The following is a 57,671-nucleotide window of genomic DNA, read 5'->3' as shown; positions in this document are numbered from 1 at the left end:
GTTAAACAGCTTAACATTAAACGGAAGTAACTATTCTGAAATATATAAAGAGTGTGTTATCCCATCACCTTGCTGGATGATTAATAGAGCCGATTTATTAGCAATAGACGCTTTTAATCCAACACGTTATCCTGAAGATTACGATTTAGCCTTTAGGTTTTACCAAGCCAATTACAAAGTCCTTGCTTGCGATACCGTTTTACACTATTGGAGAGATTATGGAACAAGAGCCTCGAGAACAGATATTAATTATGCCGAAAACAGTTTTATTGACCTCAAGCTGCATTACTTTTTAAAGTTAGAATACGATAGTTCACGACCATTAGTTATTTGGGGAGCAGGAAAAAAAGGAAAAACCGTTGCAAAAAAACTGATAGCCAATAATGTTGATTTTGATTGGATTTGCGATAACCCAAAAAAAATTGGTAAACATATTTATGAAAAAGAAATGAAAGCCTTTAAGTATCTAGAAACTTTAGATAATTTTCAAAGTATTATTAATGTGGCTAATAAAGACGAACAAGCAATTATTAGAAAGTATTTTTCAAAATTAAATAAAGAATCTATGCATGATTATTTTTTCTTTTGTTAAAGCTTCTCATATTTCAGTATTAGTTTTATATTTGCCTAATCAAAAAAAGCAATGCAGTTTAAACATCCAGAACTTCTTTACGGCTTATTCTTACTGCTAATCCCAATTATTGTTCATTTATTTCAGTTGCGTAAATTCCAAAAGGAAGCCTTTACAAACGTGGCTTTTTTAAAGCAAATTACCTTACAAACTCGTAAAAGTGCACAAATAAAAAAATGGCTTACATTGTTTACTAGAATGGGAATTCTAGCAGCAATTGTTATCGCTTTCGCACAACCATTCACATCAAAAAACAAAACTTTTAATACTAAAACTGAAACTGTAATCTTTTTAGATAACTCGTTTAGTATGCAAGCAAAAGGAGATAAAGGCGAATTGCTAAAAAGAGCAGTTAGCGATATTATTAGTAATGTGCCTGAAGCTGAAAACATCTCGTTGATTACAAATGATAATGCTTTTAGGCAAACAACTGTTAAAACAATAACAAACGATTTATTGCAACTCAATTACTCTACAAACCAATTACCTTACGATGCTGCTGTTTTGAAAAGTAAAAAGTATTTTTCTAAAAATCAAAATACCATTAAGAACTTAGTTTTTGTTAGTGATTTTCAGCAAAAAGAGTTGAATTTCAATACTAACAATAATGAAACTAATTTAAGCTTAGTCCAGTTAAAACCAGTAAGCAAAGCTAACATTAGTATAGATAGCTTATACATTTCTAAAAGAACCTCTAGTAATATTGAGTTAATAGTTAGCCTAAAGAATACCGGAAACACAATAGAAAATCTTCCTGTTTCTTTATACAATAATGGCAGTTTATTAACCAAAACCTCTATAAAAATAGCAGATAAAGCCACTACAATTTTCACCTTACCTGCAAACGAAAGTGTTAACGGAAAAGTAACAATAGACGATACTAATCTTCAGTTCGACAACACCTTGTTTTTCAACATAAATAACAACTCTAAAATAAACGTTTTAAGTATTAATGAGGCAAACGATACTTTTTTAAAGAGTATTTATTCTAGTACCGAATTTAATTATAATGCAACAGCATTCAACCAATTAAATTACAGTGCTATTGCTAATCAAAACCTTATTGTATTAAACGAGCTAAATCAAATTCCAAGTTCTCTAGTAACTGCTTTAAAAGGGTTTACAAATAATGGTGGTGTTTTGGTTGTTATCCCTTCAAACAACATTAATATTCAAGAGTATAACAATCTACTTTCAAATTACAATTTTGCGCCTTTTACTAAGCAATCTGAAACCGAAAAACGCCTTACAAACATTAACTATTCTCATCCTTTATACAGTGATGGTGTTTTTGAGAAACAGGTTTCAAATTTTCAGTATCCAAAAATAAATTCTTATTATCCTCAAAACTTAAGTAATGCGAAAGCAGTACTTCAATTTGAAGATGGCAAACCATTTTTATCCGAAAACAATAACACCTTTGTATTTACTGCTGCTCTAAACAAAAACAACTCTAGTTTTCAAGATATTAATTTAATTGTTCCTACGTTTTATAACATTTCAAAACGCAGTTTAAAATTAGCAAATTTATACTACACAATAGGTAAAGAAAACACCTTCGATATTGTTACAGACTTACAACAAGATGCGGTTTTAACTTTAGTAAGCGAGAGTTCTAAAGTGATACCTCAGCAGCAATATTTCAACAACAAAGTAGCCATTACAACAATAGATATTCCTGAAAAATCTGGAATTTACAACATAAAAAACAAAGCTGAAATTATAGAAAACGTAAGCTACAATTACAATAGAAATGAAAGTATTTTGGTGTACCAAAATTTTTCTAATCTTGATAATGTAACGATTAGTAATTCTATCTCAGATGCTTTTAACACTATAAAAAATGACACTAAAGTAAACGAGCTATGGAAATGGTTTGTTATTTTAGCATTAATACTTTTAATTATTGAAATGCTCATCTTAAAATTTTTTAAATGAACGTACTTATCAAATCTGCAACAATAATTGATTCCAAGAGTAATTTTCACAACACTACTCAAGACATTTTAATTGAAAAAGGTAAGATTTCAAAAATTGCCAAAACCATTAAAAACAAAGGTAATTACAAAGAAATTAAACGTGATAATTTACATGTTTCACAAGGTTGGTTTGATAGTAGTGTCTGCTTTGGTGAACCTGGTTTTGAAGATCGAGAAACTATAGAAAACGGATTAAAAACAGCTGCAAAATCTGGATTTACAACTGTGGCTTTGCAAGCCAACACACACCCAATAATAGATACCAATGCAGATGTTGCTTTTATTAAAATGAAAGCATTAAACCATGCTGTAACGGTATTACCAATAGGAGCTTTAACTAAAAATAGTGAGAGTGTAGATTTAGCAGAATTGTTTGATATGACGACCGCTGGAGCTGTAGCATTCTCAGACTATAAAAAACCAATTACAAATCCTAATCTCTTAAAAATCGCTTTGCAATATGCAAGTAATTTTGATGGTTTAGTGTGCTCCTTCCCTCAAGAAAATAAAATTTCTGGTCAAGGTGTTATGAACGAAAATATTACAAGTACTAGTTTGGGTTTAAAAGGAAATCCTAGTCTAGCTGAAGCTTTGCAAGTCGCACGCGACTTGTATTTACTAGAATATACAGGTGGAAAATTACATATCCCAACAATCTCAACAGCAGAATCTGTAGCTTTAATTAGACAAGCAAAACAGAAAAAACTAGATGTTACTTGTAGTGTTGCTATTCACAATCTATGCTTATTAGATAGTGAACTATACGATTTTAATACCCATTTTAAAGTATTGCCTCCTCTAAGAACGCAAAGCGATATCGATGCATTAATAGAAGGTGTTAAAGATGGCACCATAGACATGGTGACTAGCGACCATAATCCACTAACTATTGAAGACAAAAAAGTAGAATTCGATTTTGCAGACTATGGAACTGTAGGTCTTGAAAGTGCTTTTGGTGCTTTACAAACACTATTTTCTACTAAAAAGACTGTACAATTATTAACCAAAGGAAAAGCTAGGTTTAAGGCAGAAGAAAATACTATAAGCGAAGGCAAAAAAGCAGATTTAACGCTATTTAATCCAGACACAAAATATATGTTTACAACTCAAAATATACTTTCAAAATCTAAAAACAGTCTATTTTTAAATAAAGATTTAAAAGGTGAAGTTTATGGTATAATTGCAAACAACAAAACTATTTTATAATATGAATCAACAAACAATAAAAGAAGGTAAAACTTTAGCAATAGTTTGCTACTTTACATTTGTAGGTGCATTAATTGCTATCTTTTTAAATCTTGAAAAAAAGAATCCCTATACAAGCTTTCATGTTAGAAAATGGTTGGCTTAATTATTATGCTTATTTTTTCTAATGTAGTTGAAAAATATGTAAACAGTTGGACAGGAACTATCATAGGTACAATTACTGTTGGATGTTGGATTTATGCGCTTTTTTACGCAATAAAAGGAGAAACAAAACTTATTCCATTAGTTGGTGAAAAATTTCAACAGTGGTTTCATAATTTAGGTAATTAAATGACAGATTTATCTTTGTATCACGTTATTCGTGAATCATCATTAAAAGACAATGCACCTCTTCTTATTTTATTTCATGGTTATGGAAGCGATGAAAACGATTTGTTTTCTTTTGCTAGTGAATTACCAGAAGAATTATTTATCGTTTCTGCACGAGCACCTTATGCAATGCAACCTTATGGTAACGCTTGGTATGCTATTAATTTTGATGCAGATAAAGGGAAATGGAGTGATAATGAACAAGCAAAAGCTTCTCGTGATTTAATTGCTGCTTTTATAGACGAAGTTGTAGCTAAATATCCTGTAAATAAAGATAATGTTTCTCTTTTAGGCTTTAGCCAAGGCACTATTTTAAGTTATGCTGTAGCACTAACTTATCCAGAAAAAATAAAAAATGTAATTGCATTAAGCGGTTATATTAATGAAGATTTATTTGAAACGCAACTAGCAGACCATTATCAACATTTAAACTTCTATTGTTCTCATGGCTCTGTAGACCAAGTTATTCCTGTGGATTGGGCTAGAAAATCTCCAGAATTCCTTGCTTCATTAAACATAAAACATCAGTATACTGAGTTTCCTGTTGGTCATGGTGTTGCACCGCAAAATTTTTACGAATTTAAAGACTGGCTAGTTAAACTAATTTAAAGCGGATTCAATAAAGATTCAGCAACTCTAAAATTAAGTTCTCCTTTATCATTGAGTGAGTACACTATTAATAGTTCTCCCCAAAGTTGTCCATCGGTAAAATCGGCAATAATCCATTTGTGATTTAAAACACGAATAGAATTTATAATTATTCTATTTCCTGTCGTAGAAGCATAAGGCACTAATGGATGCTCTTCTCCTTCATACTCATTCTGAGAATACAAGCCATCTTTAACTGTAGTCATTAGCTTTTGCACATCGTAACCTTGATTTAAAAAGTAGTCGTAAGAATACTCGTTATAATCGAAACTAAATTGAGAAAGACTGTTAATATCATCTTTTAATACTAAAATAGAATCTTGATATTTTACTAATTGCTCTTTAGAACTTGCAACCTTTTTATTACTATCGTCGAATATTTTTTTTGAGTTTATAAACTGAAATAATAACAGTAAAACCGAAAATATAAACAGATACATAAAAATACGATTCTTCATAAAGTGTAAGTTTTTTTAATTAGTTAAATTTAAATAGTTATTTCAAGTCCATCATAAGCTAAAAAAACGTTTTCTGGAAGCTTTTGTTGTACAGCTTCATGAAAACCTAAATGATGGCTAATATGTGTTAAATAGGCTCTCATAGGTTTCAATTCTAAAATAATTGCCAGAGCTTGTTCTAAATTAAAATGCGAAATATGCTCCTCTTCTCTCAAAGCATTAATAACTAAAACCTCTAAGTTTTTAAGTTTTTGTTTTTCGGTATCAGAAATTGTTTTCATATCTGTGAGGTAGGCAAAACTACCAAATCTATAACCAAAAACTGGTAATTTATAATGAAGTCCTTCAACTGGTAAAATTTCTAATCCATTAATGGTAAATGGTTTATTTTTTACTTCATTTTGAAGTAAGTTTGGAACTCCTGGATATTTTATTTCAGAAGTAAAAATATATTCAAAACGCTGTGTTAATTGCCTTAAAACACGTTGGTGCGCATAAATATTAATATCGCCTTGCTTAAAAAAAAACGGACGAATATCATCCAGTCCAGCTGTATGGTCTGCATGCTCATGCGTAAATAAAATAGCATCTATACGCTCAGGATTAGCACGTAACATTTGCTGTCTAAAATCTGGACCACAATCTACCAGAAAAGTATAGTTTCCCCACTCTACCAAAATAGAAACACGTAGGCGTTTATCTTTAAAATCACTACTCAAACAAACAGGATGCGTACTACCAATTACTGGTATCCCTTGTGATGTTCCTGTACCTAAAAATGTAATTTTCAAAACTTGTTATATTTCTCACAAAAGTAAGTTATTTTTTTTGTTTGCTTTACTTATTTGATACCTTTGTATGGCAGACAATTCAATGCATAAACTATGGAAATCACACTAAAAGGAGATAAGGATATAGAGTCTATTCCTTCGTTAAAAGACAAAGCACTTCGTATTAATTTAAACGAAAATATTTACGGAACGTTTTCCGAAATTGGTGCTGGACAAGAAACTGTACGCCAGTTTTTTAGAGCAGGTGGTGGTTCTGGAACCATAGCCAAAGCAATGTCTGCGTACGATAAAGATTTTAGTGATGCCATTTATGGTATAGAAGACGATAAGCGTTATGTTACTGAAGCGCGTTTGCGTAAAATGCTTGACCATGAAATTAATTTAATCGAGCAGCGTATAACAAGAGATAAACATCCTCATAAAATGTTTTTTAGTTATGCCAATACTGTGGCTACTATAGATTTTGCAAAAAAATATAAAGGACACGGTTGGGTAGGTATTAAATATCAAGTAGATGCAGAACAAGAGTATAACGAAATTGTATTACATATTCGTTTTAAAGAAAACGATGCGCGCTTACAACAAGAGACTTTAGGCAAATTAGGTACAAACCTTATTTATGGTGCGTTTTACAAGTATAATGAGTCAAGAAAACTTCTACGTTATTTATACGATCATTTAGATAAAGACCAATTAGAGATAGATACTATTAACTTTTCTGGTCCAGTTTTCGAAAACGTAGATAACCGTTTAATGAGTTTACAACTGGTTAAAAACGGTATGACAGATGCTGTCATGTTTGCTCCAGATGGAAATAACGTTTTACCAGCTAGAGTCCTTTACAAAAAAAACATTTTAACACTTCGTGGTAGCTTTAGACCTGTCACCAAGGTAAACATGGACATGTATAAAAAGTCCTTAGAGATGTTTCTAAAAGAAAACAAAGTAGAGGAAGACAAAACGCAAGTTATTTTTGAAATCACACTCTCTAACCTTCGTGCAGAAGGTGAAATAGATGAGCAAGATTTTATGGATCGTGCAAAACTATTATGTTCTCTTGGCCAAACCGTATTAATTTCTAATTTCCAAGAATATTATAAACTTGTGGAATACTTCTCTCAATATTCTAAAGCTAGAATGGGCTTAGCAATGGGAGTAAACAACTTGGTAGATATTTTCGACGATAAATACTACAGACAATTAAGTGGTGGTATACTTGAAGCCTTTGGAAAACTCTTTTTCAAAGATTTACGCGTGTATTTATATCCAATGGAAAACGAAGATGGTACATTAACTACAAGCGATAATTTAAAAGTACATCCACGAATGAAAGAACTTTACAAATTCTTTAAATATAATGGTAAAGTAGTAGATATTACAGATTACGACCCATCTACGCTTACTATATTCTCAAGACAAGTTCTAAGTATGATTTCTAAAGGTGAAGACGGTTGGCAAAGTATGTTACCAGAAGGCGTGAGTAAATTAATAATGGAAAAAAGCTTGTTTGGTTGTGAGACTGAAGAAGTTACAAATAGAGAGTGAATTATTTACACTTCTCAAACATAAATTAAATTAAATCTACAAACCTCATCCTAAACTGTAGAGTGTAGATATACTAATTTAAAGTATATTGCAGTAGTTAAACTCAATTATGAAACTAAACCTATTATCATGCGATGCGCAAAGACCAGACAAAAGAGCCATTGCAAGGTGCATAGTAGAAATTTCATTAAACTGTAGCGACACCTTAGCATACGAACTTACAGACATTCTTTTAGAAGGAGATGCTGTAGATATAGTTGTAGAAGACAAAAATTCTGGCTCAGCTTTAAGAGCTTTACGTAAGCTAAGTATAGACTACGATATTATTGAGTAAGCCATTCAAAATTTACAATTCCATTAACATTCTACATTTTTATATTTGTAAAAAATAACTAACTTGTACCAACAAATTACACAAACAGTTATCATGACAAAAAAGTACAGCGTATTAGGTTTATTTTCCATCTTATTATTAATTGTTACTTCAGGTTTTGCACAAAGTAAAACCGTTCCTGTTTTCGAAAACGGAGAAGCACAAATAGTCGAAGGTTTTGCTAATCCTGAAGATTGGATAAGACACGATTTATGGGTAGAAACTAATTTCGATACAGACGAAGATGGTAAACCAGACCGAATGCATGTTTCGGTAACAAGACCTAAACAAACAGAAACAGAAGGTTTAAAATTACCTATTATATATGTAACTAGCCCATATTTTGCTGGAGTTGCGGCAGATCTTCCAGGCGTTATGTGGGACGTAGAACACGAACTTGGTGAGATAGGAAAAGAACGTGTACATCCAGAAGTAACACGCAGAGGACAACGACCAATTATTTCAAACTCACACCTTAGAAAATGGGTGCCAAGAGGCTATATAGTTGTACACTCATCGTCTCCAGGAACAGGTTTATCAGATGGAGCACCAACTATTGGTGGCCCAAATGAAGCCTTAGCTCCAAAAACAGTTATTCAATGGTTATGTGGCAAAGCAAAAGGATTTACAGAAAGAGAGGGCACAGAAGAAGTGAAAGCCTTTTGGTCTACTGGAAAAGTGGGAATGACTGGAACATCTTACAATGGAACATTACCATTAGCAGCTGCAACAACAGGTGTTGAAGGTTTAGAGGCCATTATCCCAATTGCTCCTAATACCTCATCTTATCATTATTATCGTTCTAACGGATTAGTACGTTCTCCAGGTGGTTATTTGGGTGAAGATATTGATGTACTTTACGATTTTGTGCATAGTGGTGCAGAAGGCAAACGTCCGGGAAATAATAAAAGAGTAAGAGATACCGAAATGAAAAACGGTATGGATAGACAAACTGGAGATTTAAACGACTTTTGGGCTGGCAGAGATTACCTAAAGCAAATGGAACCTATGAAAGCTGCACTTTTAATGTCTCATGGTTTTAACGATTGGAACGTAATGCCAGAACACAGTAATCGTATTTACCAAAAAGCAAAAGAAATGGGCTTACCAACACAATTATACTATCATCAATTTGGGCATGGTGGACCACCACCAATGACCATGATGAACAGATGGTTTACACATTATTTACATGGTGTAGATAATGGTGTTGAAAATGATAAACAAGTTTGGATTGTTAGAGAAAATGACAAACCAGATCAACCAACACCTTATGATGCGTATCCCAACCCAAAAGCTAAAAATGTAACCTTCTACATAAATAAAGGTGGAAATAGTGTTGGTGCGTTAACAACAACAAAAAATAAAGAGCAAAAAACCGAAACTTTAGTAGACGATTTTAATATATCTGCTAAAGAGCATGCACAAGCTTCTAGTTCAAAAAACAGGTTGTTATATGCAACACCTACGTTAAAGAATGCACTTCATATCTCTGGAGAAAGCGAAATAACAGTTAGTCTTTCTAGTAGTAAAGCTGCTGCTAACCTTTCTATTATGCTGGTCTCTTTACCTTATACAGATGACACTAAAGTACTAACAGACAATATTATTACACGTGGTTGGGCAGACCCACAAAACTATAAATCATTAAGAGAAAGTGAACCTTTAAAACCAGGTCAATTTTACGATGTGACTTTTAAATTACAACCAGATGATCAAATTATTCGTGCTGGACAGCAAATTGGTCTAATTATTTTTTCTAGTGATAAAGAATTTACTTTACATCCAAAACCTGGAACAGAATTGACTATTAATTTAGACAAAACAAGTTTAACCTTGCCAATCCTAGGAGGAGTAGAAGAAGTTAAAAAAGCTACTGAGTAGCCTTTTTTATTAAATAACAACATTAAAAACGACATCAAAAGAAATAAACTTGATGTCGTTTTTATTTTAAATAATTAAAGTAACTCAATACAAACACATGTTCACTCATCGAAAAGCAGTGTTTACTAACTCTACTTTTTTTTATGCGTATTAGAGTTATAGGTTTGATGTATATTAACACATAAAACTATTACCATGAAAAATCAATTCACATTAAACGTTAAAACGCCTTGTCAAGAAAAGTTTAATCAATTTAAAACTACTAAAAATGGTGGATTTTGCGATTCTTGCAAAAAAGAGGTAATCGATTTCACAAAACTATCTGCAAGTGCAATCGCAAATTACTTTAGTAATAAAAACACACAAAACACTTGTGGTCAATTTAAAGCAAATCAATTAATCACCTACAATGCTATGCCACAATCAAGAAAAAGATTTAGTTTAGTTGGTGGTTTTGGTCTGGCATGTTTAACACTATTTACCATTAGTATAGTACAAGCACAAGACACTAAAAACCAAACTAACAACTCTAAAACAATTGTAACTAAAATTCAAGACAGTTTTATTGTAAAAGGAAATGTATCAGACGATTTGGAAGCTATTCCAGGAGTAAATGTTGTGTTAGAAGGAACAGATATTGGAACCATAACCGACTTTGATGGCAATTTCGAGTTCCCTCAGAAATTAAAAAAAGGAGATGTTCTAGTATTTAGCTATGTTGGTATGGCTTCTAAAAAAGTAAAAATTGAAAATAAAACATCTGCAGCAAACATATCGCTTAATATGCAATTAGATACTGTTATTATAATGGGAGAAGTAGCAGTAAAAGAGGTTTATAAATCTAAAAGAAAAAAATAAACTCTATTATTCATGAAAAACTACTACCTTTTAATATTCCTATTGATATGTAATAATATAATTGCTCAAATTTCAGATTTTGAGAGTGTAGATTTCACTATTGCAGATAATGTTGCAAGGCTTAATAAAGGTGCTAGTTTAAAAAACTTACCTGTATTGGCTCATAAACTTACTCACAAACTACCTACAGAAGTCGAGAAGTTTAGAGCCATTTACACTTGGGTGTGTAATAATATTAAAGGTGACCATTACCAACATGAAAAAGTAAGTAGAAAACGAAAAAAGTTTGAGAACGATAGTCTTGGTTTTATAAAATGGAATAAGGACTATAAAAAGACTGCTTTTAAAATCTTAATCAATAAGAAAAAGACCATGTGTACAGGTTATGCGTACATAATTAAAGAACTCTGCTTTTTTGCAAATATAGAGTCGGTTATAGTAGATGGTTACGGTCGCTCTGTTGTATCTAATGTCGAAAAACTAAACAAACCAAACCATTCATGGAATGCTGTAAAACTAAATAACAAATGGTATTTATGCGATGCTACATGGTCGAGTGGTTACACATCTTCAGAAAATAGTTTTGTAAACGAATATAACGACGGTTACTTTTTAACAGAACCTGTTTTATTTGCCAAAAACCATTATCCATTTCAAAAAAAATGGTTGCTAAATGATGCGTTAATAGCATCAGATTTCGTTGCTCCTCCTCTAGTCTATGGCGAAACGTTTAAACACAAAATACTTCCTATATTTCCAAAAGAAATGGATATTACTATTATCACAGGAGAGCTAATAACTTTCAGTTTTAAAACTTTAAAAAACACAACAGAAAACCAAGTATCATTAGTAACGTTTACTGGAAAAAATGAACACGGTTTTAAAATTCAAGAGCTTAAAAATAAAAACGAAATAACAACATTTAAATATCAATTTAAACACAAAGGTTATTACGATGTGCATTTAAAAGTCAATAATGCTATTGTAGCAACTTATATTGTACAAGTCTTAAAAAGCGAAGCAAAAAAACTACCTTTGTAGCAAATATGTATTCATGTCATTTAAAGATCTAAAACTTAACAGACCATTACTTCGTGCAGTTGCCGAAAAAGGTTACGATAACCCAACACTTATTCAAGAACGTACCATTCCGTTAGTTTTAAACAAAAAAGATGTGATTGCTTCAGCGCAAACTGGAACAGGAAAAACCGCAGCTTTTGCTCTACCTATTTTACAATTATTGTACGATAAGCAAGAATCTGGAAAGAGTCAGAAAAAAATTCGCGCATTAATTATTAGTCCAACACGAGAACTAGCAATTCAGATTCAAGAAAATTTCGAAGAGTATGCCATACATACTAACCTAACTTCTACAGTAATTTTTGGCGGTGCTTCTATAGATCCACAAAAAGAAATCCTTAAAAAAGGTATAGATGTTTTAATTGCAACACCTGGACGCTTACTAGATTTGCACAAACAGGATATTGTAAACTTAGATTATGTAGAAACTTTAGTGTTAGACGAAGCAGACTTAATGCTTGATATGGGTTTTATAGACGATGTCAAGAAAATTGAAAGGCTTTGTCCTGAAGAAAAGCAAACACTACTGTTTTCTGCAACTATGCCATATAAAGTAGAGCAATTAGCAGAAACTATTTTAAAAAATCCAAAACGTATTGAAGTATCCCAAAATTCTTCAACCTCTAAAAACGTTAACCAAGCCTTGTATTATGTGCCTAAGCCACAAAAAATAGAGTTATGTCTACATTTATTGCGTAATACTATAAAAGGGAGAATTATAATTTTTCGTCGCACAAAATATGGTGTCGATAAAATAGAACAAACACTACTTAAAAACAATTATAAAGCCGATAGCCTTCATGGTGATAAAAGCCAAACGTTAAGACAAGAGGCTCTAAATAATTTTAAGAAAAACAAAGTGGATATATTAATTGCAACAGATGTTGCGGCACGTGGAATTGATATAGACGATGTGGATGCTGTTATAAATTTCGATTTACCTAACATTCCCGAAACCTACGTACACAGAATTGGTAGAACAGCAAGAGCTGGAAATACAGGAATAGCCTATTCTTTTTGCTCTGCAGATGAGAGAGAATACATTAAAGCCATACAACAACTTATTAACTTACAGTTAGATGTTGTAGAAGAGCATCCTTATCCTCTAGACCCAAAAGCTAAACCTATAGTGCATAAAAAACAAGGTTCTAAATATAAAAAAAGACGTAAAAGTGAAGCGTCTAAAAAAAAGAAAAAACGTTGGTATTAATTTTCATTCCTGTGTAGCATGAACAACTTATTATATGTCTCAATTTTGTGTTGTTTTAGTTTTTTCGCTAAAGCACAAAACACAACAATAGTTTCAGAAAATCAAGAACCTGTCTCTTACGCTACTATCTCTTTTGGCAATGGAAATGGTCTTTTTGCAGACGATGCTGGACAGTTTTTTTTTACTAAAGCACTCTATAAGGATATAGATTCTTTATATATTTCCGCTATAGGATTTAACAATTTAAAAATTGCAACTCAAAATCTACCGTCTAGAATAGAAATGAAAACTAGTATTAATAAACTAGAAGAAGTCTTTTTAAGCAAACCTAAAGGTAAATTTAAAATAGAAAAAATAAAACCCACGGTTCATGAAGATTATTATAAATGTTGGTTACCAACAATAGAAAGTGAAATAGCAGTTTACTTTCCTAATAATTCTACAAAAACCCAACGCATTTCTAGTTTACAAATCCCAATTAAAGTAGAAGCTAAAGACTGGGACAAACGCAAAAGAAAAACAGCTAAAAAAAGACCATTTTCAACCTTGTTTAAGGTTAATTTCTATAAAAACAAAAATGGCTTACCTGGAGATGTATTAACTTATGATAATGTAGTATTTATCGCAAACGAAAAAAGTGAAAAAATTATAGAATTGTATGTCACAGCACACGACATCTATGTACCAAAAAACGGTTTATTTGTATCACTACAAGTATTGGGTTACACAGATGAAAAAGGAAAATTATTACCCAATAAAAAATATCAGGAAATTAAAACAAAAAGAGGTATTGTAAAGGTTTCAACCACGTTTAGACCTTTATTGCCTTTCACAAACGAAATTTTAGAAAAAAAAACTTATGTAAAACGCATCTTCCTAGACAAAGGTCAATGGGTACTTTTCGATAAAAAGAACATTGAAAAATCTAACCTTCTTTTAGCAGGCTTAAACAATTACGGATTAGGCTTAAATATTGAAGTATATAAAGAAGATTAAACCTTCTTTTTTAGATTAAGTATTAGTTTTATTTCTTTACTTAAAAAATAAAAAAACACCTTGCACATTCATATTTAATTCTTATTTTTAATTCTATGACAGAAGTAGATATTGAAAAAGAAAATGCGCAAATTACAAAAGCCTACAAAAACCTTTTAAAGGTTAGCTACACATCGCTATCAACAGACGATAAAAAGCTCATTAGAAAAGCCTTCGAGGTAGCTGTAGATGCACACAAAACACAGCGTAGAAAAAGTGGTGAAGCTTACATTTTTCATCCTATTGCAGTAGCACGTATTGTTGCTTCTGAAATTGGATTAGATGCAACGTCTATTGCAGCTGCCCTACTTCATGATGTTGTAGAAGATAGTGAAGATTATACTGTAAAAGACATCGAAAATTTATTTGGACAAACTGTGGCTCGAATTGTTGACGGTTTAACCAAAATTTCTTCCTTAAGCAAAGAGAAAGATATGGATGTTTCGCTTCAAGCAGAGAATTTTAGAAAAATGCTCCTGACGCTAAACGATGATGTAAGAGTGATTATTATTAAGATTGCAGATAGACTTCACAACATGCAAACCATGGACTCTATGCGTCCAGACAAGCAAGAAAAAATCGCTAGCGAAACACTATATATCTATGCGCCTTTAGCGCATAGAATTGGACTTTATAATATTAAAACAGAACTTGAAGACTTAAGCTTAAAATACACAGAACCAGAAATCTATAACGATATTCTGTTAAAAACAAAAGAGAGCAAACAAGATCAGGATGCTTACATTCAAGAATTTAATAGTGTGATCAAGACCTCTTTAGATAAAGAAAACTTAAATTATGAGATAAAAGGACGTCCAAAATCAATTTTTTCAATTAAGCGAAAAATGGAAAAACAAGGCGTATCGTATGATGAAGTTTACGATAAATTTGCCGTTAGAATTATATATAAATCGGATAAAGAAAATGAAAAATTTCTAGCTTGGAAGATTTATTCTGTTGTTACAGACCATTTTAGACCAAATCCTACTCGCCTTCGTGATTGGATTTCTTCACCAAAATCAACTGGTTACGAAGCTCTTCATATAACAGTAATGGGACCAAAAAGCCGTTGGGTAGAAGTGCAAATTAGAAGTGAACGCATGAATGAAATTGCAGAAAAAGGTTATGCTGCACATTACAAATATAAAAACAACGACGATAAAGAGGATAACCTCGACATGTGGATTAATAGACTTCAAGAAGCTCTGGAAAACCACTCTACAAATGCAGTAGACTTTGTAGAGCAATTTAAACTTAACCTTTACTCTAAAGAAATATTCGTTTTTACTCCTAAAGGCGATTTAAAATCGTTACCAAAAGGAGCGACACCATTAGATTTTGCTTTTAGTATCCATACAGAAGTTGGAATGAAAACAAGAGGTGCAAAAGTTAATGGCAAACTAGTACCATTAAGTCACGAACTTAATAGTGGAGACCAAGTAGATATTTTAACTAGCGATAATGTAAAACCAAATCCTAACTGGTTAGATTATGCTACCACTTCTAGAGCAAGAGGAAAAATTAAATCGTTACTGCGAGAAGACGAAAAATTAATTGCAGAAGAAGGCAAAGAAATTTTACGCAGAAAACTAAAACAACTTAAAATTATACTTAATGAGAAATCGGTTAACGAAATGGTTAACCACTTTAAACTTAAAACCAGTTTAGATTTATTTTATCGCGTTGGTATAGGTTCTATTAGCAATCCAATGTTAAAAGATTATGCTGCATCAAGAAGCAATGCTTTAGTTAGTTTTTTAAAGAATAAAATAAACCGTAAAAATACAATTTCTAAAGAAGAGCTTGAAAAAGACGAAATTACCAGCAAATATGATATGTTGGTTTTTGGTAAGGATGAACAAACCTTAGATTACACATTAGCCGTTTGTTGTAATCCCATTCCTGGTGATGCTGTTTTTGGTTTTACAACTATTAATGATGGTATAAAAGTTCACAAAAAAAACTGCCCAAATGCCTTAAGCATGCAATCTAATTATGCTTATAGAATTATCCAAGCCAAGTGGATTGACTCTAGTAAGCAAGAGTACTATGCTAACATTTTACTTTCTGGTATTGATAACTTAGGCTTAGTAAACCATATTACAAAAGTGATTTCAGAAAACATGCATGTAAACATGACGAGTATTAGTTTTCAAAGTAATGACGGTATATTCTCAGGTAAAATTAATGTAAGTGTTAAAAACAAAACTTTACTAAAAAAGTTAATGGATAATTTAAAGAAGATTAATGGTATTGATAAAGTTTCACGCATTTAAATAAAATATTAGTCATAATTTACTCTTGTTAATAACTGCTTAATAACACGCTATTCTAAGACTTAAAATTATACAATTACCACAAAAAAATATGTAAATTTGTAACTTAGATTATGAGCGCACACACAAACACAAAAAATCAAGAGATTGTAAAAGATGTTTTTACAGTCTTTTTAGAAGGTAATGGTCATAGAAAAACACCTGAACGCTACGCTATACTTCAAGAAATTTACAATAGTGAAGAACATTTTGATATTGAATCTTTGTATTTAAATATGAAGAACAAAAAATATCGCGTTAGTCGTGCAACACTCTATAACACAATAGAATTACTTTTAGCCTGTGGTTTGGTACGAAAGCACCAATTTGGACAAAACCAATCGCATTACGAAAAATCATATTTCGATAAGCAACACGATCATGTAATTTTAACAGATACAGGTGAAGTTATCGAGTTTTGCGATCCAAGAATACAATCCATAAAAAAAACAATCGAAGAGATTTTTGACATTAAAATAAATTCACATTCGCTCTATTTTTATGGAATAAAAAATACAGCAAAAGACAACTAAAAAACTAACTATAATGGCAGTAGATTTACTTCTAGGTTTACAATGGGGAGACGAAGGCAAAGGAAAAATTGTCGATGTTTTAACCTCTAAATACAATATTATTGCACGCTTTCAAGGTGGTCCAAATGCAGGACACACTCTAAAATTTGATGGTATAAAACACGTGTTAAGAACAATTCCATCTGGAATTTTTCATAAAGAGTCTATAAATGTTATTGGAAATGGCGTTGTAGTAGATCCTGTAGTCTTTATTAAAGAATTAGAAGGCTTAGACCAGTTTAATATCGATTATAAAGCCAAACTTATTGTGTCTCGTAAAGCACATTTAATCTTGCCAACACATCGTTTATTAGATGCCGCAAGCGAAGCTTCTAAAGGTAAAGCCAAAATTGGCTCTACATTAAAAGGTATTGGACCTACGTATATGGATAAAACCGGTAGAAATGGTATTCGCGTTGGTGATTTAGAACTACCAGATTGGAAAGAAAAATACAGAGCCTTAGCAAACAAACACGAAGCCATGATTGCCTTCTACAATGTAGACGTGCAATATGATTTAGAAGAAATGGAAGTTGAGTTTTTCGACGCCATAGAAAGACTAAAAGAATTACAATTTATTGATAGCGAAGCCTATTTACACCAAGCGCTTAGAGATGGCAAAACCATTTTAGCTGAAGGTGCACAAGGTTCACTTTTAGATATCGATTTTGGCACGTATCCATTTGTAACGTCATCTAACACAACAGCAGCAGGAGCCTGTACAGGCTTAGGGATTGCTCCTAACCAAATTAAAGAAGTCTTTGGTATCTTTAAAGCTTACACTACGCGTGTTGGCTCTGGACCATTTCCTACAGAATTGTTTGATGAAGATGGTGAAGAAATGGCAAGAGTTGGACAAGAATTTGGTGCTGTAACAGGAAGACCAAGACGTTGTGGTTGGTTAGATTTAGTAGCATTAAAATACACATGTCGTGTAAATGGTGTAACGCAGTTAATGATGATGAAAAGTGATGTGTTGTCTGGTTTTAAAACCTTAAAAGTAGCAACCGCTTATAAATATAAAGGTGAAACTATTGAACACTTACCGTTTAATATAGAACCAGAAAATGTAGAACCTATCTACACCAGTTTTAAAGGTTGGAGTGAAGATTTAACTAAAATGAGTGAAGCCTCGCAACTCCCAAAAGCATTAAACGACTATATAGATTTCTTAGAAAAAGAATTAGAAATCCCAATTACAATAGTTTCTGTTGGACCAGATAGAAAACAGACTATTTTTATGGATTAATTTCTTATTTCAATTAGATTCAAACCTGTCAAGTTTTAAAACCTGACAGGTTTTTTCATATTAAAATTATCCTAATAGATCATACTAACTCATTTTAATCGTTATTTTTGCTGAAACACTAATTACAAGATGTTTAAAACCCTTTTTATACTATTCTTTTTAAGTCTAATGTCTTTTAATGGCATGGCACAACAACGCAAAAATATTGAGATTAAAGACTCTGGTGCTTTTGGCGAAATAGATGAAGAAAAATATCCAGGTGCAAGAATACTTACACGAAGTGATGCTGGGCAAGTTCATGTATACCATGATGGTATAGACATGTATTGCGATCAAGCTGTATTATATGGTAAAGAAAACTTTGTAGAAGCTTATGGCAATGTAAAAATGGTACAAGGCGATACTATTACTATGATTGCTAAATATGCTGAATATAGTGGTAAAACGCAATTAGCATACGCAAAAGGAGACGTGGTTTTAACAGAACCAAGTTCTGTTTTAACAACTCAAAAATTATTTTTCGATCGTGCAAAACAAGAAGCTTTTTATAATGAAGACGGCAAAGTAGTTAGAGACAGCTCAGGAACCATTACTAGTAGAGTTGGTAGGTACTATATGTCTAAAAAGAAATACCGATTTTTAAAAACTGTAGAATTAGTAAACCCAGAATATATTTTGACAACAAATCAATTAGATTTTTATTCAGAAACTGGTCATGCCTTTATGTTTGGCGCTTCAAAAATTGTAGGAGAAACCAGTACTGTATATTGCGAACGCGGTTTTTATAATACAAATAATGATACAGGATATTTTACCAAAAACTCAAGAATAGATTACGATAATCGTGTCGTTGTTGGAGACAGTATGTATTTTGATCGCAACCGTGACTTTGCCTCAGCTTCTAACAATATCACTATTACAGATACTATTAATAATAGCATTATTAAAGGTCATTATGCCGAAGTCTATAAATCTAAAGATTCTGCTTTTGTTACTAAACGTGCTTTGGCTATTTCTGTACAAGAAAACGATTCTATTTATATCCATTCAGACACCTTAATGGTTACTGGAAAAGAAGATAATCGCATAACCAGAGCCTTTAGAAATGCAAGATTGTTTAAATCTGATGTTAGCGGAAAAGCAGATTCTATTCACGTTAACCACCAAACAGGATTAACCCAACTTATTAATATCTCGCGTTTATCTAAAAAAGATGCATTTGCTGTAAAAAGAAGACCTATTCTATGGAATTTAACCAACCAGATTACTGGAGATACCATTCATTTAAAATCTAATCCTAAAACAGAAAAATTAGATTCGTTAATTGTTTTTGAAAACGCTTTCATTATTAGTAAAGACACTTTAAGTACAGACTATTTTAGCCAAATTAAAGGCAAGCGCTTAGTTGGTTTATTTGATGAAGGAAACCAACTAAAACAAGTTAATATTTTTAAAAATGCGGAATCTGTATTTGTAATTAGAGATGAAAACGATGAATTTGTAGGCTTAGACAAAGCACGCTCTGCCAATATTGAAATGTACTTTGCCGAAGGTGGAATATATTATTACAAACGACTCATTGGTTCTGAAGCAAATACCTATCCAGAAAAAGACATCCCAAAAGGTGTAAAAAAACTAAAGGATTTCGATTGGAGACCAGACGAAAGACCTCTAGGTTTTGAGGATTTATTTAAAGACGATCCACCTTTAAACTTACCAATAATTAAAGGCTTAGCTCCTGCGCTACCTGAGGAAGAATTTTTTGATGAAGACTTATTAAACCGTTTAGAACAAGCAGATTTAGAAAGCAAACCTAAATTACGCTTTGGCGATGCTCGAGATGATAAACCTCTAAAAGCCTCTAGACAAATACCTACTAAACAAGTAAGAGACGATATTAAAAGAGCAAACCCAAACCAAAGTAAACCTATAAATAAAGTTCTAAAAAAAACATTACCAACTCTTAATGACACCATTAAAAAGAAGGAGTAATAATGAAAGAACGCTTTTTTAAATACCAATCGCAAACCACACCACATCCTCTTGCTATGGAGATTTCTCATGCTAGAGGCTCTTATATTTACGACACAAACAACAATGCCTATTTAGACTTTGTTGCTGGTGTTTCGGCTTGTAGTTTAGGCCATTCGCATCCAAAAGTCGTTTCTGCAGTAAAAAACCAACTAGACAACTATTTACACGTTATGGTTTATGGAGAATACATCCAAAAACCTGCTGTAGATTTATGTGAATTATTGGCTAAAAACTTACCAGATTCTTTAGAAAAAACCTACTTAGTTAATTCTGGAACAGAAGCTATAGAAGGTGCTTTAAAACTATCACGACGCGCAACAGGAAGAAGTCAAATTATTGCTGCACATAATGCCTACCATGGCAACACAATGGGTTCGCTTAGTTTAATGGATTTTGAAGAACGCAAAGCACCATTTAGACCATTATTACCAGATATTAGCCATATTACCTTTAATCATGAACCACATTTAAAACATATAACTACAAAAACGGCTTGTGTTATTTTAGAAACCATTCAAGGAGGTGCTGGTTTTATAGAACCTAAAAACAATTACCTTGCTAAAATTAGAAAACGTTGCGACGAAGTTGGAGCACTTTTAATTCTAGACGAAATCCAACCAGGTATTGGTAGAACAGGAACATTATTTGGTTTTGAAAACTATAATTGTATTCCAGATATTTTAGTTACAGGAAAAGGTCTTGGAGGCGGACTGCCTATTGGTGCCTTTACTGCTTCGTCTAAATTAATGGACACCTTACAAAACCATCCTAAATTGGGACATATTACTACGTTTGGTGGCAATCCTGTAATTGCTGCTGCAGCTTTAGCAACATTAAGAGAAATTACAGAAAGTGACTTAATGTCTCAAGCCTTAGAAAAAGAACAACTCATTAGAACCCATTTAAAACATCCTTTAATTAAAGAAATTAGAGGAAAAGGTCTCATGTTAGCTGCTATATTATTTTCCGAAGACATTGTTAACCAACTGGTTTTAAAGGCTCAAGCACATGGTCTCATCCTTTTTTGGTTACTATTCGAACCTAAAGCCATTAGAATTACACCTCCTTTAACCATAAGTAATTCTGAAATTATTAAAGGCTGTGGCATTATTATTGACCTATTAAATTCAATGCAAAGTAAATAAAACATTGTAAATCAACTACAAAGCTAGTGTTTTAGAGGTTTTATTTTACAGTTGTTCATTACTTTGTTAAAAACATTACTAGTTAAACCTTGAAAGAAGCGCCTTGAACCTTACTTTTATTACATAGCAATGCTAAATAAACACCTATGGATTTTAGCCAAGAAGAAGAAAATGATAACGTATCCTTAACAAAATTTGAGTCTATGCTTAAAACAAACAATGTGTTGTTTTTTGACTCGAATGAATTTGAAAACATTATTCACCATTATCTTAATCAAGGTAAAGTTGCTCTTGCCAAAAAGGCTATAAAACTAGGCTTAGAACAACACCCAACATCTACAAATTTAAAGCTCTTTAGAGTGGAAGTTTTTGTGTTCGAAAATGACTTAACTAAAGCCAATGAACTATTAAACGAATTGTATGTTCTAGAACCTTCTAACGAAGAAATATACATACAAAAAGCAAATATCTTATCCAAAGAAGATAAACACCAAGAAGCGATAGATGTTTTAAAACGAGCTTTAAGTCTTGCCGAGGACACTGCAGATATTTACTCACTTATTGGTATGGAATATCTATTCTTAGACCAATTTGATTTGGCAAGAGACCATTTCATGAAATGCTTAGAAGCTAATCCAGAAGATTATGCTTCGCTTTACAATATTATTTATTGTTTCGATTTTTTAGATAAAAACAACGAAGCTATCGAGTATCTTAATAACTATTTAGATAAAAATCCATATTGCGAAGTCGCTTGGCATCAACTAGGACGACAATATTACGAGCTAAAAGAATATGAAAAAGCACTAAGTGCATACGATTTTGCAATAATATCAGACGATACATTTATTGGTGCATACCTTGAAAAAGGTAAAGTTCTAGAAAAACTAAAACTGTATAACGAAGCGATAGAAAACTACAGCATTACCTTGTCTTTAGAAGACCCAACATCGTTTGCCTTATTACGTATTGCTAGTTGCCATGAAAAATTAGGAAATAATGAGCTAGCTGTTCAATATTATTACAAAACAGTACACGAAGATCCGCTTTTAGACAAAGGATGGATTGCTATCACTAAATTTTACTCGAAAAACAAAAACTACCAAAAAGCGTTATACTATATAAACAAAGCCATAAATATAGATGGCGAAAAAATACTGTATTGGAAATATTATGCTAAAATTAACCATAAATTAAATTTCCTTGAAGAAGCAGAACGTGGTTACAAACGCATTTTAGATTTAGGTAATTACGAATTAGAAACCTGGTTAGTGCGTGGTGATATTTTGTTAGCTTTGGGAGAACAACAAGCCGCAACTTTTAATTTTATTCAGGCAGCAGAATTTTATCCAGAAAATGCCGAAATAGAATTTAGATTGGCAGGTTTATATTTTCAATTACTAGAAACCGAAAAAGCAACATACCATTTAAAAAATGGGTTGCGTTTTGATGCAGAGCAAATTATTATTCTTGAAGAACTCTTTCCAGAAGTTTATGAGTCTTTACTTGTTAAAAAAATGTTTAGTAAATAATTTATAATCAAAGCAACTCAAGATTTACAATCATTAATAAATCATTAATAATAGTCATCATATTATTATTTTCAACTCTAACTTTTGCTCAATAACATACTGAATATAATGATTTAGGTACGATTAAAGAAATTGGGAGACTTCAAAATGGAAAAAGATCAGAGCTTTGGAAATTTTATCTTAAAAATGGAGAATTAAAAGTTATTGGAAACTTTAAAACGCAAAACCTAGTAGTGAATGGAATTATTTCTTTGTCAATGGAGATATTGAAAGAATTGAAAATATAATAAAGGAAAACTTTTAAGCAAAGAGGCTTTTGCAGATGGAGAGAAACAAAAAAAATATTAAAACGCAAGCTTAATAAAGTACTTGTTGGATTATTAAAATTGTATACCTTTGATTCAATAGAAAAATTTAAGCATGCAAAGAACACTTAAAGATTATTTTATTATCGCACTTAAAGGTGTTGCTATGGGAGCAGCAGATGCCGTTCCTGGTGTTTCTGGAGGCACTATTGCATTTATCTCTGGTATTTACGAAGAGTTAATAACCTCGATAAGTAATGTTAATCTATCGCTTTTTAAAACCTTAAAACAAGATGGCATTAAAGCCTTCTGGACAAAAGCAAATGGTAATTTTATACTTGCATTACTTACTGGAATTATTGTAAGTTTTGCTTCTTTTATGCGTTTGGCTAAATACCTAATCGAACAACATCCTGTTTTAATTTGGTCTTTCTTTTTTGGGCTAATAGTAGTGAGTATTTATTTTGTTGGCAAGCAAATTACTAAATGGAATGCTGGAACATTAGTCGCTTTAACTATTGGTGCAGCTACAGCCTTTTACATTACAGGTTTGCCCTCTTTAGCAGCAAATAATAGTTCTTGGTTTTTATTTATTGCAGGTGCAATAGCAATTTGCGCCATGATATTACCAGGAATCTCTGGTTCTTTTATACTTATTATTTTAGGTGCTTACAAAGCATTAAGTAATGCTGTACATGATTTCGATTTTAAGAACATTGGTATTTTTGCTGTTGGTGCTATTGTTGGTTTACTTAGCTTTAGTCGTTTATTAAAATGGTTATTTAAACATTATCATAATACAACTTTAGCCTTACTAACAGGTTTTATTTTAGGCTCTTTAAACAAAATGTGGCCATGGAAACAAACCACTGCTGTTATGAATGATACTACAGGAGAGATTATACCATTCGATGCTGTTTCTAACCTTGGCACTTTAGCTATTTTTCAAAAGAATACTAATGATTTTGAAAGTTATAAAACTGTTTTAGAAGAGAGTATCTCACCTTTTATATATTCAGAAATTAATCATACACAGCATCAATTAGTATTCGCTATTGGATTAATGATTGCTGGATTCTTAACCATTTTTATTCTAGAGAAAATAGGCTCAAAAAAAGCATAATGCAAAACACCAGAACATTTAAAGATAAAATTTTCTTAATCTTAAAAGGCTTAGGAATGGGAGCTGCTAATAAAGTTCCTGGTGTATCTGGAGGTGTTGTGGCTTTTGTTGCTGGCTTTTACGAAGAGTTTATTCATTCTCTTAAACGTGTTAACTTAACTGCTTTAAAACTTTTATTTAACGGTAGATTTAAAGCTTTCTTTTTCTACATCAATGGTCGGTTTTTAACACTTCTCTTTTTTGGAATGCTAGTAAGCTATTTTAGTGTTTCTAAGCTATTAGACTACTTTATAAAGCACTACGAATTGTATGTTTGGAGTGTTTTCTTCGGAATGATTATAGGTTCTATTTATTACATTAGTAAAGATTTTAAAGACTGGAAAACAACAACTTACATTGCACTTATAGTTGGTGCTGTTATTGGAATTAGTATAAGTTTTTTAGATCCTGCAAAACAAAACGATAACCTTTGGTTTGTGTTTTTGTGTGGCATTATTAGTGTTTCTGGTATGACATTGCCAGGATTTTCAGGATCTTTTATATTAATTTTATTAGGTAACTATGTATTACTTTTGGTAGACGCTGTAAACGCACTATTTGATACTTTTTATGAGCTTGTGAATGGAGATTTTAGCTTTACAAACGATGCAGAGCGTATAAGAATGCTCAAGGTATTAGCCGTCTTCACCTTAGGCTCTGTAGTTGGGTTAGTTACATTTTCTCACGTATTAAGTTATATTTTAAAACACTACAAAAGTGTAACTATTGCCTCGATTATTGGCTTTATTATAGGCTCTCTTGGTGTAGTTTGGCCTTGGAAAGAAACCATTTTTAAAACAAATAGTACTGGTGATTTTGTTTTAGATAGTCGTGGCAAACACATTATAGAAAACTACAGACGTTTTTTACCAGAACTAAATACCGAAACTTATCTTGCACATTTTTATATTGCAATAGGTATTGCTATTGTTCTTGCCTTAGAATGGTATGGTAGAAAAACACGAAAAACACATGCGTAGATTTGGCTTAATAGGAAAAAACATCTCCTACTCTTTCTCTCGAAATTATTTTAAAAATAAATTTGAAGCTGAAAAGATTGAAAATGCAATTTATGAGAATTTTGATATTGCAGACATTACTTTGTTTAAAACTAGACTAAAGCAAGAGAATACTATTAAAGGTTTTAATGTTACTATTCCCTACAAAGAAAGCATCATACCATATTTAGATAAACTAAATAAAAAAGCAAAAGCTATTGGTGCTGTAAACACTATTAGAATTAATAAAAAAGGAGAATATATTGGTTATAATACAGACTATTACGGTTTTAAAAAATCCTTAAAACCGTTTCTTAAGCCACATCATAAAAAAGCATTAATTCTTGGTACAGGAGGTGCAAGTAAAGCCATTGCTTACACTTTAAAAACACTTAGAATTGAATATACTTTTGTGTCTAGAAACATCTCAAAAAAAGCGAAGTATTCTTATAACACACTTTCTAATGCTGTAATAGAATCGCATCAAATAATTATAAACTGTACACCTTTAGGCACTTTTCCTGAGGTTGATGTTTGTCCAAATATTCCATACCAAGCAATTAATAAAGAACATATTTTATTCGATTTAATATACAATCCTTCAGAAACAAAATTCTTAAAATTAGGAAGACAAAAAAAAGCGACACTAATTAATGGAGAACAGATGTTAAGGTTTCAAGCTGAAAAGTCTTGGAAGATTTGGAATAAGTAGTTTAACATTTTTTTACCTAAATACAGACAGAAATCTATATTAATGGCAAGTTTTAGTATCTTTAAAGTCTAATTTTTTACCATAAACAAACATTTTATAAAATGTCAGAGCAAGATAACCTGCAAAATGCAGACGGAAACAAAGAAAACAAAGCACTAGAAAACACAGCTGCAGAAAACGTTCAAGAAACAGTTAAAGAGACTCTTGAAGAGACTGTTGAAGAGCAAACTGCAACGCATAAAGAGTCTAAGGACGATAACAATGACGATGCTGTTATTAGTGAAATTGACAACTCTAATGCTGAAGATTCTGAAGATGAAAGCGCAAACGATAGACATAACATTGAAGAAAAAGATTACAGCGAAATGTCGTTAGATGTTATAGTTCTTGAACTTGAAGCACTGGTAAAAAATGAAAAAGCCCAAGCCATAAAAAAGCATGTAGAAGCTATTAAAAATGAATTTAACGAGAAGTATAACGCTCTTGTAGAAGAAAAAAAACAAGCCTTTTTAGATCAAGGCGGAAATGAAATAGATTTTCATTTTACAACACCATTAAAACGTAGTTTTAATGAGGCCTATAAAGAGTACAGAACTAAAATAAAAACGCATTATAAGAGCTTAGAAAAAGGGTTGAAAGACAATTTATCTACGCGATTACAAATTATAGAAGACATCAAAGCGCTTACAGACCTTGATGAAACTATGAATACCAAATACAAGCAGTTTAAAGAATTACAAGACCAATGGAAAGCTGCTGGTTCTATACCAAGAGACAAATACAATAATGCCTGGAATAGCTACCATTTTAATGTAGAGCGTTTTTACGACTTACTGCATTTAGACAGAGACTTACGAGATAAAGATTTTGAGCATAATCTCGAACAAAAAACAAAAATTATAGAACGTGCCGAAGAATTAGCTAAAGACGCAAACACTAATCGTGCCTTTAGAGAGTTACAAGCACTACATAAATTGTGGAAAGAAGAATTGGGTCCTGTAGCAAGAGAACACAGAGAACCAATTTGGGAACGTTTTAAAGAAGCAACTAAAGTAATTAACGATAAACGTCAAGAATATTACCAACATTTAGAAGAGCTTTACGAGAAAAATTTAGCATTTAAAAATGGTATAATAGAGCTAATAGAAGAGAAAACTAATGATGCAGGAAACACCCATAAAGCATGGCAGACCAAAATAAAAGAAGTCGAAATGCTACGCGAAGAGTTTTTTAAAGCAGGAAAAGTACCTATTAAAGTAAACGAGGCAACTTGGACAAAATTTAAAGTTGCTGTTCGCGAATTTAATCACAAAAAAAACGATTATTATAAGAGTTTAAAAAAAGACCAATATGATAATTTAGACAAAAAATTAGCATTAATTAAAATTGCTGAGGACAACAAAGACAGTGAAGATTTTGTTGCTACTACTCAATTAATGAAGAAGATTCAAGCCGATTGGAAAACTATTGGGCATGTACCAAGAAAGGATAGTGATAAAATTTGGAAAAAATTTAGAGCAGCATGTAACAACTATTTCGACCGTATTCATGCTAAAAAGAATGAAGCAAGTGCCGAAGAAGAAAAAGCATACACCGAAAAAGAAGCCTTTTTAAAAACGGTTACAGAAACAAAATTATCTGGTGAGCAAAAAGCAGATTTAGCTACTATTAAAGAATATATTGCCAAATGGAAAACCATAGGTCGTGTTCCAGGAAACAAACGTAAAATTGAAAATGATTTTAATAAAGCATTAGACACCTTATTTGGTGCTTTAGATATGAATAAAAATGAAGTAGAAATGATAAAGTTTGAAAACAAACTTCAAGAATTATCTACAGCAAAAGACCAAAGAGCTCTTGAGAGTGAGTATAATTTTATTCGTCAGAAAATAAGTGATATAAAAGGAGAAATAAACCAACTAGAAAACAACTTATTGTTTTTTAAACATGCAGATAAAAAAAAACCATTAGTAAAGTCCGTATACGATAATATCAAGCAACATACTGAATCTTTAAAAATCTGGAATGCCAAGCTTAAAAAAATTAAAGTGATGGAAAATGCCAAAGAAAAAGCAGTAGCAGAAGCAGAAGCCAAAGCTGCAACTGAAGCTCAACAAGAAGCTAAAGAAACAGAATAATTATTTTAGCTGCTAACTATAAAAAATGTGCGTTCTATACGCGCTTTTTTTATGCTTGATAATTAGAAAATTAGTAGCGCTTTTTTTTTAGCTGCACTTTTAAGAACGCAAAGTGCTATTAAAAACCAAATCCTGTTTGATTTAACATCAAACAGGATTTTGGCCTCTAACTAAACTAACCAATTATTTCTATTTCGCTTTCTAGAAATAATTATATGCAAAATGGTCTATAAAAAGTATATACTATTAACCAATTCTCCTATTAAAAAGAAGACCATTTGTTATTATATACGCAGAAATTGCTAATTTGGATTTCAAAGAATAAAAAAAATAAAATTTTGATGTAAAAATCAGGAGATTTTCTAATTACAGTTTTTTGGCTTCTTCCCAAAAAACATCCATTTCAGCTAAAGTCATGTCTTTTAAATCTTTATTTAAAGCCTTTGCTTTAGTTTCTAAATATTGAAATCGTTTTGAAAACTTTTTATTAGTACGTTCTAAGGCATTTTCTGGATTAATATTTACAAAACGAGCATAATTAACCAAAGAAAATAAAACGTCACCAAATTCACTCTCCATAGCGTCTCTATCATTTTTAGCGACCTCAACTTTAAACTCATGAAGCTCCTCTTCTACTTTTTCCCATACTTGTGCTGGTTGTTCCCAATCAAAACCAACGCCTGCAACTTTATCTTGAATTCGGTTTGCTTTAACCAAAGCTGGTAAACTTTTAGGTACACCTTCTAAAACACTTGTTTTACCCTCTTTTAACTTTAGCTTCTCCCAATTACGTTTTACTTCTGCTTCGTCTTTTACTTTTATATCTCCATAAATATGTGGATGCCTATATATTAGTTTTTCGCAAATAGAATTACAAACATCTGCTATATCAAACGTGTTGGTTTCACTTCCTATTTTTGCATAGAAAACGAGATGTAATAGTAAGTCTCCAACTTCTTTTTTCACTTCTTCCAAGTCGTTGTCTAGAATGGCATCACCAAGCTCATAAGTCTCCTCTATTGTTAGGTGACGTAGGCTTTCCATAGTCTGTTTTTTATCCCAAGGACATTGCTCACGAAGCTCGTCCATTATGGTTAATAATCTATCAAAGGCTTTAAGTTGATTGGCTCTAGAATTCATTTAAAAAGTGTTTTTGTAAAGATAGCTTAAATCAAAAAATCCAGCTAAAAAGCTGGATTTTAATTTATAAATGGAGGAAGGTATTTTATTCTTCTTCATCAGATTTTTTGGTGTCTTCAAAATTTAACAAATCGCTTTTTTGAAGCATATTGTACCATTGCACTACTTTCTTAATATCGCTTGCATATACTCTATCTTCGTCATAATCTGGTAAAACTTCAAAAAAGTACTCTTCTAATTTATCTTTAGAATCTTTATGACTTACAGACGTTTGTGCTCCATTCTCCTTGGTCTTAATTTTAGTTAAAACCTCTCGTAATGGCACTTCTTCTGTTAGAGTATAAATAGCAATTTCACTTAAAATGCTAACGTTCTGCTGGATACCTACAGAAATTTTACGGTTATCTAGTAAAGATTTTGCTATAAAACCTCCTCTGGTTTGTGTTACTAGTTCGTATAAACCAGGTTTTCCTGCAATTGCTAATATTTTATCTAATGCCATATTCTTTTTTTAAAAGGAGCGCAAATATCTTGTACTCTGCTGTGTTTTGCAAATTTTTAACGCTTCTTTTTTAGGTTAGGAAACTTCATTCGATAATCTACACTAATCTTTCCTTTAGAAATGTTTAGCAACTTCCCTTTAATTAAACGTTTTTTTAATGTAGATAACTTATCTGTAAACAAAATGCCTTCGATATGGTCGTACTCATGTTGGAATACTCTTGCAGCCAAACCGTCTAGTTCTAAAGTATGTTTTTTAAAGTCCTCGTCAAAATATTCTACTTTTATGTTTGGCTTTCTAAAAACATCTTCACGAACATCTGGTATACTTAAGCAGCCTTCATTAAAAGCCCATTCGTCTCCAGTTTCTTCTATAATGGTTGGATTAATAAACGTATGTTTAAAATTTTCTAAGAAGGCACGCTCTTTTGCATCCAAAACGTCATCGTCTGCAAAAGGAGAAGCATCCACTAAAAACATACGTATAGGCAAACCTACTTGTGGTGCTGCTAAACCTACACCGTAAGCGCCATGCATGGTTTCTTCCATATTGGCAATTAACGTCTTTAGATTAGGATAATCTTTCGCGATTGGTTTCGCTTTTACTTTTAAAACAGGATCGCCATATGCGACTATAGGTAGTATCATAATTATTATGTATTGTAAAGATAACTTTGTAATATAATGGTTGCACTAATCTCGTCTACAAGTGCTTTGTTTTGTCTTTGTTTTTTTGTTAATCCACTATCAATCATAGTTTGCATTGCCATTTTAGAAGTAAAGCGCTCGTCTACTCTTTTAATGGGAATATGCGGAAAAAAAGTTCTTAATTTACTTATAAATGGTGCTATTAAAACTTCGCTTTCGCTAGCTTGATTATTCATTTGTTTAGGCTCACCAACCAAGAATAACTCTACACTTTCTTTTTTTGTATACGTTTTTAAAAAATCTAACAGCTCTTTTGTAAGTACAGTTGTGAGTCCAGAGGCAATAATTTGCATATCGTCTGTTACAGCTATTCCTGTTCTTACTTTACCATAATCTATTGCTAGAATTTGAGCCATTATTTATTTTTGTGCAAATTTAAGTATTCTATACTAGATACATAAATATTATGCCAAATTATAAATTGAAACTATATTTGCGTTAGTGATTGATGCGACATCCTTTTTAATTTCTTGAATTATGAGACCTTTCGACTTCGCTCAAGGTGACAAATAATTTATTTAAAGTTTAGAATATAAAATTAAAAAGATATAGCGGAAAGCACGACCTTTAGGTAACGCCAAAAGAATTAAAACAATAATGAGATTTCCGTGTACACGGAAAAAAATAAAATTTTAAATGAAAGACTTACAACACACTATAGAAAACGCCTGGAATAACAGAGATTTATTAACTGAAGACAGCACACAGGATGCCATTAGAAAAGTAGTAGATTTACTTGACGAAGGTACTTTACGCGTTGCAGAACCAACGCCTAATGGTTGGCAGGTAAATGAATGGGTTAAAAAGGCTGTGGTGCTGTATTTCCCGATACAAAAAATGGAAACTATAGAAGTTGGAATTTTTGAATACCATGATAAAATTCCATTAAAAACGGGTTACAAAGAAAAAGGCATTCGTGTGGTACCTCATGCTGTTGCAAGACATGGTGCATATATTTCTAGTGGTACTATTTTAATGCCTAGTTATGTTAATATTGGTGCTTATGTAGATAAAGGCACTATGGTAGACACTTGGGCAACTGTTGGTAGTTGTGCGCAAATTGGTAAAAATGTTCACCTTTCTGGTGGTGTTGGTATTGGTGGTGTTTTAGAACCTTTACAAGCTGCTCCTGTTATTATAGAAGATGGCGCTTTTATAGGATCACGTTGTATTGTTGTAGAAGGTGTACATGTTGAAAAAGAAGCGGTTTTAGGTGCTAATGTTGTTTTAACAATGAGTACAAAAATTATAGATGTTACTGGTGATGAGCCTATTGAAATGAAAGGTCGCGTACCTGCAAGATCTGTGGTTATTCCTGGTAGTTACACTAAATCCTTTCCTGCTGGTGATTTTAATGTGCCTTGTGCTTTAATTATAGGAAAGCGTAAAGAAAGTACAAACAAAAAAACATCTTTAAACGATGCCTTGCGTGAGTATAATGTAGCGGTTTAATGTTTTAGTGATTAGTTAAAAGTGAAAAGTTCTTACTCAAGACTGAAAACTGCGCAGTGAAGACTGCCTACTTCTTTTTTAAATACTTGCGTTTTAAATACTTTTTACGGTTAATGCGACGCTTAAAATCTTGTGAAGATTGCAGTAACAATTTATAAACTTCTTCAAAAGGATAGCTGCTAATTTCTGCATATTCTGTTGCGATAATACGTATCATTTTTTTAGAGAGCCAAAGACGCTTTAAATTGTCCATACGTTTTGCTAAATCCATAGTTTCAAACTGCATACGGTTTAAATCTATAAGGTAGAAATCGTACTTTGGACCATTTTCTGTAATTAAGGTGTTTCCTGGAGAATGGTCTAAAAAGTTAATATTATTCTCGTGTAGTTTATAGGTAAACTGCGTGAATTGCTTTAAAATTTCATCACGATTATCAAACAACGGATTATGAATCAATACTCTAAAATCGAAATCGTATTCTACATGTTTACTTATATAATAACTAGTAGTTAATCCGCTAGCCAAAGAATTCTCAACATAACCAATAGGAAAAGGCGTTAATATGTTGCACGCTATAAGTTTTTCGGCATACTCGAAAGAACGTTTTGCTTTACTCTTTCTTAAATGTTTATATACAAAACTATTAATAAGCTTTGGTGCTTTAAACGACTTGATATTCAAGGTTTCTGCTCCAACCCTAAAACTTTTAATTACATTTCTTTCGCCTTTAGTAACGTAAGTTCCTTTAGTACTAAAATGCGTAATACAGTCTAAAATCTCAGTTTTTAAAGGCTCGAACTTTTTATTTAATTGTACGTTTTGCATCAAGTAAGGTTATTTCTCAAAGATATATTAATCTAAATTTTAATAAAAGGAGAAAAAACAATATTTTGCATACCATCTAAAAACAGATACTGAAACGCGTTAAGCCTACATGAAAAAAATCTTAGTTATACAGAATAAACGTATTGGCGATGTCCTTATAGCATCTGTTATAGCTCAAAACATGAAAAAAATATATCCTGATAGCTTAATAGATTATTTGGTATATGATTATACTGTTGGTGTTATTAAAAACAATCCTAATATCGACACTATTATTGCTGTAAATGATGTAGAACTAAAGAAATTTGGAAGCCTTACCTCACTTATAAACAAACTTCGTAACACGAAATACGATATTATTTTCGATCCTTATGCAAAATTACAGAGCAGATTAATATGTTTATCGTCTAATGCTCCCATAAGAATTGGATTTAAAAAGCGTGATAAAAATCCGCCTTTACCATTTTACTCACACAATATTCCGTTTTTAAAAACGAAAACAAAAAATTGTGGAAAAGCCATTGAAGATCGAATAAATTTGGTGACTTCGGTTTTTGATATTGATGAAACCATAATCGATTATGAACCAAAAATTTTCTTAACCGAAAAAGAACAACAATACAACAAACTTGAAAGTTATAACAAACCGTTTATAATGCTTGGTGTTTTAGGCAGCACACCACAAAAATCGATGCCTTACGAATATATTGTTGAATTGATTAATTATATTACTAAAACTTACGATGTAAATGTTTTGTTTAACTATGCACCACATCAAAAAGAGGATGCGTTATCTATTTACGAGCTGTGTGCAGATAAAGACAGGATTGTAATAGATATTTATGAAGACAGCATTCGTGGTTTTGTTAAACTCATGAATAAATGTAGCCTACTAGTTGGAAACGAAGGTGGTACCATACATATTAGTAAAGCCTTAAACAAACCAACTTTTACTATTTTTTCTCCTTATGTTTTAAAAGAACATTGGGCAAGTTTTGAAGATGGAAAAAAGCATACTTCTATTCATTTATTAGAAGAAAAACCCAATTTATTCTCAACCGAAAGAGACGAAAGACGAAAAATTGAAGAAGACCCTTCTTTTATGTATAGGCAATTAACTCCTGACTTAATACTTCCTAAACTGGAAGTTTTCTTGTCTCATCACTTAAAAAAGAATTCATGAATATAGTTGAAAAATTTAAACACTGGAAACGTAAACAACGTTGGAACAGGCAATACAAAAAAGGCCGTTGGGAAAACTTAAAAAGCGATAAAGAAAGTGGTAGATATAAAACTATTGTTGAATACTCAGAACGTTATGGAAATAAAAATCCTGATATTTTAGATCTTGGTTCTGGTGAAGGTGTGTTATTAGATTACTTTAATAGTGATTTAATTTCATCTTTCGACGGAATGGATTTTTCTTCAGTTTCTATTAAGAAGGCAAACAAAGCAAACAGAGCAAAAGGGACTTTTACATGTGAAGATCTTCATGATTTTAAACCAAAAACTAATTACGATATTATTGTTCTTAATGAAGCTTTTTACTATATCCACGAAACTAAAAAGCAGGAAGTAATAGATACTTTAAAAGCACATCTTAAAACTAATGGCATTATTATAGTGTCTATTTACAGAGAAGGATTAGGCTGTTGGGAATACTTTAAAAACCATGACTTTGAGGAACTAGACTTTACAACAGTTACTACACACGAAGAAAAAACCTATTGGAAAATAGGTGCCTACAAACTAACCTAGTTATTTTTTTCTGTATCTTCTAACTTCTCAATACCATAAGGTGTTTTAATAACCTTGTTATATTTTGTATTACGCCTGATAGCTAAATTTCTATCTAAAGATTCTTTAGTTTTATAACCTCTAGGATGCTCTAAATGCAGGCAAATGGCTTTGTAACGTATTTGCTTGGTCTTAATCCCTAAATTTACTAAACGCTCTCCAAGTTCACGATCTGGACCACCATATTGCATGCGCTCATCGTAACCATTAATTGCTATTAAATCGCTTTTCCATGCACTAGAGTTACAGTTATTAAATGTTGCTCCTGTTGGTGTAACCACATCTAAAAAATTAGCCAACTTATCGCCAACACTTAATTTTAGCTGTTGCTTTTTGCCTAAAACACCTTGTTTTTTTAACCATTTTGGTTTAAAACAATTTTGGTTTTCAATATCACTTAAAGCAATGGCGTCACTTGTAGGTTTATCAAGCTTGCAATAACCACCAGATAAAAAGAACCCTTTTTCTGCATATTTTGCATGTGTAGACACAAAATCTGGCCTAGCAATACAGTCGCCATCTGTCATTAAAATATAATCATACTCCGTTTGTACAATACACTTATTTAATAACTCTTGTCTTCTGTAACCTTTATCTTCATGCCAAATATGACGTAAATTTACAGGATAATCAGCTGCAAATTTTTCTATAAGCTGTTTTGTTGTTTCTTTAGAACCATCATCTGCCACAATAACTTCAAAATTATCATAATCTTGATGTTTATAGCTTTCAAGGACTTTATTTAAATAGTCTTCAGAATTATATGTACTTACAATAACAGATATTGGTAATCCACTCATAGTATAAAGTTTTGCACTACAAATGTAAACATATTTCATAACATCATCGAATTTTTAGTAAGTTTGCACTAAGCAACTATTATGACAAAACTCTCTGTAATAATTCCTACTTACAACGAAGAACTGTACCTAGAAAAGGCACTGCGTTCTGTTCGTTTTGCAGATGAGATTATTGTTGTAGACTCTATGAGTACAGACAATACTGTAGCTATTGCCAAAAAATATAATTGTAAAGTATTATCAAGAACATTCGATAATTTTTCTAACCAAAAAAATCATGCTCTAGACTATGCCAAAGGTGAATGGGTTTTATTTATAGATGCAGATGAGCGCATTCCAAACCCATTACAACAAGAGATTATAGCAGCCATGGAATCTGGCAAACATGCTGGTTACAAGCTTAATTTCCCTCATTTTTATATGAATCGTTTTTTGTATCATCATAGTGACAACGTTACGCGATTGGTTATAAGAGAACAATGCCATTTTGAAGGCTCTGTACACGAGAAACTAATTGTTGATGGCACTATTGGGAAACTTGAAAATCCTGTTTTACATTTTACTTACAAAGGTTTACAACACTACATAAGTAAAAAAGACAGTTATGCTTGGTTTCAGGCGGAACAAATGCTTAAAAAAGGAAAAAAAGCGACTTACTTTCATTTAGCTTTTAAACCGTTTTACCGCTTTTTTAATAGCTATATTTTACGTGGTGGTTTTAAAGATGGTATTCCTGGATTAACCGTTGCAACTATTAATGCTTATGGTGTGTTTTCTAGGTATGTAAAGTTGATGTTGTTGAAAAGAGGGATACGCTAAAACCTAAAAACATGAGAATTTTTAAATATATTATCATATTTCTTCTATTCGCAAATTGTACAGATAAAAACGTATCAGAAACTGAGAAAATTTTCAATCAGACATTAGGCTCAGACAACACTGAAACATTAAATAAGTTGGTAGACGATTTTGAAAATGATTATTTAAAAAAGCAATATCCAGAAACTGAACTTAAACTTGCTTACAGAAAATTTGTTGAAGATGTTAGAGATGAAAAGTTTTTCAATAGAAATATAAAAATAGTTTCTAAAAAAAGTTTTAATCTATTTAAATCTAGTGAGTTGTACCTTGAGCTATATCAATTTCCTGATTCTGTTTGGGTTGTAAGGAATAGCTCTTTTGACAAACTTGAAGATTCATTATTACTACTTCCTGAAATACCACACCCTTACATTAAACGCAGATACAAAGATTTAGAAGAAAATGGTGAATTCGTATACGGTTATTCTAGAAAATTTACTGGAATAGCTTTAAATGCTGATTTAGATTCAATAGTTAAATCAGAATATAAAACAGTAGATTTTAATTATTCAGGCAAGTATATGAAAGCTCTAAATAGAATTAAAAATCAAAACAAATATTACGAAGAATTGTATAATGCAAAAAACAGTGTTGGTTTTATATATAAAGTATTAACAGCACGGACAATGCTACACCATAATCTAGATTTAAACGACAAACTTAATAGAAAATTAGTAGTATTAGAATTAATTTACTAACCTAAAACCAGCCTCTACCTTTCTTCAACTTCCTTTCAAAGTTTTTCAAAGTATCTTCAGCTTTAATATCTAAACGTTGGACTTCGTAATTGTTTTTAAATGGAAAGGTATTCAGGCGATTACCTATACGTAAACCATAGGCTACTTTAAAACCATTTAACAACTCAAAGAATTGATGTTTTTCTTTTCCTTTTTTTGGAAACTTACCATAAGGATAAGCCAAAACATTGGAGAGATCTAGTTGATATTTATCTTGAAAGGCAATACACTTTTCAAAATCTAATGCTATCTCTTGCTTAGTCATTTTGTCGAAACGCTTGTGCTCGAAAGAATGCAAACCGAGTTCTATAGTTTTAGAATCTAAAGACTTTAATTGCGCGACAGACATAATTGGCTCTTGGCCTTGATCCCATTCATTTACGCCTCCAACGTATTGCAACGGAATGTAAAAACAAGCTTTTAATCCATATTGCTGTAATAATGGATACGCATATTCTAATTGGTTAACATATACATCGTCAAACGTTATAATTACAGCTTTTTCAGGAAAATCCTGAGGTGTTTTTAAGTTTTGCAAATCGTTAAAATGCAAACTCGTGTAGCCATTATCTTTTAAAAACTTGAATTGTGTTTCTAAATTGCTTGTAGAAATGGTTAAGCCCTTACTGTCGTTAGCATTAGCCGAAACACTGTGGTACATTAAAATAGGAAGTTTTGGCATTTCGGTTTTATTATTCTAAAAAAAATGATTGTAAAATGTTTACATTTGACACAAATATAATCGATAAAACCGATTCTCATTCAATGATAAGCGCATTAGCAATAACTTTTAACGAAGAATTACATATTGAAGACTACATAAAAAGTCTTTCTTTTGCCGATGAGATTATTATTATCGATTCGTTTAGCACAGATAAAACTGTTGCTTTAGCCGAAAAATATGATGTAACCATTATACAACGAGAATTCAAAAATTTCTCAGACCAAAAAAACTTTGCTATTGCTCAAGCCAAACACGATTGGGTTACTTTTTTCGATTTAGATGAAAAAGTATCTCCAGAATTAGCCAAAGAAATTATTGATACTGTAAATTCTAAAAATCCCTTAAAGGCATACAACGTTAAACGAAGTTTCAATTTTATGGGTAAACGTATAAAATATAGTGGTTTCCAAACAGATGTTGCTGTGCGTTTATTTAATAAAAACTTTTGTAAATACAATGGGAAAGCAGTACACGAAGCCATCGAAACTGAAGAAAAAATAGGCCAGTTAAAATACGCTTTAGACCACCAAACGTATAAATCTTTCGATAATTACAATCAAAAACTAAGTCATTATAGTAAGCTTCAAGCCGAGGAATTATACAAGAAAAATGTACGTCCTAATTTGTATCATTTTCTTTTTAGGCCTTGGTATCGCTTTATGCACCAATACTTTTTAAGACTTGGTTTTATGGATGGCAAAGAAGGGTTTATAATAAGTTATGTGCATGCGTTTTCAGTTTACAAAAGGTACATTCAGCTTTGGGCAATGTATCGCAATATTAATTAAATGAAAAACGTCTTTCTAGAATCTCATAACATAAAAAACCGGTTCAATGGTTTTGGTCAATTTAATTATCATTTAATTAAAGGCCTTTACAATGCTGAGATTTCGGATTTTAAAATGACACTTCATGCTAAGGACACATCGTCTTTAAAAACCGAATTTGGTGAGTACTTTAACTATAAAAAATACAATGCTTTGTCGCGAAAACCCTTATTTCGCATTCGCAAAAAATACGATGTTTGGCATTGTTTAAATCAGAATATAAAAGTAGAACCTTATCATGATATTCCTTATGTATTAACGGTTCACGATGTTAATTTTATAGACGAAGTCTCCAGCGATTTAAACCACGAAACCAATAAACAGTTTATAGAAAAACTAAACAGAAGTAGTGCAATTACCTATATTTCTGAATTTGCAAAAGCCTCTACCCACAACTATTTTAATGTGCCAAAAGTTCCAGAATATGTGATTTATAATGGCAATCCTATTTCTGAAATATTAGAGTTAAGTCAAAATATTAAACCAGTAACCAAAAGACCTTATTTGTTTTTTATTGGAGGTTTAACCAAACGAAAAAACGCACATACTTTAGTGCAAATGCTCGAGCATTTACCAAATTACGATTTGGTTTTAGCTGGTGACGACTCAGATAATTATGTGAAAACAACTTTAGCAAAGGCGATTTCTAATACAAAAACTAAAAATAGAGTACATTGTATTGGTAAAGTTAATGCAGAAGAAAAACAACATTATTTACAACATTGTACGGCTTTTGTGTTCCCATCGTTATTAGAAGGTTTTGGTATTCCGCCAATTGAAGCCATGCGTTTTGGGAAGCCTGTGTTTTTGTCAAACCTTACGTCTTTACCAGAAATTGGTGGAGAGAAAGCGTTTTACTGGAATCATTTTGATGCTAAATACATGGCAACTATTTTTGAAAAAGGCATGCATGCATTTGAAGCTAATAAAACAGCTTTTGAAAAAGCTTATATTGAGCGTGCAACTGGTTTTAATTGGAATAAAGCAGCTTTAGAGTATGCTGATGTTTATAGGAGTTTATTGTAAATTAAAGATTGGTTTAACCCAATTTTCCAAACGATATTTATCTAAAATAGTTTCATCAATATCCACATAAGGAGACGTAACAAAGTCTTCTGGTATTTCAATATTATTTTCATCGATTACTAAAATGTTTTGAGGATTGTAAAAATCGTAATTCACAACGTCTGTATTTGTAGTAATTAATTTCTTTCTATACCCTAAGGCTTCAAAAATTCTAAAGGACAAACCTATTTGATCATTACGCTGTATTTCGACAATAATTTTAGATTTTAGTATTAGTTTTTCAACTTCAGTAATCGATAGCTGTTCTGTTATAGGCTCAACATGTTTTACCTCAAAAGGTGTTCCGTTATACACTTTAATATTATAACTCCAATCGTTCTGTTTTAAGTAACCTGCAAGGTTTTCAATTAATGGAAATCTGTGATCGTTTGTAGAAATATTAAAGAATAAATAGTCGTAATCTTTCGAAGTGTTTTCAGCAAAAATATAATTGGTTAATGTATTAAAACCATACTGCTCGACATCTTGCTTATCATAGCTATATATAATATCAAAGTAGTTAACTATTTGTGTTTTTCTAGGAAAGCGACGCGTACTATCCCAATAGTAAGCTATAAAATTATGCGCTCTGCTTTTTAAGAATTCCAAGGTTGCATCATCTAAAACATCTGGTCTAATAATGAAGATATCGTGTTGTTTTTCAAGTTTTAAAACTTCAGCTTTAATACGATCGAAAACAAAAGTCTTTTTTAAATTTTTTCCAAATAGTTTAGAAACAAAATTCTGAATTTTATGAACTAAACCTTTATACTTAAAACCTGGTTTATCTAAATATAAAATAGTCGCTTCCACTCCACTTTTAGCATTTAAAACATCTTGAATATGCTTTGTGTAGCCAAAGGCAAAAGGTGCGATTATGAGTATTTTTCTTGAAACTATCAATACAATGAATACTTGTTATTAAGCGAAAGTAAAAAAACCAAAATAAAAATGTTTAGTTTTGTTGCATTAGATTTTTGTATGAACGACATTTCAGTAATAATTATTAACTACAATACAGCAAAATACACTTTGAAGTGTATTCAATCTGTAATCGATTTTACTATAGAAAAACTAAGCTATAACATTATTGTTGTGGACAATAATAGTGAACTTGATGACTTCAAGCATTTAAAATCTAATTTCCCAAAAGCGGAAAATATTTCGCTACACAGAAGTGTTATTAATGCAGGCTTTGGAGGTGGAAACATGTTTGGTGCTCAATTTGCAAGTTCTAAATACTTACTATTTTTAAATAACGATGCCATGCTGCAAAACGATTGTTTAGGCATATTACATAGTTATATGGAAAAACATCCAAAAGTTGGTGTAAGCTCTGCTCAAAATTACGATGAGCATGGCAAACATGTTATTTCTTTTGACCATGACAAAGGCATTAGAAAACTTATTTTTGGACGTGGTTTTTTAGAGAAAAATTTCCAAAAAACGCACCCAAAACGCAAAAAAGAATACACAGAACCTGTTACAGTAAATTTTGTAAATGGAGCATTTATGTTTTTTAGAAGCGATGTATTTGCAAAAATTGGTGGTTTCGACACTAATATCTTCTTATATTTTGAAGAAATGGATTCTTGTTTTAGACTAAGACAACATGGTTACACTAGTGTTTTAGTTCCAGAAGCTAAGATTTTACATTATCAAGGTGTTAGTACTGGAACTAATAAAACCATTAGTAAAGAAGGTTTTATTTCGCATTTATATGTGATTAAAAAGAACTATTCTTTAGCTAAATATTGTTTTATTAAATGGTATTACCGCTTAACTTTTATAATAAAACCTAAGAAATGGTTTATGCTAGGTTTAGCTTGGAGAGGAGCAACTTTAAGCGAATCTTTGAAACAGAAACAAGAGGTTAGGTTTTAGGATTCCCTGTTAGCTTTTCTAATTCTCTTTTTCATGCGATGGTTTTGGTACCAACTCGCAAAAAACAATTTTAATCCGCTATTTTTCTTAGTTAAAGTTACAGCATATTTTAAATATTTATCTACTTGAAAGTCAATATTAAAATCGGTTAGCGCAAGTTCTCGCAAAGCATTACCATCTTCTTTTTTATATTTTTTAAATGCTTCAATTAAATCTTCGGTAGTGAATTCTAATTTAGAATAACGTCCTGAACAATTATTCTCGACACATTGCTTTACCAAATTTGGTATCATATAACCATCTGAATACGATTCAAAATAAGCGCGCTCATCGAACACAACAACAGCTCTACCACAAGCCATGGCTTCGTATGCAGAACGACCTAAACCTAGCACTAAATCGACTTCATTTATCATGTCTTCAACATGCCAAACAGGATTTTCATTTTTATTAAATTTATTAAAACGGAGTCCAAGTGCATCACAAGCTGCCATTATTTTATGGTTAGCAGGTTTGCTTTGGCTTAAACTCAACACCCTTTTTAATTCAGTATTAATTGGTTTCTTAATGTTGTAGCGTTCGCAGTTGATTCCGTTTACAATAATTTCAGACTCAAATCCTAAGGTTTTAACGTGGTCTTTTACTTCCTTAGAAATTCCTACATGACCATCAGCATACTTGCTTGGTTGTTCTTCTTTTGGAAAAATGCCATGACAGGTTTGTATAGTTACTCCTCTTTTACTCAAATAATTAACGCAAGTGTTATGATTGGCTAAAATTAAATCGTATTTATTTTTAGACATAAATTTAACATTCAAATCGCGCTCAATACGTTGGGACACTTCACCTTTAAAAAAAGTAAAATACTCTATCTCGTAACCTTTTTTAAGTAAAGCTTCAATTAATGTGTAAGTAAAGGTTTCGCTACCTCCTACTCTTTTTAAGTGGTTATTAGCAACTAAAACGGTTTGGATTTTCATAGTATAAAAGTAAACATATCCACTAAAATAAATTAATTTTGTAGTAGAATAAAAAAACAATGCGAGAAGAAATTGAAAAAGCCTTAGAAGTTTTAAAACGAGGAGGTCTAATATTATATCCAACTGATACTGTTTGGGGCATTGGCTGTGACGCTACAAATGCAGAAGCAGTACAAAAAATATATGCTTTAAAACAACGAGACGATAGCAAGGCATTAATTTGTTTAGTAAATAATTATGGTATGCTAGAAAGACATGTCGATAATGTACCTAAAATGGCCTACACAATTTTAGATATTGCAGATAAACCAACTACAGTAATTTACGATGCTCCAGCTGGAATAGCAGAAAATTTAGTCGCAAACGATAATACATTAGCAATAAGAATTGTCGATCATGATTTTTGCAAAAAATTAATTCGTTATTTAGGAAAGCCGTTAGTATCTACCTCTGCAAACATCTCTGGTAAACCAACACCAAAATCCTTTAAAGAAATACATGAAGCCGTTTTAAAAGGTGTGGATTATGTCGTAAATTTGAATCAGCAAAAAAACGGAGGAAATCCATCGACAATTATTAAATTAAGTAATAGTGGTGGTGTTAAAATTATACGTGAGTAGCTAGTTGGCAATAAGGATGAATCACAAAGAAGCATTAAAGCACAATATTTTTAAAACGATCTCTAAATCTGCAGCAGAGTTAAATCTCGACAGCTACGTGATTGGTGGTTTTGTACGTGACTATTTATTGCAACGTGGTGATGCAAAAGATATTGATGTGGTTGCTATTGGAAGCGGAATCGCTTTAGCGAAACAAGTCGCCAAAAACTTACCAAATAAGCCTAAGATTCAGGTTTTTAAAACCTACGGAACTGCAATGTTAAAGCTTGACACTATTGAAGTTGAATTTGTAGGAGCAAGAAAAGAATCCTACAACGAAGACAGTAGAAATCCTACAGTAGAAAATGGCACTTTGCAAGACGACCAAAACCGTCGTGATTTTAGTATTAATGCCTTAGCGCTTGATTTATCTGAAAGTAATTTTGGTGATTTATTAGACCCTTTTAATGGTGTTAAAGATTTAGGAGATAAAATAATTCGCACACCTTTAGATCCAGATATTACATATAGCGACGATCCATTACGCATGATGCGAGCGATTAGGTTTGCTGCGCAATTAGGCTTTAGTATTGAAAAAAAATCGCTCGACTCTATTACAAAAAATAGTGAGCGTATTAAAATTATAACCAACGAACGTATTGTAGTAGAACTCAATAAAATTCTATGCAGTAAAAAACCTTCTGTAGGCTTTTTGCTATTAGAACGAACAGGATTATTAAAATATATCCTCCCAGAGCTAACTGCTTTAAAAGGCATTGATGAAGTAGAAGGGCAAAAGCACAAAGACAACTTTTACCACACATTAGAAGTCGTTGATAACATCTCAAAACACACAGAAGATGTTTGGTTACGTTGGGCTGCATTACTACACGATATAGGAAAAGCACCAACAAAAAAGTTTAGCAAAAAAGTAGGTTGGACGTTTCATGCACATGAATTTGAAGGCTCTAAAATGGTCTATCAGTTATTCAAGCGTTTAAAAATGCCTTTGAATGATAAAATGAAATTTGTCCAAAAATTAGTATTCATGAGCTCTAGACCAATAGTCTTAGCTCAAGATATTGTAACAGACTCTGCAGTGCGTCGTTTGGTGTTCGATGCTGGAGACTATGTAGACGATTTAATGACGCTTTGCGAAGCAGACATAACAACTAAGAATCCTAAGAAATTTAATAAATACCACAACAATTTTAAAATTGTTAGAGAAAAAATAATTGAAGTTGAAGAAAAAGATAGTGTTCGCAATTTCCAACCACCTGTTTCTGGAGAAGAAATCATGAAGACTTTTAATTTAAAACCTTCAAGAGAAATTGGTATGATTAAAGAAGCCATAAAAGAAGCTATTTTAGAAGGCGACATACCTAACGAATATGAAGCTGCTTTTAATTTAATGGTAAAAAAAGGTAAAGCTTTGGGTTTAAAAATTTCAGATTAATGGTTCTTAAAATTGTAAAAACAAGTACTAGTAATCCAGATTTTATAGCATTAGTTAAATCTTTGGATAGCTATCTCAAAATCACTGATGGTGATGAACATGATTTTTATAATCAGTTTAATAATGTAGACGTTTTAAAACATACAGTTGTTGCTTACCAAAACAATACTGCTGTTGGTTGTGGAGCCTTTAAAGCTTTTGATAAAGACACTATAGAAATTAAACGCATGTTTACGCTTACAGAGTTTAGAGGACAAGGCATTGCAGCACAAATTTTAAAAACACTAGAAGTTTGGGCTCATGAATTAGGTTATAAGAACTCGATTTTAGAAACAGGTAAAAGGCAAACTGAAGCTCTCCAGTTCTATAAAAAATGTAAGTATAACGTTTTTCCAAATTACGGACAGTACAAAGACATGGAAAACAGTTTGTGCTTTAAAAAAATATTAAATTAGATGAAAAAACACTTTAGAACCATAGCAAAAACAGCCTTAGTTTTAGTGTATTTGGTAATAATCGCTGGAGCTGTAGTGCGTATGACAGGCTCAGGAATGGGTTGTCCAGATTGGCCAAAATGTTTTGGGTATTATATTCCGCCAACACAAGCTTCAGATTTAGAATTTAAGCCAAATCATGAGTACAAAGAAGGCATTGTAATTATTAAAGATGAAGTGCTTTTAGTTGCTGAAAACAATTTTATGTCCTCAAAAAGTATAAATTTAAACAACTGGAAAACCTACACAAAACACGATTATGCTATTTTTAATGCTACACATACTTGGGTAGAATATATTAATAGACTTCTTGGTGCTTTATCAGGAATTCCAATACTAATTTTTACCATTATTTCTTTTTGGTTTTGGCGTAAAAACAAATGGATAACCATTCTTTCAATACTCACAGTATTTGGAATGGCATTTCAAGCATGGCTTGGCAAAACGGTTGTAGACTCTAATTTAGCACCACATAAAATTACCATTCACATGGTTATGGCTTTAATAATTGTTGGTTTTATTTTGTATATTATTTTCGCTTCTAAAACCAGTTTTAAAAACCAAATTACAGATTCAAAATTCAAAAACGTTTTACTTTTCGCATTAGTACTCACGCTAATTCAAATTGTATTAGGCACTCAAGTGCGACATCACGTAGACGAGCAAGTAAAAAACATTGGTTATATAAAAGAATTATGGATGCAAAATCCAACATTGCAGTTTTATGTGCATCGTAGTTTTTCTTTTGTCGTATTCTTTACAAATGCTTGGTTATATTTAAGAAACAGAAGCATGACATTAGGTTTTAATAAAATAAACTTAGTTATTATTTGTATTGTTTTTGAAGTTGTATCTGGTATTGCAATGTATTATTTCGACTTTCCATTTTTATCACAACCTTTACATTTAGTAGTTGCTACTATTTTATTTGGTATCCAATTTTATATATATTTAGAAAACAGACGCAAAAGTATTTTTATTACTGAAGAAATATAGACGACAGTTATACCTTTGCAAACCAAAATTAAATTATGATTTATAGATTTAGAGTCATTTTAGACAACGATACAGAAGACGATGTGTTTCGTGATTTAGAGATTAAAGAAACTGACACTATGGAGGATTTGCATAATATTATTACGCAATCTTTTGGTTTTGATGGCACAGAAATGGCATCGTTTTATTTAAGTGACGACCAATGGAATCAAGGTGAAGAAATTTCACTTTTTGATATGAGCGAAGGTGCTAATCAGGTTAAATTAATGAACGAAACTATATTGTCTGATACTGTTCACGAAGCACAAACAAAACTAATTTATGTTTATGATTTTTTAAGTATGTGGACGTTTTATGTTGAACTAGCAGAAATTTCTGAAGAAAACGAAGGTGTAGATTACCCAAATTTAATGTTTGTTCAAGGTCAAGTGCCAGACGATGCTCCAGATAGAATTTTTGAAGCCGAAAGCGATGACTTTGATAGCGAATTTGACGACGATTTTGATATTGACGATTACGATAATTTAGATTTTGATGAGCATTGGAATTAATATCATTTTTAAAATTAATTTTAAATAAATTAAAAAGCATTCTTATCCAGAATGCTTTTTTTATTTCTATAATATGTAACAAAAGTTTAGTAGCTTCGTCTTACTTTTAAACCCATTGATGTTTTATAGAAATCATAACATCAAAAAAAAATCAATCATCTTGGAAAATATTCTTCAAATTAATAATCTTACTAAAAAATTTGGGACTTTAACCGCTGTTAATAATTTATCTTTTACTATTAAAAAAGGTAATGTTTATGGCATTTTAGGACCAAACGGAAGCGGGAAATCTACAACTTTAGGTATTACTCTAAATGTTGTAAATAAAACAAGTGGCGATTTTAAATGGTTTGATGGTAAGGTGTCTACTCACGAAGCCTTAAAAAAAGTTGGTGCTATTATAGAGCGTCCAAACTTCTATCCTTACATGTCTGCCTATAAAAACCTTCAATTAGTATGTAAAATTAAAGGTATTGGCGAAGATAAAATAAAAGAGAAATTAGAATTAGTAGGTTTAGAGGAACGTATGCACAGTAAATTTAAAGCGTTTTCTTTAGGTATGAAACAGCGTCTAGCTATAGCTTCTGCGCTACTTAACGACCCAGAAATATTAATTCTTGATGAGCCAACAAATGGTTTAGACCCTCAAGGTATTCACCAAATTAGAGATATCATAAGAAAAATTGCTAGCCAAGGCACAACTATACTTTTAGCTTCGCATTTATTAGATGAAGTTGAAAAAGTATGCTCTCATGTTGTAGTATTAAGAAAAGGAGAAAAATTATACTCTGGTCGTGTAGACGAGATGATTTCTAGCCATGGTTTTTTTGAATTAAAATGTGAAGATGACTCTAAATTGCTTGCCTTTTTAGAACAGCACGCTTCTATAGAAAAAACAATAACGAAAGAAGGCTTAATTACAGCATTTTTAAATGCAACTCTATCTGCTTCAGTATTTAACAAACAATTAGTAGAAAACGGTATTTATATTTCTCACTTGGTCATGCGTAAAGAAAGTTTAGAAGAACAATTTCTTCAGCTTACAGATAATAACTAAGAAACAATCAATACTAATGCTAAACTTATTTTTAGCATTAAAAATCACATCTGAAAAATTTCAGAATAAAAACCAATACTCATGTTAAGACTTTTAAACATAGAATTTATAAAACTGTGGAATAATAAAGCAAGTAAATTTTTAATTCTTGCCTATTTTGTTTTGCTTGGCTTCATCTCATTGTTTGCTTCAATAAAGTTTAATTTTGGCTTTTTTAAATTTCATGCAGCCGAAATGGGTATCTTTAACTTCCCATATATTTGGCATTTTAACACATATGTAGCCGCAGAATTAAAATTCTTTCTTGCTATAGTAATAGTCTCTATGGTTGCTAATGAGTATAGCAACAAAACCATTAAACAGAACTTAATTGATGGCTTGAGCAAAAAAGAATTTATAATTTCTAAGTTTGCTACAGTTACCGTTTTCGCATTCCTTTCAACACTCTACATCTTTATTTTATCTTTAATTCTTGGTTTAGTTTTTTCTAGTTATACAGAAGCTAGTATCATTTTTTCTGATTTAGAATACTTGCTCGCTTTCTTTGTTAAACTGTTAGGCTTCTTCTCTTTTTGCTTGTTTGTAGGGATATTAATTAAACGCTCTGCTTTTGCTTTAGGTTTTATTTTACTTTGGTATATTATGATTGAAGGTATAGCCAGATTTGTGCTTTTTATTCTAGAAACCACAAAAGACTTTCAGTATGCAGATGCTATTACACAATTTTTCCCTTTAAAAGCGATGTCTAACTTAATAGACCAACCACTCTCTAGACTAGGAGCTGTAAAAGAAATTGCAAGTGTAGCAGGAGAAGACTTAAGCTATGATTATGCTGTACATTGGTTTGAAATTGCTATAGTTCTGGTTTGGACTGCCATTTTTATGTTCTTCTCTTACAGACTACTATTAAAACGCGATTTATAGTAAACAAGATTAAGAAGAGCCTCTATTTTAACATTTTATCTATTGATAAGTTAAGGTATTTACAATACCTTTGATAGCTATTGCTTACAATACATGAAAAAGATTGCTATACTTATAATCACGCTTCTATGCTGTGCATTTTCTAATGCACAAAAAGAAGCTTCTAATTGGTACTTTGGAGATAAAGCTGGTATTAGTTTCAATATAGATGCTGATACAGTTACAGCCGTTAGTGATGGACAATTATCTACAGAAGAAGGTTGTACAAGTATCTCTGATACAAATGGAAACCTTTTATTTTATACAGATGGAAGAACTGCTTACAATGCCAACCATAATGTAATGCCAAATGGTAACGGTTTAAAAGGTGATGCTTCGAGCACACAGTCTGCCATAATTATACCAAAACCAAACGATCCCAACATATACTATATTTTTACTGTAGATTCTGATTCTATAGATGGCTCAGATTTTGGTTTTAACTTCTACGAAGTGAACATGACTTTAGATGGTGGATTAGGAGATATTGTTGCAGGCTCTGAAACACAATTAATTAATAATACCTCCGAAAAATTGAGTGCTGTTTTAAAAGATTGCGACTCTGGAGATATTTGGGTTATAACTTTTGCTAATTCAAGTGGTTTTTCAAATACAAATAATACTTTTTTTGCATACCAAGTAACTGATGCTGGTGTAAATACAACTCCTGTTACTTCTCCAGCAGGCATAAGTACTTCTGAAGCTAGAGGCTATTTAAAATTCTCTCCAGATGGCACAAAATTAGTAAGTGCCAATGTTGGTAGTGGATTAATTTTATATGATTTTGATAAAGATACAGGTGTCGTTAGCCTTAATCAGGCCATAACTATTAATTTTAATTCTCCTAGTGGTTCTCCACAACAATCTTATGGTGTAGAGTTTTCTCCTAATAATAATTTATTATATGTTACTACTTTTTTCTCTAGTGGTGGAAACATTAACGATCCAGCCAGCCAATATGGTGGCCTTCTACAATATAATTTAACTGCTGGTAATCCTGTAGATGTTAATAATAGTCAAGTTATTTTAGACCAAAGACAAACTTATAGAGGAGGTTTACAATTAGGTCCAGATGGCAGGCTATATCGTGCCATGAGTGACACCTATAGTGATGGAAATCCGTTTCTTTCTGTAGTAAATAATCCAAATCAAGCTGGTATTGGCTGCGATTATCAGCACAACGCCATAGCTTTAACTAACGATTCTAGACAAGGTTTACCACCATTTATCACATCGTTTTTTAGTGAAAATATAGACATCATACAAAATGGTGCAAATACAACTAATTTACCACTTTGTACAGGTGACACCTACACTTTAATGGCAGACGATATTCCTGGAGCAATTTATACTTGGACTCAAGATGGTGTGCTTTTACCAGAAAATGATTTCGATTTATTTATTTCTACTCCTGGATTATATAGAGTTGAAATTGAAGTAAATGGCGAATCTTGTGGAGAACTTATTGGAGAAGCTAATGTTAATTATTTTGATATTCCAGTTGCCTCTACTCCAGCAAATTTACAAGCCTGTGATAATGATGGAGATGGTGTATTTAATTTTGATTTATCTACCCAAACAGCTGCAATACTAGATACTCAAGATCCAGCAATTTTTGGTGTAAAATATTATACTTCTCCTGAAGACGCTAACGCTAATTCTAATATTATTACTGGTCTATTTCAAAATACAAGCAATCCACAAACCATATATGCTAGAATAGATAATATTAATAACAGGCGCTGTTATGATATTACAAGTTTCGAACTAAGAGTCTTTAACACTCCTATAATTTCGGCATCTAACGATTTTGAAGGTTGCGATAATGATGCTAATCCTATGGATGGCCAAACCGAAATAACATTATCAGATTTTAATGCTGACGTTCTAGGTTCGCAAAACGCTGGATTATTTAACATTACATACCACGAATCACAAGCCGATGCTGATGCTGGTGTAAATAATCATCCTAATAACTACACAAATCAAACACCTTTTGTTGAGCCTTTATTTATTAGAATTGAAAACATAAACAATACAGACTGTTTCACTACAGGAAGTATTAATTTAATTATTAATCCAATTCCAGAAGCTAATGATACCGATTTGTATCAATGTGATGAAGATGGAACTGTAGATGGTTTTACTGTATTTAATTTAACTGAAGCTAATGCTGCTATTACAGGAAGTGCTACAGATGTAACGACACAATTTTTTGTTTCTCAAAATGATGCTGAAGATAATGTAAATGCAGTAAATAGCACTGCATATAATAACACTTCTAATCCGCAAACTGTATACGTTAGAGTAACAGATAACATGACAAGTTGTGTTAATTATTCTGAATTGATATTAGAAACTAGCGATACACAAATTTCAGATTATAATGCTCCAGCTGTTTGTGACGAGATAGACAGTCAAGATGGAAAAAACACCTTTAATCTAGATGATTCTTCTGCAAATATTTTAAGCGGTCTTCCTGCAAACAATTTATCAATATCGTATTACGAGAATGCAAACGATGCGCTTTTAGAAACCAATGCATTAACTTCTCCTTACGAAAACACAATAGCATACAACCAAACCTTGTATGTTCGTGTAGAAAACGACAATGCATGTTATGGAATAAACAATGTCTATTTAACAGTAAACCCATTACCTCAATTAGAAGAAGACGAAACAATACTATACTGCTTAAACGAGTTTCCAACGACTGTAACTTTAGACGCTGGACTAAATGACACGCCTTCAAACTATACTTTTAACTGGTCTAATGGAGAAACTACAGAGAGTATTCAAGTCAATACAATAGGAAACTATACAGTAACCGTTTCAAACAACACCACAGGTTGTAGTGCTTCTAGAAGCATTACAATTATACCATCAAATACAGCAACAATAGAAGATATTGAAATTATAGATGGTAGTTTAAACAATAATCAGGTAGTTGTTATAACAAGTGGTGAGGGCGAATACCAATATGCATTGCAAAATGAAAATGGAAATACTACACCTTTTCAAACCAATAATGTGTTTACACAATTACCTGCTGGCATTTATAGTATAAAAGTTAGAGATGTTAAAAACAATTGTGGCGAAATAGAACAAGATCTTTCAATTATTGGCTTTCCTTTATTTTTCACTCCAAATGGAGATACCATAAACGATACATGGCAAGTATATGGAGTATCTAGTGTATTTCAGCCTAATTCTGAAATCTTAATTTTCGACCGTTTTGGAAAGCTTATTACACAAATTAAACCTTCTGGTCGTGGTTGGGATGGCACTTTTAATGGGTTACCTTTACCACAAAGCGATTATTGGTTTTCTGTAACATTACAAGATGGTCGTATATACAGAAACCACTTTACATTAAAGCGATAGTAAATGACTAAGTCTCTTAAAATAGCAATACTTTGTGTTGCCTTATTATGGTCTTCGCTAGCACTAGCACAACAGCAAGCTGCGAATTGGTATTTTGGTAATAATGCTGGCATAAGTTTTGACTTAACAAATAATACGGTGTCCTCTGTTAACGACGGACAATTAAATACTGCAGAAGGTTGCACAAGCATATCAGATGAGAACGGAAACCTTGTTTTATACACAGATGGTACCACAATCTATAATGCTAACCATGCCATTATGGAGAATGGAAGTAATTTACTAGGAGACGATTCTAGTACTCAGTCTGCTATTGCCATTCCAAAACCTAACGATCCTAATATTTATTATGTTTTTACTGTAGGTTCCAACTCTAATCCTACAGGTCTAAATTACTACACTGTAGATTTAACGTTTAATGGTGGATTAGGTAAAGTTGTTGGCTCTCAAACTGAATTATTAAACAGGTGTTCCGAAAAAATTTCAGCCGTTTTAAAAGATTGCCTTACAGGTAATATTTGGGTGATTGCTTTTTCTAATTTTGCTGGAACAAGTGCAGCTAGCATGGACACTTTTCATGCCTTCGAGATTAGCGCAACTGGTGTAAATACAACTGCAGTAAAATCTACTTTAGCAATATCAATTAACGACTTTAGTGGTTATTTAAAGTTGTCGCCTGATGGTGCAAAATTAGCTAGTGCAAATGGAACAGATGGTATATTTATTGCAGATTTTAATTCAAACACAGGAATAGTTAGCAATCCTGAGTTTTTACAAACACAAACACTGTCTGACTTATCTTATGGTGTCGAGTTTTCTCCAAACAGTCAATTATTATATGTATCTACCTACGATTCAGTAGAAAATCCAGCAGATTTAGGTGGACCAGCCATAAACATTTCATATCTATTGCAATACAATATTTTTGCATTAGACATTTCTGCTAGTAAAACTTTAATTACGCAACGTCAACTCTATAGAAGCAGCCTTCAATTAGGACCTAACGGAAAAATTTACTGTTCGCAAAGCTCAACTTACAGTGATGGTGTTGCTGCATTAAGCACCATAGCAGAACCCAATAGTTTAGGTACAGCTTGTACTTATCAACATCAAAATGTTGGACTTGCTGGTAATGTAAGCAGACAAGGTTTACCTCCATTTATTCAATCGTTTTTTACACAGCAAATAGATATTATTCAAAATGGAAGCGACACATTAAATCTTACACTCTGTACAAATGATGTCTATAATTTAACGGCCGAAATTATTCCTGGTGCAACATACACTTGGACTCAAGATGGCAATCCGTTAACAGAAACAAGTAATGAACTCACAATAAATGGTCCTGGAAATTATCAAGTATTTATAGAGACAAACACCAATTGTGGTGACCAAAACGGACAAGCCATTGTAACGTATACAACAGGTCCAGATGCTTTTGATGCGAGTTTATTTCAATGTGGAACTTCAAATTTTTCTACTTTTAATTTAAATCAGGCTAACGAAGAATTAACAGGAAATGTTCCAGGACTTTCAACACAATTCTTTTTAACACCAATGAATGCCGAAACTGGCACAAACCCATTAAATGCATCTGCATACACTAATGTGTCTAATCCTCAAGATGTTTATGTTCGTGTAATAGACGATAATACGTCTTGTTTTAATACTTCGGTATTAACTATTGGCGTAAGTACGTCTCAAGTTGCAAATTATAATGCACCAGAAGTCTGTGATGAAGCAGATTCTCCAGATGGAATTAATGCTTTTAATTTAGACGACTATTCGCCAATTATATTAACGGGCTTACCAAGTGGATTTACTATCAGTTATTATGCAACGTATAATGATGCTTTACTAGAACAAAATGAATTGCCTTTAGTTTATAATAATGTAACACCATATGCCGAAACTATATACTCTAGAATAGAAAATGGTAATGTATGTTATGGTATAAATGAAGTTAATTTAACCATAAACACACTTCCAGAACTTGATGCAGACGAAACCATTTTATATTGCATTAATGATACCTCACTTTCATTAATTTTAGAGTCTGGTTTACAAGATGCTAACATTTCTAATTATAGTTTTAATTGGAGTTCTGGTGAAACCTCAGAGAGTATAGCTGTAAATACTATTGGCACATACACAGTTACAGTAACTAATAATACCACAAATTGCTTTAGCACAAGAGTTTTTACTATAGAAGCTTCTAATATTGCTACAGTGGAAGATATTATTATTACAGATGCTCAGCTTCAAAATAATAGTATTACAATTATAACCTCAGGAGAAGGAGATTACGAGTATGCCATAGAAAATGAAGAAGGTGTTACTACACCTTTTCAAGCTAATAATGTGTTTACCAATTTACGTCCTGGTAGCTATCAACTATTTATTAGAGATGTAAAAAATAATTGTGGTACTATAGAAACTCAAGCTTCTATAATAGGTTTTCCATTATACTTTACTCCAAATGGAGACGGAAAACACGACACATGGCATTTTTATGGTGCCAATAGAGCTCTAAACTCAAATGCTATAGTATCTATTTACAACCGTTATGGAAAACTCATAACACAACTTAAACCAAATGGTCCAGGTTGGGATGGTACGTTAGACGGAATACCTTTACCACAAAACGATTATTGGTTCTCTGTAACACTAGACGATGGTCGCGAATTTAAAAACCACTTTACTTTAAAACGCTAATATTCAAAAGCTTTTATAGTTTCTAATTATTCTTCTGTGCTTTGTTAGGACTTTTAATGACTCAGTTGTTATAATAATAGTAAATTTGCCCTCATAAAATTTTTCAAATAAAAAAATCTCAATGTTAAAGAATACATCTAAATTATTATTCACGCTTATTTTATTATTTCAATCTGTTTCAGCAATAGCGCAGAGCGATTGTACTACTTCTGTTGTTGTCTGTGGTGATTCAGATATTGTGTTAGATGTAAGTGGTCCAGGAACTGGAGGTATTGAATTCCCTAATTCATGTGGAAGTAATGAAAACAATAGTCTATGGCTTGAAGCGACTGTAACTACTAATGGAACACTAGCCTTTACATTAACTCCGGGAAGTACAAACATAGCAGAGGATTACGATTTTTTTGTTTTTGGTCCAGATCCAGTTTGTGGTAATTTAGGTCAACCAATACGCTGTAACACAACTAATCCTCAAGCAGCTAATCAAGGCAATAACTTAACAGGAATGAATAATATTATTGCAGCGCAATCACCAAATGGCGCTCAGGATAGTGATGGTCCAGGACCTGAAGGAAATAGTTTTGTAAATGAAATTAATGCTTTAGCTGGAGAAACCTATTTTGTAGTAATCGATAGACCTATTGGTAATAGCCCTTTTAGTTTAGAATGGACAGGAACAGCTCAATTTGCAGAAGCACCTGTAAGCGAAACAGATCCAGTAGACCCAACAGATCCAACAGGAAATGCTTTAAATATAATTGAGTGCGACACTGTTGCGCCTTTTAACGATAATACTACCAATTTTAATTTAGAAACCAACACACCTCTTATTATTGGTACTCAAACCAATGTTGCTGTTGAGTATTATTTAAACGAGAGCGATGCAAATATTGGTTCTAATGTTATAACAACACCTAATACTTATACTAATACTAGTAATAACCAAACTATTTATGCGACCATAACCAATACTACTACTGGCTGCTTTACTATTCAGGAATTCGATTTAATAGTAGATCCACAACCTGTAATTAACATGCCACCTGACATGGAACTGTGCGACGATGGTACAAACGAATTCAATTTAGAAGCGCAAACTAATACTATTTTAGGCACACAAAGTTTACTCGATTTTAATGTAACATATCATGAAACTGCTACAGATGCAGATACAGGTGCAAATGCTTTAACGAGTCCGTTTCCTATTGTTACCAATCCAGACGAAATTTTTATACGTATTACACCAACATCACCAAACAACAATTGTTATGCGTTTTCTGCAACACCTTTTAACTTAATAGTAAACCCACAACCTAGTATCACAGCAATTCCAGATTATGGTATTTGCGATCCAGATAGCGATGGTTTTGCAGAATTTAATTTACCTTCTCAAGAGGCTGCTCTGGTTAATGGGCAAGCAAACATAGCAGTAACATATTTTGAAAATCAAATAGATGCTGCAAACAATACTATTGCTAATGCTATAGTTAATCCTTCAACTTTCACAAACAGCATTGCTAATATGCAAGAGATTTTTGTAAGTTTAGAAGACACAACATCCAACTGCTTCTCTACAACCTCTTTTAATATTATTGCACAAGGTCAACCTGCAGTAACAATGATTCCGGATTATAGCTTATGTGACACTAATGTTGATGGAGATGACACGAATGGTTTTACATTTTTCGATTTAACAACACAAGATGCAGCATTAATTAATGGTCAATTAGGTATTACTGTTACTTATTATGAAAATCAAGCTGATGCGATTGCCAATATAAATCCAATTTTAAATCCAACAACTTTCACAAATACAACAGTAGACATGCAAGTTATTTTTGTGCGTTTAGATGGTGGAGTTGCTAATTGCTTTACTACAACGCAATTTAATATTGTTGTAGATGAATTACCAGAAGTACAAAACGCAACTTTAATTCAATGTGATGAAGACGGTACACCAGATGGTTTTACAGAATACAATTTAAATGAAGCCAATGAGAATGTTATGGTTAGTGGAGACACAACAGGATTTATTTACACACACCATTTAAACCAAGCTGATGCTCTAGGAGGAATAAATGAAGTCACTCCTTTTCCTTTTACAAATACAGTCAATCCACAAACTATATATGTTAGAATAGAAAATGCAACTACAGGTTGTTTTAGAACTGCAGAATATGTTTTAGATGTAACAGCTACAGATATTGGTAATGCAGGATTAAGCGAATGCGATGGTGGAATTGATGGTTACGATGGTATAACTGAGTTTACACTCTCTGATGCAGATGCTACAATTTTAGCCGCTTTACCTCCAGGTTTAAATGTAGATTATTATGCAACTGCAAACGACGCACAATTAGAAATTAATCAATTACCAAATTTATACACAAATACAACACCTTTTTTACAAACTATTTTTATTAGAGTTGAAAATGCAAATGAATGTTTTGGAATTGCTAATATGGATTTAACCGTAAATCCATTACCGCAAAATAATACAGTAAACGATTTTGAAGTTTGCAGCGATATTCCTGATGAAGCTACTTTAGATTTATCACAATTTGATGCTGAAGTTTTAGGCACTCAAAATCCGTTAGCCTACACAATTAGCTATTATGAAACACAATTTAATGCAGACAATAACATTAATCCAATAACTGGCCTATATACCAACACAAATAATCCACAAAATATTGTTGTTAAAGTCGAAGACAATACAACTGCTTGTGAAATAACGACGATTAATTTTAATATTACTGTTAATAACAACCCAACAGCTGTCGCTCCAACTCCACTTCAGGTTTGCGATGATGGCACACCAGACGGCATCACGTCAATAGATTTAACATTAAAGAACAATGAGATATCAGGAAGCAATCCAGCCTATGCAGTGACGTATTACTTTTCGTTATTAGATGCTCAAAA

Annotated in this window: 52 protein-coding genes (1 of these 52 running past the window's edge); 41 read left to right on the top strand and 11 right to left on the bottom strand. The window is 32.1% G+C overall.

The window, feature by feature from the left end:
- The 6 genes in view from P8H50_RS05830 to P8H50_RS05805 are tightly spaced (at most 51 nt apart) and all read left to right on the top strand, a layout consistent with a single transcriptional unit that may run on beyond the window.
- Positions 1 to 592: the 3' portion of a glycosyltransferase family 2 protein gene (locus P8H50_RS05830; protein ID WP_300206568.1), read on the top strand. The gene continues 416 nt to the left of window position 1, outside the view; the window shows 592 of its 1,008 coding nt (coding positions 417–1,008); the start codon falls outside the window, past its left edge; it ends in the stop codon at positions 590 to 592.
- A gap of 51 nt (positions 593 to 643) precedes the next feature.
- On the top strand, positions 644 to 2,569 hold the full coding sequence (locus P8H50_RS05825; RefSeq protein WP_300206566.1) for a BatA domain-containing protein: 1,926 nt from the start codon (positions 644 to 646) through the stop codon (positions 2,567 to 2,569).
- Positions 2,566 to 3,816 (top strand): dihydroorotase, encoded by a 1,251-nt coding sequence (locus P8H50_RS05820; protein ID WP_300206564.1) that lies wholly within the window; start codon positions 2,566 to 2,568, stop codon positions 3,814 to 3,816. The genes P8H50_RS05825 and P8H50_RS05820 overlap by 4 nt, the downstream gene beginning before the upstream one ends.
- A gap of 1 nt (position 3,817) precedes the next feature.
- The gene (locus P8H50_RS05815) at positions 3,818 to 3,961 is read left to right on the top strand and encodes a hypothetical protein (protein ID WP_300206562.1); all 144 of its coding nucleotides are present in this window, start codon (positions 3,818 to 3,820) and stop codon (positions 3,959 to 3,961) included.
- A complete protein-coding gene (locus P8H50_RS05810; protein WP_300206560.1) occupies positions 3,949 to 4,146 on the top strand; it encodes a hypothetical protein in 198 nt (65 codons plus the stop codon). Before P8H50_RS05815 ends, P8H50_RS05810 begins: the two co-directional genes overlap by 13 nt.
- Positions 4,147 to 4,794, top strand: coding sequence for an alpha/beta fold hydrolase (locus P8H50_RS05805; RefSeq protein ID WP_300206558.1), 648 nt, complete (start codon positions 4,147 to 4,149; stop codon positions 4,792 to 4,794).
- Here P8H50_RS05805 and P8H50_RS05800 read toward each other — a convergent pair.
- Both P8H50_RS05800 and P8H50_RS05795 read right to left on the bottom strand, forming a co-directional pair.
- Positions 4,791 to 5,291, bottom strand: coding sequence for a hydrolase (locus tag P8H50_RS05800; protein ID WP_300206556.1), 501 nt, complete (start codon positions 5,289 to 5,291; stop codon positions 4,791 to 4,793). The genes P8H50_RS05805 and P8H50_RS05800 overlap by 4 nt on opposite strands.
- 29 nt (positions 5,292 to 5,320) lie before the next feature.
- The gene (locus P8H50_RS05795; RefSeq protein WP_300206553.1) at positions 5,321 to 6,082 is read right to left on the bottom strand and encodes an MBL fold metallo-hydrolase; all 762 of its coding nucleotides are present in this window, start codon (positions 6,080 to 6,082) and stop codon (positions 5,321 to 5,323) included.
- Positions 6,083 to 6,175: 93 nt separating this feature from the next.
- Between P8H50_RS05795 and P8H50_RS05790 the strand changes: the two genes are divergently transcribed.
- From P8H50_RS05790 to P8H50_RS05710, 17 genes are all read left to right on the top strand, one after another.
- A complete protein-coding gene (locus P8H50_RS05790) occupies positions 6,176 to 7,627 on the top strand; it encodes a TonB-dependent receptor (RefSeq protein ID WP_300206551.1) in 1,452 nt (483 codons plus the stop codon).
- Between the two features lie 109 nt (positions 7,628 to 7,736).
- Positions 7,737 to 7,961 (top strand): hypothetical protein, encoded by a 225-nt coding sequence (locus P8H50_RS05785; protein WP_300206549.1) that lies wholly within the window; start codon positions 7,737 to 7,739, stop codon positions 7,959 to 7,961.
- A gap of 93 nt (positions 7,962 to 8,054) precedes the next feature.
- Positions 8,055 to 9,884: a Xaa-Pro dipeptidyl-peptidase gene (locus P8H50_RS05780; RefSeq protein ID WP_300206547.1), complete on the top strand. Its 1,830-nt coding sequence runs from the start codon at positions 8,055 to 8,057 to the stop codon at positions 9,882 to 9,884.
- A 195-nt stretch (positions 9,885 to 10,079) separates the two neighbouring features.
- Complete coding sequence (locus P8H50_RS05775) at positions 10,080 to 10,742, top strand: carboxypeptidase-like regulatory domain-containing protein (RefSeq protein WP_300206545.1); 663 nt, start codon at positions 10,080 to 10,082, stop codon at positions 10,740 to 10,742.
- Between the two features lie 12 nt (positions 10,743 to 10,754).
- The gene (locus tag P8H50_RS05770; protein ID WP_300206543.1) at positions 10,755 to 11,783 is read left to right on the top strand and encodes a transglutaminase-like domain-containing protein; all 1,029 of its coding nucleotides are present in this window, start codon (positions 10,755 to 10,757) and stop codon (positions 11,781 to 11,783) included.
- A gap of 13 nt (positions 11,784 to 11,796) precedes the next feature.
- Positions 11,797 to 13,032: a DEAD/DEAH box helicase gene (locus tag P8H50_RS05765; protein ID WP_300206541.1), complete on the top strand. Its 1,236-nt coding sequence runs from the start codon at positions 11,797 to 11,799 to the stop codon at positions 13,030 to 13,032.
- An 18-nt stretch (positions 13,033 to 13,050) separates the two neighbouring features.
- Positions 13,051 to 14,028: a hypothetical protein gene (locus P8H50_RS05760; protein WP_300206539.1), complete on the top strand. Its 978-nt coding sequence runs from the start codon at positions 13,051 to 13,053 to the stop codon at positions 14,026 to 14,028.
- A gap of 95 nt (positions 14,029 to 14,123) precedes the next feature.
- Entirely contained in the window at positions 14,124 to 16,343 is a 2,220-nt protein-coding gene (locus tag P8H50_RS05755) for a RelA/SpoT family protein (protein ID WP_300206537.1), read from the top strand.
- Between the two features lie 113 nt (positions 16,344 to 16,456).
- Positions 16,457 to 16,915 carry a transcriptional repressor gene (locus P8H50_RS05750; RefSeq protein WP_300206535.1) on the top strand — a complete coding sequence of 153 codons (459 nt, stop codon included), beginning with the start codon at positions 16,457 to 16,459 and terminating at the stop codon, positions 16,913 to 16,915.
- A gap of 13 nt (positions 16,916 to 16,928) precedes the next feature.
- Positions 16,929 to 18,203 carry an adenylosuccinate synthase gene (locus P8H50_RS05745; RefSeq protein WP_300206533.1) on the top strand — a complete coding sequence of 425 codons (1,275 nt, stop codon included), beginning with the start codon at positions 16,929 to 16,931 and terminating at the stop codon, positions 18,201 to 18,203.
- Positions 18,204 to 18,332: 129 nt separating this feature from the next.
- Positions 18,333 to 20,195, top strand: a complete 1,863-nt coding sequence (locus tag P8H50_RS05740) for an OstA-like protein (RefSeq protein WP_300206531.1) — start codon at positions 18,333 to 18,335, stop codon at positions 20,193 to 20,195.
- A gap of 2 nt (positions 20,196 to 20,197) precedes the next feature.
- On the top strand, positions 20,198 to 21,382 hold the full coding sequence (locus P8H50_RS05735) for an aspartate aminotransferase family protein (protein ID WP_300206529.1): 1,185 nt from the start codon (positions 20,198 to 20,200) through the stop codon (positions 21,380 to 21,382).
- A gap of 146 nt (positions 21,383 to 21,528) precedes the next feature.
- Positions 21,529 to 22,914: a tetratricopeptide repeat protein gene (locus tag P8H50_RS05730; RefSeq protein ID WP_300206527.1), complete on the top strand. Its 1,386-nt coding sequence runs from the start codon at positions 21,529 to 21,531 to the stop codon at positions 22,912 to 22,914.
- A gap of 420 nt (positions 22,915 to 23,334) precedes the next feature.
- Positions 23,335 to 24,342, top strand: coding sequence for a DUF368 domain-containing protein (locus P8H50_RS05725; RefSeq protein ID WP_300206525.1), 1,008 nt, complete (start codon positions 23,335 to 23,337; stop codon positions 24,340 to 24,342).
- Positions 24,342 to 25,361, top strand: a complete 1,020-nt coding sequence (locus tag P8H50_RS05720) for a DUF368 domain-containing protein (protein ID WP_300206523.1) — start codon at positions 24,342 to 24,344, stop codon at positions 25,359 to 25,361. Before P8H50_RS05725 ends, P8H50_RS05720 begins: the two co-directional genes overlap by 1 nt.
- Entirely contained in the window at positions 25,354 to 26,091 is a 738-nt protein-coding gene (locus P8H50_RS05715; RefSeq protein ID WP_300206521.1) for a shikimate dehydrogenase, read from the top strand. The genes P8H50_RS05720 and P8H50_RS05715 overlap by 8 nt, the downstream gene beginning before the upstream one ends.
- Before the next feature lie 101 nt (positions 26,092 to 26,192).
- Positions 26,193 to 28,229, top strand: coding sequence for a DUF349 domain-containing protein (locus P8H50_RS05710; protein ID WP_300206519.1), 2,037 nt, complete (start codon positions 26,193 to 26,195; stop codon positions 28,227 to 28,229).
- Between the two features lie 366 nt (positions 28,230 to 28,595).
- Here P8H50_RS05710 and mazG read toward each other — a convergent pair whose 3' ends face one another.
- The 4 genes from mazG to ruvX all read right to left on the bottom strand — a co-directional run bounded on the left by mazG (position 28,596) and on the right by ruvX (position 30,934).
- The gene (mazG, locus tag P8H50_RS05705) at positions 28,596 to 29,369 is read right to left on the bottom strand and encodes a nucleoside triphosphate pyrophosphohydrolase (RefSeq protein ID WP_300206517.1); all 774 of its coding nucleotides are present in this window, start codon (positions 29,367 to 29,369) and stop codon (positions 28,596 to 28,598) included.
- 85 nt (positions 29,370 to 29,454) lie between these two features.
- Positions 29,455 to 29,871 carry a DUF5606 domain-containing protein gene (locus tag P8H50_RS05700; RefSeq protein ID WP_300206515.1) on the bottom strand — a complete coding sequence of 139 codons (417 nt, stop codon included), beginning with the start codon at positions 29,869 to 29,871 and terminating at the stop codon, positions 29,455 to 29,457.
- Between the two features lie 56 nt (positions 29,872 to 29,927).
- A complete protein-coding gene (gene def / locus P8H50_RS05695; protein WP_300206512.1) occupies positions 29,928 to 30,518 on the bottom strand; it encodes a peptide deformylase in 591 nt (196 codons plus the stop codon).
- 5 nt (positions 30,519 to 30,523) lie between these two features.
- Entirely contained in the window at positions 30,524 to 30,934 is a 411-nt protein-coding gene (gene ruvX / locus P8H50_RS05690) for a Holliday junction resolvase RuvX (RefSeq protein ID WP_300206510.1), read from the bottom strand.
- A 280-nt stretch (positions 30,935 to 31,214) separates the two neighbouring features.
- Between ruvX and P8H50_RS05685 the strand changes: the two genes are divergently transcribed.
- Positions 31,215 to 32,030 (top strand): 2,3,4,5-tetrahydropyridine-2,6-dicarboxylate N-succinyltransferase, encoded by an 816-nt coding sequence (locus tag P8H50_RS05685; RefSeq protein WP_300206508.1) that lies wholly within the window; start codon positions 31,215 to 31,217, stop codon positions 32,028 to 32,030.
- Between the two features lie 67 nt (positions 32,031 to 32,097).
- Here P8H50_RS05685 and P8H50_RS05680 read toward each other — a convergent pair whose 3' ends face one another.
- Positions 32,098 to 32,856, bottom strand: a complete 759-nt coding sequence (locus tag P8H50_RS05680) for a lipopolysaccharide kinase InaA family protein (RefSeq protein WP_300206506.1) — start codon at positions 32,854 to 32,856, stop codon at positions 32,098 to 32,100.
- A 109-nt stretch (positions 32,857 to 32,965) separates the two neighbouring features.
- On the opposite strand from P8H50_RS05680, the gene P8H50_RS05675 reads away from it, so the two are divergent.
- Positions 32,966 to 34,039, top strand: coding sequence for a glycosyltransferase family 9 protein (locus tag P8H50_RS05675; RefSeq protein WP_300206504.1), 1,074 nt, complete (start codon positions 32,966 to 32,968; stop codon positions 34,037 to 34,039).
- On the top strand, positions 34,036 to 34,614 hold the full coding sequence (locus P8H50_RS05670) for a class I SAM-dependent methyltransferase (protein ID WP_300206502.1): 579 nt from the start codon (positions 34,036 to 34,038) through the stop codon (positions 34,612 to 34,614). Before P8H50_RS05675 ends, P8H50_RS05670 begins: the two co-directional genes overlap by 4 nt.
- Here P8H50_RS05670 and P8H50_RS05665 read toward each other — a convergent pair.
- On the bottom strand, positions 34,611 to 35,453 hold the full coding sequence (locus P8H50_RS05665) for a glycosyltransferase family 2 protein (protein ID WP_300206500.1): 843 nt from the start codon (positions 35,451 to 35,453) through the stop codon (positions 34,611 to 34,613). The two genes, P8H50_RS05670 and P8H50_RS05665, sit on opposite strands and share 4 nt — an antisense overlap.
- 81 nt (positions 35,454 to 35,534) lie before the next feature.
- Here P8H50_RS05665 and P8H50_RS05660 point away from each other — a divergent pair, with 81 nt between their 5' ends.
- Together P8H50_RS05660 and P8H50_RS05655 are read left to right on the top strand one after the other, a co-directional pair.
- Entirely contained in the window at positions 35,535 to 36,272 is a 738-nt protein-coding gene (locus tag P8H50_RS05660) for a glycosyltransferase family 2 protein (RefSeq protein WP_300206498.1), read from the top strand.
- Positions 36,273 to 36,283: 11 nt separating this feature from the next.
- Positions 36,284 to 37,012 (top strand): hypothetical protein, encoded by a 729-nt coding sequence (locus P8H50_RS05655; protein WP_300206496.1) that lies wholly within the window; start codon positions 36,284 to 36,286, stop codon positions 37,010 to 37,012.
- A gap of 1 nt (position 37,013) precedes the next feature.
- On the opposite strand, the gene P8H50_RS05650 is transcribed toward P8H50_RS05655, so the two are convergent.
- The gene (locus P8H50_RS05650; RefSeq protein ID WP_300206494.1) at positions 37,014 to 37,733 is read right to left on the bottom strand and encodes a polysaccharide deacetylase family protein; all 720 of its coding nucleotides are present in this window, start codon (positions 37,731 to 37,733) and stop codon (positions 37,014 to 37,016) included.
- 35 nt (positions 37,734 to 37,768) lie between these two features.
- On the opposite strand from P8H50_RS05650, the gene P8H50_RS05645 reads away from it, so the two are divergent.
- Both P8H50_RS05645 and P8H50_RS05640 read left to right on the top strand, forming a co-directional pair.
- On the top strand, positions 37,769 to 38,563 hold the full coding sequence (locus tag P8H50_RS05645) for a glycosyltransferase family 2 protein (RefSeq protein ID WP_300206492.1): 795 nt from the start codon (positions 37,769 to 37,771) through the stop codon (positions 38,561 to 38,563).
- Positions 38,564 to 39,628, top strand: coding sequence for a glycosyltransferase family 1 protein (locus P8H50_RS05640; protein ID WP_300206490.1), 1,065 nt, complete (start codon positions 38,564 to 38,566; stop codon positions 39,626 to 39,628).
- On the opposite strand, the gene P8H50_RS05635 is transcribed toward P8H50_RS05640, so the two are convergent.
- Positions 39,620 to 40,570 carry a hypothetical protein gene (locus P8H50_RS05635; RefSeq protein ID WP_300206488.1) on the bottom strand — a complete coding sequence of 317 codons (951 nt, stop codon included), beginning with the start codon at positions 40,568 to 40,570 and terminating at the stop codon, positions 39,620 to 39,622. The genes P8H50_RS05640 and P8H50_RS05635 overlap by 9 nt on opposite strands.
- A 78-nt stretch (positions 40,571 to 40,648) precedes the next feature.
- On the opposite strand from P8H50_RS05635, the gene P8H50_RS05630 reads away from it, so the two are divergent.
- Complete coding sequence (locus P8H50_RS05630; protein WP_300206486.1) at positions 40,649 to 41,551, top strand: glycosyltransferase family 2 protein; 903 nt, start codon at positions 40,649 to 40,651, stop codon at positions 41,549 to 41,551.
- Here the strand turns inward: P8H50_RS05630 and P8H50_RS05625 are convergent.
- The gene (locus P8H50_RS05625) at positions 41,548 to 42,531 is read right to left on the bottom strand and encodes a UDP-glycosyltransferase (protein ID WP_300206484.1); all 984 of its coding nucleotides are present in this window, start codon (positions 42,529 to 42,531) and stop codon (positions 41,548 to 41,550) included. The two genes, P8H50_RS05630 and P8H50_RS05625, sit on opposite strands and share 4 nt — an antisense overlap.
- Before the next feature lie 59 nt (positions 42,532 to 42,590).
- Between P8H50_RS05625 and P8H50_RS05620 the strand changes: the two genes are divergently transcribed.
- From P8H50_RS05620 to P8H50_RS05575, 10 genes are all read left to right on the top strand, one after another.
- Positions 42,591 to 43,151: an L-threonylcarbamoyladenylate synthase gene (locus P8H50_RS05620; RefSeq protein WP_300206482.1), complete on the top strand. Its 561-nt coding sequence runs from the start codon at positions 42,591 to 42,593 to the stop codon at positions 43,149 to 43,151.
- Positions 43,152 to 43,167: 16 nt separating this feature from the next.
- Positions 43,168 to 44,586, top strand: coding sequence for an HD domain-containing protein (locus tag P8H50_RS05615; protein ID WP_300206480.1), 1,419 nt, complete (start codon positions 43,168 to 43,170; stop codon positions 44,584 to 44,586).
- Positions 44,586 to 45,041 (top strand): GNAT family N-acetyltransferase, encoded by a 456-nt coding sequence (locus P8H50_RS05610; protein WP_300206478.1) that lies wholly within the window; start codon positions 44,586 to 44,588, stop codon positions 45,039 to 45,041. The genes P8H50_RS05615 and P8H50_RS05610 overlap by 1 nt, the downstream gene beginning before the upstream one ends.
- On the top strand, positions 45,042 to 46,076 hold the full coding sequence (locus tag P8H50_RS05605) for a heme A synthase (RefSeq protein WP_300206475.1): 1,035 nt from the start codon (positions 45,042 to 45,044) through the stop codon (positions 46,074 to 46,076).
- Between the two features lie 35 nt (positions 46,077 to 46,111).
- The gene (locus P8H50_RS05600) at positions 46,112 to 46,627 is read left to right on the top strand and encodes a hypothetical protein (RefSeq protein WP_300206473.1); all 516 of its coding nucleotides are present in this window, start codon (positions 46,112 to 46,114) and stop codon (positions 46,625 to 46,627) included.
- A gap of 160 nt (positions 46,628 to 46,787) precedes the next feature.
- Positions 46,788 to 47,684 carry an ATP-binding cassette domain-containing protein gene (locus P8H50_RS05595; RefSeq protein WP_300206471.1) on the top strand — a complete coding sequence of 299 codons (897 nt, stop codon included), beginning with the start codon at positions 46,788 to 46,790 and terminating at the stop codon, positions 47,682 to 47,684.
- An 81-nt stretch (positions 47,685 to 47,765) separates the two neighbouring features.
- On the top strand, positions 47,766 to 48,608 hold the full coding sequence (locus tag P8H50_RS05590) for an ABC transporter permease subunit (protein WP_300206469.1): 843 nt from the start codon (positions 47,766 to 47,768) through the stop codon (positions 48,606 to 48,608).
- A 93-nt stretch (positions 48,609 to 48,701) separates the two neighbouring features.
- On the top strand, positions 48,702 to 52,031 hold the full coding sequence (locus tag P8H50_RS05585; RefSeq protein WP_300206467.1) for a T9SS type B sorting domain-containing protein: 3,330 nt from the start codon (positions 48,702 to 48,704) through the stop codon (positions 52,029 to 52,031).
- 3 nt (positions 52,032 to 52,034) lie between these two features.
- On the top strand, positions 52,035 to 54,746 hold the full coding sequence (locus P8H50_RS05580) for a T9SS type B sorting domain-containing protein (protein WP_300206465.1): 2,712 nt from the start codon (positions 52,035 to 52,037) through the stop codon (positions 54,744 to 54,746).
- A gap of 121 nt (positions 54,747 to 54,867) precedes the next feature.
- Positions 54,868 to 57,671 (top strand): hypothetical protein (locus P8H50_RS05575; RefSeq protein ID WP_300206463.1); only part of this gene is annotated, 2,804 nt, incomplete at its 3' end.

Origin of the sequence: Lacinutrix sp. (assembly GCF_029238095.1) — a bacterium.
GTDB lineage: Bacteria > Bacteroidota > Bacteroidia > Flavobacteriales > Flavobacteriaceae > Lacinutrix.
Note: the sequence above shows the minus strand (reverse complement) of the source record. Positions and strands in the feature narration are given on the sequence as shown.

What these genes read in the sequence shown, in the direction of transcription:
- P8H50_RS05650 (WP_300206494.1), bottom strand. Translation starts at nt 37,733, where the DNA reads ATGCCAAAACTTCCTATTTTAATGTACCACAGTGTTTCGGCTAATGCT.
- def (WP_300206512.1), bottom strand. Translation starts at nt 30,518, where the DNA reads ATGATACTACCTATAGTCGCATATGGCGATCCTGTTTTAAAAGTAAAA.
- P8H50_RS05590 (WP_300206469.1), top strand. Translation starts at nt 47,766, where the DNA reads ATGTTAAGACTTTTAAACATAGAATTTATAAAACTGTGGAATAATAAA.
- P8H50_RS05660 (WP_300206498.1), top strand. Translation starts at nt 35,535, where the DNA reads ATGACAAAACTCTCTGTAATAATTCCTACTTACAACGAAGAACTGTAC.
- P8H50_RS05780 (WP_300206547.1), top strand. Translation starts at nt 8,055, where the DNA reads ATGACAAAAAAGTACAGCGTATTAGGTTTATTTTCCATCTTATTATTA.
- P8H50_RS05610 (WP_300206478.1), top strand. Translation starts at nt 44,586, where the DNA reads ATGGTTCTTAAAATTGTAAAAACAAGTACTAGTAATCCAGATTTTATA.
- P8H50_RS05615 (WP_300206480.1), top strand. Translation starts at nt 43,168, where the DNA reads ATGAATCACAAAGAAGCATTAAAGCACAATATTTTTAAAACGATCTCT.
- P8H50_RS05760 (WP_300206539.1), top strand. Translation starts at nt 13,051, where the DNA reads ATGAACAACTTATTATATGTCTCAATTTTGTGTTGTTTTAGTTTTTTC.
- P8H50_RS05740 (WP_300206531.1), top strand. Translation starts at nt 18,333, where the DNA reads ATGTTTAAAACCCTTTTTATACTATTCTTTTTAAGTCTAATGTCTTTT.
- P8H50_RS05700 (WP_300206515.1), bottom strand. Translation starts at nt 29,871, where the DNA reads ATGGCATTAGATAAAATATTAGCAATTGCAGGAAAACCTGGTTTATAC.
- P8H50_RS05770 (WP_300206543.1), top strand. Translation starts at nt 10,755, where the DNA reads ATGAAAAACTACTACCTTTTAATATTCCTATTGATATGTAATAATATA.
- P8H50_RS05725 (WP_300206525.1), top strand. Translation starts at nt 23,335, where the DNA reads ATGCAAAGAACACTTAAAGATTATTTTATTATCGCACTTAAAGGTGTT.
- P8H50_RS05710 (WP_300206519.1), top strand. Translation starts at nt 26,193, where the DNA reads ATGTCAGAGCAAGATAACCTGCAAAATGCAGACGGAAACAAAGAAAAC.
- P8H50_RS05800 (WP_300206556.1), bottom strand. Translation starts at nt 5,291, where the DNA reads ATGAAGAATCGTATTTTTATGTATCTGTTTATATTTTCGGTTTTACTG.
- P8H50_RS05585 (WP_300206467.1), top strand. Translation starts at nt 48,702, where the DNA reads ATGAAAAAGATTGCTATACTTATAATCACGCTTCTATGCTGTGCATTT.
- P8H50_RS05775 (WP_300206545.1), top strand. Translation starts at nt 10,080, where the DNA reads ATGAAAAATCAATTCACATTAAACGTTAAAACGCCTTGTCAAGAAAAG.
- P8H50_RS05580 (WP_300206465.1), top strand. Translation starts at nt 52,035, where the DNA reads ATGACTAAGTCTCTTAAAATAGCAATACTTTGTGTTGCCTTATTATGG.
- P8H50_RS05620 (WP_300206482.1), top strand. Translation starts at nt 42,591, where the DNA reads ATGCGAGAAGAAATTGAAAAAGCCTTAGAAGTTTTAAAACGAGGAGGT.
- P8H50_RS05625 (WP_300206484.1), bottom strand. Translation starts at nt 42,531, where the DNA reads ATGAAAATCCAAACCGTTTTAGTTGCTAATAACCACTTAAAAAGAGTA.
- P8H50_RS05755 (WP_300206537.1), top strand. Translation starts at nt 14,124, where the DNA reads ATGACAGAAGTAGATATTGAAAAAGAAAATGCGCAAATTACAAAAGCC.
- P8H50_RS05810 (WP_300206560.1), top strand. Translation starts at nt 3,949, where the DNA reads ATGGTTGGCTTAATTATTATGCTTATTTTTTCTAATGTAGTTGAAAAA.
- P8H50_RS05735 (WP_300206529.1), top strand. Translation starts at nt 20,198, where the DNA reads ATGAAAGAACGCTTTTTTAAATACCAATCGCAAACCACACCACATCCT.
- P8H50_RS05765 (WP_300206541.1), top strand. Translation starts at nt 11,797, where the DNA reads ATGTCATTTAAAGATCTAAAACTTAACAGACCATTACTTCGTGCAGTT.
- P8H50_RS05630 (WP_300206486.1), top strand. Translation starts at nt 40,649, where the DNA reads ATGAACGACATTTCAGTAATAATTATTAACTACAATACAGCAAAATAC.
- P8H50_RS05685 (WP_300206508.1), top strand. Translation starts at nt 31,215, where the DNA reads ATGAAAGACTTACAACACACTATAGAAAACGCCTGGAATAACAGAGAT.
- P8H50_RS05680 (WP_300206506.1), bottom strand. Translation starts at nt 32,856, where the DNA reads ATGCAAAACGTACAATTAAATAAAAAGTTCGAGCCTTTAAAAACTGAG.
- P8H50_RS05665 (WP_300206500.1), bottom strand. Translation starts at nt 35,453, where the DNA reads ATGAGTGGATTACCAATATCTGTTATTGTAAGTACATATAATTCTGAA.
- P8H50_RS05600 (WP_300206473.1), top strand. Translation starts at nt 46,112, where the DNA reads ATGATTTATAGATTTAGAGTCATTTTAGACAACGATACAGAAGACGAT.
- P8H50_RS05720 (WP_300206523.1), top strand. Translation starts at nt 24,342, where the DNA reads ATGCAAAACACCAGAACATTTAAAGATAAAATTTTCTTAATCTTAAAA.
- P8H50_RS05730 (WP_300206527.1), top strand. Translation starts at nt 21,529, where the DNA reads ATGGATTTTAGCCAAGAAGAAGAAAATGATAACGTATCCTTAACAAAA.
- P8H50_RS05820 (WP_300206564.1), top strand. Translation starts at nt 2,566, where the DNA reads ATGAACGTACTTATCAAATCTGCAACAATAATTGATTCCAAGAGTAAT.
- P8H50_RS05750 (WP_300206535.1), top strand. Translation starts at nt 16,457, where the DNA reads ATGAGCGCACACACAAACACAAAAAATCAAGAGATTGTAAAAGATGTT.
- P8H50_RS05715 (WP_300206521.1), top strand. Translation starts at nt 25,354, where the DNA reads ATGCGTAGATTTGGCTTAATAGGAAAAAACATCTCCTACTCTTTCTCT.
- mazG (WP_300206517.1), bottom strand. Translation starts at nt 29,369, where the DNA reads ATGAATTCTAGAGCCAATCAACTTAAAGCCTTTGATAGATTATTAACC.
- P8H50_RS05675 (WP_300206504.1), top strand. Translation starts at nt 32,966, where the DNA reads ATGAAAAAAATCTTAGTTATACAGAATAAACGTATTGGCGATGTCCTT.
- P8H50_RS05645 (WP_300206492.1), top strand. Translation starts at nt 37,769, where the DNA reads ATGTTTACATTTGACACAAATATAATCGATAAAACCGATTCTCATTCA.
- P8H50_RS05790 (WP_300206551.1), top strand. Translation starts at nt 6,176, where the DNA reads ATGGAAATCACACTAAAAGGAGATAAGGATATAGAGTCTATTCCTTCG.
- ruvX (WP_300206510.1), bottom strand. Translation starts at nt 30,934, where the DNA reads ATGGCTCAAATTCTAGCAATAGATTATGGTAAAGTAAGAACAGGAATA.
- P8H50_RS05640 (WP_300206490.1), top strand. Translation starts at nt 38,564, where the DNA reads ATGAAAAACGTCTTTCTAGAATCTCATAACATAAAAAACCGGTTCAAT.
- P8H50_RS05815 (WP_300206562.1), top strand. Translation starts at nt 3,818, where the DNA reads ATGAATCAACAAACAATAAAAGAAGGTAAAACTTTAGCAATAGTTTGC.
- P8H50_RS05605 (WP_300206475.1), top strand. Translation starts at nt 45,042, where the DNA reads ATGAAAAAACACTTTAGAACCATAGCAAAAACAGCCTTAGTTTTAGTG.
- P8H50_RS05805 (WP_300206558.1), top strand. Translation starts at nt 4,147, where the DNA reads ATGACAGATTTATCTTTGTATCACGTTATTCGTGAATCATCATTAAAA.
- P8H50_RS05655 (WP_300206496.1), top strand. Translation starts at nt 36,284, where the DNA reads ATGAGAATTTTTAAATATATTATCATATTTCTTCTATTCGCAAATTGT.
- P8H50_RS05670 (WP_300206502.1), top strand. Translation starts at nt 34,036, where the DNA reads ATGAATATAGTTGAAAAATTTAAACACTGGAAACGTAAACAACGTTGG.
- P8H50_RS05825 (WP_300206566.1), top strand. Translation starts at nt 644, where the DNA reads ATGCAGTTTAAACATCCAGAACTTCTTTACGGCTTATTCTTACTGCTA.
- P8H50_RS05785 (WP_300206549.1), top strand. Translation starts at nt 7,737, where the DNA reads ATGAAACTAAACCTATTATCATGCGATGCGCAAAGACCAGACAAAAGA.
- P8H50_RS05745 (WP_300206533.1), top strand. Translation starts at nt 16,929, where the DNA reads ATGGCAGTAGATTTACTTCTAGGTTTACAATGGGGAGACGAAGGCAAA.